Source organism: Xanthomonas chitinilytica (assembly GCF_026107455.2).
Lineage (GTDB): Bacteria > Pseudomonadota > Gammaproteobacteria > Xanthomonadales > Xanthomonadaceae > Stenotrophomonas > Stenotrophomonas chitinilytica.
Window position 1 is genome coordinate 111,000 of the sequence record NZ_JAPCHY010000003.1, and the last position, 57,089, is coordinate 168,088.

General features: G+C 70.8%; 45 protein-coding genes (2 of these 45 cut by a window edge). 13 read left to right on the forward strand and 32 right to left on the reverse strand.

Features of this window, described 5'->3' with window-relative positions:
• The 4 genes from OK345_RS04455 to OK345_RS04470 all read right to left on the reverse strand — a co-directional run.
• A protein-coding gene (locus OK345_RS04455; protein ID WP_265126720.1) for a DUF6172 family protein crosses the window boundary here: on the reverse strand, positions 1-235 show its 5' portion. Its footprint begins 89 nt before the window's first position; 235 of the gene's 324 nt are visible here — the first part of the coding sequence; its start codon is at positions 233-235; its stop codon lies off the left edge, out of view.
• 127 nt (positions 236-362) lie between these two features.
• Positions 363-1,058, reverse strand: coding sequence for a methyltransferase domain-containing protein (locus OK345_RS04460; RefSeq protein WP_265126951.1), 696 nt, complete (start codon positions 1,056-1,058; stop codon positions 363-365).
• Positions 1,055-1,696 carry an SGNH/GDSL hydrolase family protein gene (locus OK345_RS04465; RefSeq protein WP_265126721.1) on the reverse strand — a complete coding sequence of 214 codons (642 nt, stop codon included), beginning with the start codon at positions 1,694-1,696 and terminating at the stop codon, positions 1,055-1,057. The genes OK345_RS04460 and OK345_RS04465 overlap by 4 nt, the downstream gene beginning before the upstream one ends.
• A gap of 4 nt (positions 1,697-1,700) precedes the next feature.
• A complete protein-coding gene (locus OK345_RS04470; RefSeq protein ID WP_265126722.1) occupies positions 1,701-2,975 on the reverse strand; it encodes a pyridoxal phosphate-dependent aminotransferase in 1,275 nt (424 codons plus the stop codon).
• A gap of 151 nt (positions 2,976-3,126) precedes the next feature.
• Here OK345_RS04470 and rsgA point away from each other — a divergent pair, with 151 nt between their 5' ends.
• A complete protein-coding gene (rsgA, locus tag OK345_RS04475) occupies positions 3,127-4,224 on the forward strand; it encodes a ribosome small subunit-dependent GTPase A (RefSeq protein ID WP_265126723.1) in 1,098 nt (365 codons plus the stop codon).
• A 55-nt stretch (positions 4,225-4,279) separates the two neighbouring features.
• A complete protein-coding gene (locus OK345_RS04480) occupies positions 4,280-5,530 on the forward strand; it encodes a flavohemoglobin expression-modulating QEGLA motif protein (RefSeq protein WP_265126725.1) in 1,251 nt (416 codons plus the stop codon).
• 112 nt (positions 5,531-5,642) lie between these two features.
• Here OK345_RS04480 and OK345_RS04485 read toward each other — a convergent pair whose 3' ends face one another.
• The 5 genes from OK345_RS04485 to OK345_RS04505 form a co-directional block, all read right to left on the reverse strand.
• On the reverse strand, positions 5,643-6,038 hold the full coding sequence (locus tag OK345_RS04485; RefSeq protein WP_265126726.1) for a RidA family protein: 396 nt from the start codon (positions 6,036-6,038) through the stop codon (positions 5,643-5,645).
• Between the two features lie 191 nt (positions 6,039-6,229).
• Positions 6,230-7,666: an N-acyl-D-amino-acid deacylase family protein gene (locus OK345_RS04490; protein WP_265126727.1), complete on the reverse strand. Its 1,437-nt coding sequence runs from the start codon at positions 7,664-7,666 to the stop codon at positions 6,230-6,232.
• A gap of 2 nt (positions 7,667-7,668) precedes the next feature.
• Positions 7,669-8,544, reverse strand: coding sequence for a MurR/RpiR family transcriptional regulator (locus OK345_RS04495; RefSeq protein ID WP_265126728.1), 876 nt, complete (start codon positions 8,542-8,544; stop codon positions 7,669-7,671).
• 13 nt (positions 8,545-8,557) lie between these two features.
• Positions 8,558-9,913, reverse strand: a complete 1,356-nt coding sequence (locus OK345_RS04500; RefSeq protein ID WP_265126729.1) for a GntT/GntP/DsdX family permease — start codon at positions 9,911-9,913, stop codon at positions 8,558-8,560.
• Positions 9,914-9,943: 30 nt separating this feature from the next.
• Positions 9,944-11,212, reverse strand: a complete 1,269-nt coding sequence (locus OK345_RS04505) for an amino acid deaminase (RefSeq protein WP_265126730.1) — start codon at positions 11,210-11,212, stop codon at positions 9,944-9,946.
• Positions 11,213-11,420: 208 nt separating this feature from the next.
• On the opposite strand from OK345_RS04505, the gene OK345_RS04510 reads away from it, so the two are divergent.
• The 4 genes from OK345_RS04510 to OK345_RS04525 all read left to right on the forward strand — a co-directional run bounded on the left by OK345_RS04510 (position 11,421) and on the right by OK345_RS04525 (position 16,485).
• Positions 11,421-13,712, forward strand: a complete 2,292-nt coding sequence (locus OK345_RS04510) for an NADP-dependent malic enzyme (RefSeq protein ID WP_265126731.1) — start codon at positions 11,421-11,423, stop codon at positions 13,710-13,712.
• Positions 13,713-13,859: 147 nt separating this feature from the next.
• Positions 13,860-14,057, forward strand: a complete 198-nt coding sequence (locus tag OK345_RS04515; RefSeq protein ID WP_265126732.1) for a zinc-finger domain-containing protein — start codon at positions 13,860-13,862, stop codon at positions 14,055-14,057.
• 15 nt (positions 14,058-14,072) lie between these two features.
• Positions 14,073-15,185, forward strand: coding sequence for a glycosyltransferase (locus tag OK345_RS04520; protein ID WP_265126733.1), 1,113 nt, complete (start codon positions 14,073-14,075; stop codon positions 15,183-15,185).
• Entirely contained in the window at positions 15,166-16,485 is a 1,320-nt protein-coding gene (locus tag OK345_RS04525) for an O-antigen ligase family protein (protein ID WP_265126734.1), read from the forward strand. The genes OK345_RS04520 and OK345_RS04525 overlap by 20 nt, the downstream gene beginning before the upstream one ends.
• A gap of 83 nt (positions 16,486-16,568) precedes the next feature.
• Here the strand turns inward: OK345_RS04525 and OK345_RS04530 are convergent, their stop codons facing one another.
• Positions 16,569-17,501, reverse strand: coding sequence for an LpxL/LpxP family Kdo(2)-lipid IV(A) lauroyl/palmitoleoyl acyltransferase (locus tag OK345_RS04530; RefSeq protein ID WP_265126735.1), 933 nt, complete (start codon positions 17,499-17,501; stop codon positions 16,569-16,571).
• 98 nt (positions 17,502-17,599) lie between these two features.
• Here OK345_RS04530 and waaA point away from each other — a divergent pair, with 98 nt between their 5' ends.
• Positions 17,600-18,901 (forward strand): lipid IV(A) 3-deoxy-D-manno-octulosonic acid transferase, encoded by a 1,302-nt coding sequence (gene waaA / locus OK345_RS04535; protein ID WP_265126736.1) that lies wholly within the window; start codon positions 17,600-17,602, stop codon positions 18,899-18,901.
• Between the two features lie 648 nt (positions 18,902-19,549).
• Here waaA and OK345_RS04540 read toward each other — a convergent pair.
• The 3 genes from OK345_RS04540 to OK345_RS04550 form a co-directional block, all read right to left on the reverse strand.
• Positions 19,550-20,917 carry a TolC family outer membrane protein gene (locus OK345_RS04540; protein ID WP_265126737.1) on the reverse strand — a complete coding sequence of 456 codons (1,368 nt, stop codon included), beginning with the start codon at positions 20,915-20,917 and terminating at the stop codon, positions 19,550-19,552.
• A 20-nt stretch (positions 20,918-20,937) separates the two neighbouring features.
• A complete protein-coding gene (locus OK345_RS04545) occupies positions 20,938-21,585 on the reverse strand; it encodes a protein-L-isoaspartate O-methyltransferase family protein (RefSeq protein WP_265126738.1) in 648 nt (215 codons plus the stop codon).
• 131 nt (positions 21,586-21,716) lie between these two features.
• On the reverse strand, positions 21,717-22,379 hold the full coding sequence (locus tag OK345_RS04550) for a TetR/AcrR family transcriptional regulator (RefSeq protein ID WP_265126739.1): 663 nt from the start codon (positions 22,377-22,379) through the stop codon (positions 21,717-21,719).
• Positions 22,380-22,496: 117 nt separating this feature from the next.
• Here OK345_RS04550 and OK345_RS04555 point away from each other — a divergent pair, with 117 nt between their 5' ends.
• The 3 genes from OK345_RS04555 to OK345_RS04565 all read left to right on the forward strand — a co-directional run bounded on the left by OK345_RS04555 (position 22,497) and on the right by OK345_RS04565 (position 29,891).
• Positions 22,497-23,618 (forward strand): efflux RND transporter periplasmic adaptor subunit, encoded by a 1,122-nt coding sequence (locus OK345_RS04555; protein WP_265126740.1) that lies wholly within the window; start codon positions 22,497-22,499, stop codon positions 23,616-23,618.
• Between the two features lie 4 nt (positions 23,619-23,622).
• A complete protein-coding gene (locus OK345_RS04560; RefSeq protein WP_265126741.1) occupies positions 23,623-26,790 on the forward strand; it encodes an efflux RND transporter permease subunit in 3,168 nt (1,055 codons plus the stop codon).
• A 242-nt stretch (positions 26,791-27,032) separates the two neighbouring features.
• On the forward strand, positions 27,033-29,891 hold the full coding sequence (locus tag OK345_RS04565) for a diguanylate cyclase (RefSeq protein ID WP_425510950.1): 2,859 nt from the start codon (positions 27,033-27,035) through the stop codon (positions 29,889-29,891).
• 401 nt (positions 29,892-30,292) lie between these two features.
• Here the strand turns inward: OK345_RS04565 and gdhA are convergent, their stop codons facing one another.
• From gdhA to ilvC, 9 genes are all read right to left on the reverse strand, one after another.
• A complete protein-coding gene (gene gdhA / locus OK345_RS04570) occupies positions 30,293-31,636 on the reverse strand; it encodes an NADP-specific glutamate dehydrogenase (RefSeq protein ID WP_265154913.1) in 1,344 nt (447 codons plus the stop codon).
• A 102-nt stretch (positions 31,637-31,738) separates the two neighbouring features.
• Positions 31,739-32,800, reverse strand: a complete 1,062-nt coding sequence (leuB, locus tag OK345_RS04575; RefSeq protein WP_265126744.1) for a 3-isopropylmalate dehydrogenase — start codon at positions 32,798-32,800, stop codon at positions 31,739-31,741.
• Positions 32,801-32,925: 125 nt separating this feature from the next.
• Positions 32,926-33,504, reverse strand: coding sequence for a 3-isopropylmalate dehydratase small subunit (leuD, locus tag OK345_RS04580; protein WP_265126745.1), 579 nt, complete (start codon positions 33,502-33,504; stop codon positions 32,926-32,928).
• The gene (gene leuC / locus OK345_RS04585) at positions 33,504-34,925 is read right to left on the reverse strand and encodes a 3-isopropylmalate dehydratase large subunit (protein WP_265126746.1); all 1,422 of its coding nucleotides are present in this window, start codon (positions 34,923-34,925) and stop codon (positions 33,504-33,506) included. Before leuC ends, leuD begins: the two co-directional genes overlap by 1 nt.
• Positions 34,926-34,954: 29 nt before the next feature.
• Positions 34,955-36,517 carry a 2-isopropylmalate synthase gene (locus OK345_RS04590; protein ID WP_265126747.1) on the reverse strand — a complete coding sequence of 521 codons (1,563 nt, stop codon included), beginning with the start codon at positions 36,515-36,517 and terminating at the stop codon, positions 34,955-34,957.
• A complete protein-coding gene (locus OK345_RS04595; protein WP_265126748.1) occupies positions 36,514-37,620 on the reverse strand; it encodes a threonine dehydratase in 1,107 nt (368 codons plus the stop codon). The genes OK345_RS04590 and OK345_RS04595 overlap by 4 nt, the downstream gene beginning before the upstream one ends.
• A 132-nt stretch (positions 37,621-37,752) precedes the next feature.
• Positions 37,753-38,010 (reverse strand): ACT domain-containing protein, encoded by a 258-nt coding sequence (locus OK345_RS04600; protein ID WP_265126749.1) that lies wholly within the window; start codon positions 38,008-38,010, stop codon positions 37,753-37,755.
• Positions 37,994-39,715, reverse strand: a complete 1,722-nt coding sequence (gene ilvG / locus OK345_RS04605) for an acetolactate synthase 2 catalytic subunit (RefSeq protein ID WP_265126750.1) — start codon at positions 39,713-39,715, stop codon at positions 37,994-37,996. Before ilvG ends, OK345_RS04600 begins: the two co-directional genes overlap by 17 nt.
• A gap of 41 nt (positions 39,716-39,756) precedes the next feature.
• Complete coding sequence (gene ilvC, locus OK345_RS04610; protein ID WP_265126751.1) at positions 39,757-40,731, reverse strand: ketol-acid reductoisomerase; 975 nt, start codon at positions 40,729-40,731, stop codon at positions 39,757-39,759.
• 13 nt (positions 40,732-40,744) lie between these two features.
• Here ilvC and OK345_RS04615 point away from each other — a divergent pair, with 13 nt between their 5' ends.
• The 3 genes from OK345_RS04615 to OK345_RS04625 all read left to right on the forward strand — a co-directional run bounded on the left by OK345_RS04615 (position 40,745) and on the right by OK345_RS04625 (position 43,084).
• On the forward strand, positions 40,745-40,945 hold the full coding sequence (locus OK345_RS04615) for a hypothetical protein (protein ID WP_265126752.1): 201 nt from the start codon (positions 40,745-40,747) through the stop codon (positions 40,943-40,945).
• A gap of 456 nt (positions 40,946-41,401) precedes the next feature.
• Entirely contained in the window at positions 41,402-42,019 is a 618-nt protein-coding gene (locus OK345_RS04620) for an ECF-type sigma factor (protein WP_265126753.1), read from the forward strand.
• Positions 42,020-42,298: 279 nt separating this feature from the next.
• Positions 42,299-43,084, forward strand: coding sequence for an AfsR/SARP family transcriptional regulator (locus OK345_RS04625; RefSeq protein ID WP_265126754.1), 786 nt, complete (start codon positions 42,299-42,301; stop codon positions 43,082-43,084).
• A gap of 90 nt (positions 43,085-43,174) precedes the next feature.
• Here OK345_RS04625 and OK345_RS04630 read toward each other — a convergent pair whose 3' ends face one another.
• The 10 genes in view from OK345_RS04630 to OK345_RS04675 are tightly spaced (at most 57 nt apart) and all read right to left on the reverse strand, a layout consistent with a single transcriptional unit that may run on beyond the window.
• Positions 43,175-44,527 (reverse strand): type II secretion system protein, encoded by a 1,353-nt coding sequence (locus OK345_RS04630; RefSeq protein WP_265126755.1) that lies wholly within the window; start codon positions 44,525-44,527, stop codon positions 43,175-43,177.
• Positions 44,524-45,621: a hypothetical protein gene (locus OK345_RS04635; RefSeq protein WP_265126756.1), complete on the reverse strand. Its 1,098-nt coding sequence runs from the start codon at positions 45,619-45,621 to the stop codon at positions 44,524-44,526. Before OK345_RS04635 ends, OK345_RS04630 begins: the two co-directional genes overlap by 4 nt.
• On the reverse strand, positions 45,618-48,641 hold the full coding sequence (locus OK345_RS04640) for a hypothetical protein (protein ID WP_265126757.1): 3,024 nt from the start codon (positions 48,639-48,641) through the stop codon (positions 45,618-45,620). Before OK345_RS04640 ends, OK345_RS04635 begins: the two co-directional genes overlap by 4 nt.
• Positions 48,642-48,682: 41 nt before the next feature.
• Positions 48,683-49,414 carry a type II secretion system protein gene (locus tag OK345_RS04645; protein WP_265126758.1) on the reverse strand — a complete coding sequence of 244 codons (732 nt, stop codon included), beginning with the start codon at positions 49,412-49,414 and terminating at the stop codon, positions 48,683-48,685.
• Positions 49,415-49,424: 10 nt separating this feature from the next.
• Positions 49,425-50,681 carry a type II secretion system F family protein gene (locus OK345_RS04650; protein ID WP_265126759.1) on the reverse strand — a complete coding sequence of 419 codons (1,257 nt, stop codon included), beginning with the start codon at positions 50,679-50,681 and terminating at the stop codon, positions 49,425-49,427.
• A complete protein-coding gene (locus OK345_RS04655; protein WP_265126760.1) occupies positions 50,678-52,384 on the reverse strand; it encodes a GspE/PulE family protein in 1,707 nt (568 codons plus the stop codon). The genes OK345_RS04650 and OK345_RS04655 overlap by 4 nt, the downstream gene beginning before the upstream one ends.
• A complete protein-coding gene (locus OK345_RS04660; protein ID WP_265126761.1) occupies positions 52,371-53,801 on the reverse strand; it encodes an ExeA family protein in 1,431 nt (476 codons plus the stop codon). The genes OK345_RS04655 and OK345_RS04660 overlap by 14 nt, the downstream gene beginning before the upstream one ends.
• Positions 53,798-54,718 (reverse strand): tetratricopeptide repeat protein, encoded by a 921-nt coding sequence (locus tag OK345_RS04665; RefSeq protein ID WP_265126762.1) that lies wholly within the window; start codon positions 54,716-54,718, stop codon positions 53,798-53,800. The genes OK345_RS04660 and OK345_RS04665 overlap by 4 nt, the downstream gene beginning before the upstream one ends.
• Positions 54,715-56,433, reverse strand: a complete 1,719-nt coding sequence (gene mshL / locus OK345_RS04670) for a pilus (MSHA type) biogenesis protein MshL (RefSeq protein WP_265126763.1) — start codon at positions 56,431-56,433, stop codon at positions 54,715-54,717. The genes OK345_RS04665 and mshL overlap by 4 nt, the downstream gene beginning before the upstream one ends.
• Before the next feature lie 57 nt (positions 56,434-56,490).
• Positions 56,491-57,089, reverse strand: the 3' portion of a protein-coding gene (locus tag OK345_RS04675; protein WP_265126764.1) for a prepilin-type N-terminal cleavage/methylation domain-containing protein. It continues 184 nt past the right edge of the window; 599 of the gene's 783 nt are visible here — the last part of the coding sequence; its start codon lies beyond the right edge, outside the window; its stop codon occupies positions 56,491-56,493.

The following is a 57,089-nucleotide window of genomic DNA, read 5'->3' on the forward strand; positions in this document are numbered from 1 at the left end:
GGTCGTTGCCGGCGGCCACCAGCGCGTCCACCGAACGGATCAGCTCGGCGAACGGCACCGCGACCGCGCTGGCCTCGTCGAGGCCGCACTTGCTGTCGAAGTCCCAGAAATCGGCGCCGGCCGGCAGCGGCTTGCCGCGCTCGCGGCGTGCGTACTTGCGGATGTCGTGCTTGGCGGCCTCGACCAGGCGGTCGCGGTTCTTGCCTTCGATGTTGAGCGGGTAGGTCTTTCTCACGGGGATTCCTGATGGGGGCGGCGCCACTGGCGCGGACGGCCCGAAGGGATGCGGGCCGGAACGAGGGTCGGGAGCGCCGGGGAACGCGATTATCGGCGCAAAACGCGGCGGTGGCGGCCGGCCGGGATCAGTCCCGCCAGGCGACGATCAGCCAGTTGTTGAACGGGGTGTTGCCATACAGCGGCGTGAAGCGGGCGTGCAGCCCGGCCGCCTGCAGCGGCGCGCGCAGGTCGTCGGCACCGGGATAGTGGCGCGGCCGCGTGCCCATCCAGCCGATCAGGTGGGCGAGCAGGTCGGTGATGCGGGTGGTGCGGTCGCGCGCGCTGCGGTCGGCCAGCGTGGTGCGGATCACCAGCCGCGCGCCCGGCGCCAGCATCGCGATGGCGCCGGCCAGCAGCCGTTGCTGGGCCTCGGCGGGCAGGTACTGCAGCACGTCCAGCAGCGCCACGCTGCCGTGGTGGTCGGGCAGCCCGGCGGCGAGGTCGTGCCAGGCGAACGTGGCCGCGGCCAGGCCGGCGTTGCCGGCGGCGCGTTGCGCGCGCTGCAGCTTGGAGCGGTCGATGTCCACGCCGTGGTAGCGCAGCGGCTGGCCATCGTGGCGCAGCGCGTGCGCCAGCAGGCCCAGGCCGCAACCCAGGTCCAGCAACGGCGCGTCGCTGCCGCGCAGCGCGGCGGTCACGCCGGGGTAGAGCGGGTCGCTGGCCAGCTTGCCGCGCGCATAGAAATAGTCGCGGCGGTTGCCCAGGCGGCTGGCCGGCAGGAACGCGCGGGCCAGTTGGCGGGCGTCGCCGGCGGCGAGCGCGCGGGTGGCCTCCGCGCTCAGCGTCGCGGCTCCGCGAGGATGTCCCGCGCCGCCGGCTGCGCCTGCCGCGTCCACAGCGCATACATGGCCGCGGACGGATGCAGGCCGTCGTCGACCAGCATCGCCGCCTCGGCGCCGCGTTCGCGGTTGATCGCGCTGGTGTCGACGAAGCGGGCGCCGCGCTGTTCGCACAGCCTCCGCGCGGCGGCGTTGAACGCATCCAGCTCGCGCGCGATGACGGTCGCATCGCGGCCCTGCGCGCGCGCGAACGGGGTCACGCCCCAGTCCGGGATCGACAGCACCAGCACTCTTGCCGGGTCGCCGCCGGCAAAACCGACGGCGCGCTCCAGCAGCGCGGCGAACCGCGGCCGGTAGTCGTCCAGCGGGCGGCCCCGGTACTGGTCGTTGACGCCGATCAGCAGGCTGACCAGGTCGAACGGCCCATGCGGCTGCGCGGCGTCGATGCCGGCAGCCAGCTCGTCGGTGGTCCAGCCGGTGGTGGCGACGATCCGCGGATCGGCCAGGTCGATGCCTTCGCCGCGCAGCGCCGCGGCCAGCTGCCGCGGCCAGCGCCCGTCCTCGGCCACGCCTTCGCCGATGGTGTAGGAATCGCCCAGGGCCAGGTAGCGCAGCGCGCCGCTGCCGTCAGCTGCGGCCATCGTCTCAGGCGACCGCGCTGCGCGGTTTCAGCGGCACCACCTTGGTGACGGCCTCGGCGCGGCGCGACAGCGCGCGGTCGATGCGCGCGAACACCTCGCGCATCGTCTCCGGCTCGGGCAGCAGGGTCACCCGGAAATGGTTGCGATAGGGCACGTTGAAGCTGGAGCCGGGCACCACCAGCACGCCCTCGTCGTCCATCAGTTCCAGCGCGAAATCGTGGTCGTCGAAGCCGCGCGCGGCGTGGCCGACCACCGCCGGGAATGCGTACAGCGCGCCGGCCGGGGCGACCAGCGACAAGTGCTCGCTGGCGGCGCAGGCCTCGATCACCGCGCGCCGGGTCTCGTACAGGCGGCCGCCGGGAGCGCACAGCGTGGAGATGGTGTCCGGGCCGTTGACCGCCGCGTCGATGGCGTACTGGCCCGGCACGTTGGCGCACAGCCGCAGCGCGCTGAGCAGGTCCAGCGCCGCGCGGAACTCGCCCAGCCGCTCGGCGTCGCCGGACAGCAGCGCCCAGCCCACGCGCCAGCCGCAGGCGCGGTGCACCTTGCTCAGGCCGCTGAAGGTGATGCACGGGTGTTCGCCGGCCAGCGGCGCGAGCGGCTGGAACACGGCGTCGTCGTAGAGGATCCGGTCGTAGATCTCGTCGACCATCAGCAGCAGGTTGTGCCTGGCGGCGATGGCGACGATCTTCTCCAGCAGCTCGCGCGGGTAGCTGGCGCCGCTGGGGTTGTTGGGATTGATCAGCACGATCGCACGGGTGCGCGAGGACACCAGCGCCTCGATCTCCACCGGGTCGGGCTGGAAGCCGTTCTCCGGGGCGCAGCGGTAGTACACCGGGCGGCCGTCGTTGAGGATGGTCGCCGCCGACCACAGCGGATAGTCGGGCGAGGGCACCAGTACCTCGTCGCCGGGATTGAGCAGGGCGCGCAACGACAGGTCGATCAGCTCGGACACGCCGTTGCCGACGAACACCCGGTCCGGGTGCGCGTCGGGCGCGCCGCGGCGGGCATAGGCGGCGGCGATGGCCTCGCGCGCCACCGGCAGGCCCTGCTGGTGGGTGTAGGGATCGGTGCGGCCCATGTCGTCGGCGATCGCACGCTGCAGGTGCCCGGGCGCGCGGAAGCCGAATGCGCCGGGGTTGCCGATGTTGAGCTTGATCAGCTTGCGGCCCTGGGCCTCCAGCTCGCGCGCTCGCCGTGCCAGTTCGCCCCGGATCTCGTAGCGGACTTCGGACAGGCGCTCGCGGATGGCGAGCGGCTTCAGCGGCGGAGTGGACATTGCGGGCGGGCCGTTCAGGGCATGGAAGCCGCATGGTAGCGGAATTGCTGCGCTGCGGGGCGGGCGTCCGGGAGGGGCGGAATCCCGTTGCGGCGGGCATCCGCGTCGTCGTCGCCGGCCGGCGGCGACCGTCACCCTCTAGAATTGCCGGATGAGCGATTCCATCGACTTCAGCGCATTGCGCAGCATGGGCTGGCCGTGGCCCGGCCCGCCCGAAGAGCCATCGTGGCGGGAGGCGTTCGCCGCGCATCCGCAGGCGCGGCCCGGGCGGGTGATCGAACAGCACCGTTCCGGCTACGTGGTGGCCGATGCGCCGGAGAACAGCCTGAAGACCGAATCGCCGCCGGAATGGCAGCGCCCGCGCTTTCCCAGCCACGAGCGCGCGGCGGTCGGCGACTGGGTGCTGCTGGACGGCATCCGCATCGTCGCGCTGCTGCCGCGGCGTACCTCGATCAAGCGCGGCGCCGCCGGCGAGCACTACCACCAGCAGGTGATCGCGGCCAACATCGATACCGTCTTCATCGTCTGCGGGCTGGACGCCGACTTCAATCCGCGCCGGATCGAGCGCTACCTGATGCTGGTCGGTGGTGGCGGCGCCGAGCCGGTGGTGGTGCTGACCAAGGCCGACCAGACCGAATACGGCGACGACGCGCTGGCGGTGCTGGAGGAACTGGCGGCGCAGGGCATCGCGCTGCTGGCGGTCAACGCCAAGGATCCCGACAGCGTGGCCGCGCTGCTGCCGTGGCTGGGCGCCGGCCGCACCGCGGTGCTGGTGGGCTCGTCCGGCGCCGGCAAGTCGACCCTGACCAACACCCTGCTCGGGCGCGAGCGGATGAAGACCGGTGCGGTACGCGAGAGCGATTCGCGCGGCCGCCATACCACCACCCACCGCGCGCTGATCCCGCTGCCGTCCGGCGCCTGCCTGATCGACACCCCCGGCATGCGCGAGCTCAAGCCCACCGGCGAGGAGGTGCTGGCCGAAGGCGGTTTCGCCGACGTCGAGGCGCTGGCCGCGCAGTGCCGGTTCCGCGATTGCGCGCACCAGGGCGAGCCCGGCTGCGCGGTGCAGGCGGCGATCGCGCGCGGCGAGCTGGAGGAAAGCCGCCTGCTCAACTACCTCAAGCTGCGCGACGAGGTCGCCGCCGCCGCCGCCAAGCTGGCGGTGCGGCAGGCGCAGCAGGCGGTCGAGCGCAAGCACGTCGGCCGCGGCGCGCAGTGGCGTCCGCCCGGGCGCGGCGGCCGCCGCTGAATCCCCCTGCGCCGGCCGCCGCCCGCGGCGGCCGGCGGATTGCTAAGGTGCGGGCATGGCGACCTTCGCTTCTCCCGACGGCGGCATCGCCCACCACGCCGCGCTCGATGCGCGGCTGGTGGACGCGGTGCGCGGCCTGCGCCTGCTCGCGCTGACCAGCTGGCCGGCCTCCACCCAGGTCCCGTTCCTGGAAAGCGTCGCCCGCGGCCGCCCGCGCCTGCCGCAGGTGGAATATCCCAGGCTCGACTTCGGCGACGTGCGGCGCGAACTGGCCGCGATAGCCGCCGCGGCCGATCCTGCGCATCCGCTGGGCCGCTACCTGCGCGATTCGGTGCACAGCTGGGACCTGGGCGCGGGCCTGCTGGAAGCATTGGGCACGCGTGCGGTGGACGACTACTCGGCGCAGCTGTACGGCGTGCCGGAGCAGCCGATGCCGGGCAACGGTCCCACCACCCGCGAGGCGGCACTGCATTTCATCCAGATCGCGCAGGAGCTGGACCACGAACTGCTGGCGCCGGAGGAGCAGGTGCCGGTCTCGGCCACCGCGTTGCAGTTGCAGCTGCAGGGCGACCTGGACGGCTTCTTCGATGGGCGCATCATCAGCGTGGAGCTGGATCCGGAACTGATCGCCAAGGCCGCCGCCGGCGCCACCCGCATCCGCCTGCGCACCGGTGCGCGCTTCAGCGCCTACGATCGCGCGCAGCTGTTCCACCACGAGGCGCTGGTGCATTCGCTGACCGCGCTCAACGGTCGCGAGCAGGCCTGGCTGCCCAGCCTGGCGCTGTCCTCGCCGCGCACCACCGCCACCCAGGAAGGGCTGGCGACCTTCGCCGAGCAGATCACCGGCAGCATCGACATCGAACGGCTCAAGCGCATCAGCCTGCGCATCGAGGCGATCGCGATGGCGCGCGACGGCGCCGACTTCATCGAAGTGTTCGATTACTTCCGCCAGGCCGGGCAGAACCCGGGGGAAAGCTTCGCCTCGGCCCAGCGCGTGTTCCGCGGCGTGCCCCCCACCGGCGGCGCGGCGTTCACCAAGGACACGGTGTACCTGCGCGGGCTGGTGGCGGTGCACACCTTCTTCCGGCAGATGCTGCGCGAGGAGAAGCTGCAGGTCTGCCGCTGGCTGTTCGCCGGCAAGATGACGCTGGACGATGCGGTGGCGCTGGCGCCGCTGTTCGAGGCCGGCGTGCTGGCGCCGCCGCGCTGGCTGCCGCACTGGATCAGCCGCGCCAACGGCCTGGCCGGGATGCTGGCGTTCTCGCTGTTCGCCAACCGCATCCGCATGGACCGGGTCGGCGGGTAGCGGCGCACGGAACCCCTGTAGGAGCGACGTCAGTCGCGACCGGGCTTTACCGGTAAGGCCCGGTCGCGACTGACGTCGCTCCTACAGTTCCCCAGAGGGGGCAAGGGGGTAATCAGCGCGCCGGGCGCCTGTAGGCGATGCAGTCCACTTCCACCTTGCAGTCCACCACCATCCGCGACTCGACACAGGCGCGGGCCGGCGGGTGCTCGCCGAAGTAGTGCTTGAACACGGTGTTGAAGGCGTAGAAGTCGCGCGCATCGTCCAGCCATACGCCGCAGCGGACCACGTGCTCGGGGCCGTAGCCGGCCTCGGCGAGGATGCCCAGCACGCTCTGGATCACCACGTGCGACTGCTCGGTGACGGTGCCGCCGACCAGCTCGCCGTCGCGCATCGGCACCTGCCCGGAGACGTAGAGCCAGCCGTCGGCCTCGACCGCGCGTGCGAACGGCATGTGCTGCTTGCCCTGGCCGACGCCGCCTTCGGCACCGTAACGCTTGATGTCGCTCATGGGTGTTCCTTTTGCATCAGTGAGTGGGAATCAGTGAGTAGGAATGGCTTTGCGGCTGCCCTTGCTCCGGGAGCGGGGCCGGGGCGAAGCCGCGTGCAGGTCCGGTTGCCCGGAGAACAGCGCCCTGGTCGTTGTCCGGCCCGGCGCGTGGCGTTCATCGTCGCAGTCGCCGATGTTCCGCTGCGACGCGGCTAGTCGGTCGGTGCCGCTTCCGGCGCGATGAAACGGCCATTGCGTGCCACCACCTCGCGGCCGTCGTAGGCCAGCTGGCCGTTGACCCAGACCGCGTCGATGCCCTCGGCGGCCCGCACCGGGTCGTGGAAGCTGGCCGTGTCGCGCACCCGTTGCGGATCGAACAACACCAGGTCGGCCCACCAGCCGGTGCGGATGCGGCCGCGCGCGCCCAGCGCGAAACGCGCGGCCGGCAGCCCGGTCATCTTGTGCACGGCGGTGTGCAGCGGGAACAGCTGCTGGTCGCGGGCATAGTGGCCGAGCACGCGCGGGAAGGTGCCCCACAGCCGCGGGTGCGGGCGCGGGTCGCGCGGCAGCCCGTCCGAGCCGATCATCGTCAGTGGATGGCTCAGGATCCGCCGCACGTCGGCCTCGTCCATGCAGTGGTAGACCGCGCCGGCCGGCTGCAGGCGCCGGGCCGCGGCGTGCAGGTCGACGTTCCAGTCGGCGGCGATCTCGGCCAGCAGGCGGCCGCCCTGCGCCGGTTCCGGTTCGGACCAGGTGATGAGGATGTCGTAGGCGCCGGTGACCTGCTTCAGGTCCAGGGTGGAGGCGCTGGCGGCGTATGGATAGCAGTCGCAGGCCACGTCCTGGTCGCAGGCCGCGTCCTGCAGCCGCGCCAGCACCTCGCCGCTGCGGCCCCAGTTGTCGATGCCGGCGCATTTCAAGTGCGACACCCGCACCGCGGCCTGCGGATCGCGGGCCGCGTCGAAGGCCTCGTCCATCGCCGCGACGATGCCGGCGAACTCGTCGCGCAGGTGGGTGGCGTACAGGCCGCCGCGCGGCAGTTCGCGCGCCAGCTCGGCGACCTCGTCCGCCGGTGCGCAGAACGCCGAGGCATAGGCCAGGCCGCTGCTCAGGCCGAGCGCGCCGGCGGCCAGGCTGTCGCGCAGCTGCGCGCGCATGGCGGCGATTTCCGCGGCGGTGGCGGCGCGGTCCAGCCGCTCCATGTGGTTCTGGCGCAGCGCGGTATGGCCCACCAGCGCGGCGACGTTGACCGCCGGCACCGCGGTTTCCACCGCCTGCCGGTAGCTGGCGAAATCCGGGTAGCGGAACTCGCCGGCCTCGCCGAGCAGGTTCATCGGGTCGGGCACCTCCGCGGCGACCGTCACCGGGCTGGCGCTGATGCCGCAGTTGCCGACCACCACGGTGGTCACCCCCTGCGACAGCTTGCTGCGCATGTGCGGGGTGCGGATCACTTCCAGGTCGTCGTGGGTGTGCACGTCGATGAAGCCGGGGGCGAGGGCGCGGCCGCCGGCGTCGATCACCTGCGCCGCGCCGGACTCGATCCGCCCGCACGCGGCGATGCGGCCATCGCTGACGGCGACGTCGCCGCGCACGCCGGGCGCATCGCCGCCGTCGAGGATCCAGGCATCGCGGATCAGCAGGTCGTACATGCTCAGTCCCCCAGCGGCAGGCGCGAATCGCCGCCGCGGTAGCGGTCCAGCGCCAGTTTTATCCGGCGCAGGTGCTCGTGGTTGGCGCTGGCGTCGTTGAGCGCCACGGTGGTGGCCAGCACGTCGATCGCCAGCAGCATCGCGTAGCGCGAGGTGGACGGCTTGAACACGAAGTCGGTCTCTTCGATGCTGATCGGCAGCAGCCAGTCGCTGTGCGCGGCCAGCGGCGTGCCGGTGCGGGTGATGGCGCCGATGCGCGCGCCGTAGCCGCGGGCGATCTCGATGGCCGAGACGATCTCCGGGGTGATGCCGCTGACCGACAGCGTCAGCACCACGTCGGCCGGGCCCAGGGTGGCGGCGATCATCTTCATCGCCACCGCGTCGTGGCAGGCCGAGATCGGCCGGCCGAAGCGCATCAGCCGGTTCTGCAGCTCCTGCGACAGGATCGTCGAGCAGCCGCCGATGCCGAACACGTGGATCATGCGCGCGCTGCACAGCGCCTCGGCCAGCGCCTGCACCACGCTTTCCTGGAAGTTGCCCAGGTTGTGCTGCAGGGTGGCCTGGATGTCGTCGCAGATCTGCGCGTACAGCGCCGACACCGGCGGCGCGCCGGGCTGCTCCAGGAAGCGCTTGCCGACCGCGCCGGCCGAGGCCAGCCGCGCGCGCAGCTCGCGCACGTGCTCGCAGCCCAGCGCCTTGGCGAAGCGCGAGATGGCCGCGGCGCTGACGCCGGCGCGTTCGGCCAGCTCGCTGACGCCGTACTGGGCGGCGGCATCGACGTCGGCCAGGATGGCCTCGGCGATGCGCGCCTCGACCGGGCTGAATTCGTGCAGCCGCTGGCGGAGTTCGTAGACGATGTCGAACATGGGAGTGGTCATCTCTATCGGTTATTCAGAGCATCGCCGCCAGCGCCATCACCAGTGCCAGCGCGGCGAGGGAGATCAGGGTTTCGAGCACGGTCCAGGTCTTGAACGTCTGCGCCACGCTCATGTTGAAGTACTCCTTCACCAGCCAGAAGCCGCCGTCGTTGACGTGCGACAGGATCAGCGAGCCGGCGCCGGTGGCCAGCACCAGCAGCTCCGGATGCGGATAATGCGCCGCCAGCGCGATCGGCGCGACGATGCCCGAGGCGGTGGTCATGGCCACCGTGGCCGAGCCGGTGGCCACCCGCATCAATGCGGCCACGGTCCAGCCCATCAGCAGCGGCGACAGCTGGAAGCGCTGCGACAGCGCGGTGATCTCGGCGGCCACGCCGGTCTGCACCAGGATGCCGTTGAGGCCACCGCCGGCGCCGACCAGCAGGGTGATGGCGGCGGTGGGCGCCAGGCATTCCTGCGAGAACTTCAGGATCCGCTCGCGGTCGAAGCCGCGCATCAGGCCCAGGGTGACGAAGCTCGCCAGCGTGGCCAGCAGCAGTGCCACCACCGAGTGGCCGATGAAGCGCAGGCCGTGGTTGAGCGCGCTGCCCGGCGTGGCGATCTGGTCGGCCCAGCCGCCCAGCAGCATCAGCCCCACCGGCAGCAGCAGGGTGGCCAGGGTGATGCCGAAGCCGGGCAACTGGTCGTCGCGCAGGCCGGCGTGGCCCTCGTCCAGCAGCGCCGCTTCCATCGGGTTGTGCTGCGGCAGCCGCACCCGCGGCGCCACCACCCTGGCGAAGATCGGCCCGGCCAGCGCCGCGGTCGGCAACCCCACCAGCAGTGCGTAGAACACGGTGCGGCCGACGTCGGCCTGGTAGGCGTGCACCGCCAGCATCGCCGCCGGGTGCGGCGGCACCAGCCCGTGCACCACCGACAGTCCGGCCACCATCGGCAGGCCGACCAGCAGCAGCGGCACGCCGGTGCGGCGGGCGACGTTGAGCACGATCGGGATCAGCAGCACGAAGCCGACCTCGAAGAAGATCGGCAGGCCGACGCAGAACGCGATCAGCATCATCGCCCAGTGCACGTTGCGCGGGCCGAAGCAGCCGATCAGGGTGCGGGCGATGCGCTCGGCGCCGCCGGACTCGGCCATCATCTTGCCGAGCATGGTGCCCAGCGCCACGATCAGCGCGATGTGTCCCAGGGTCTTGCCCACGCCCTGCTCGTAGGCCGGCAGGATGTCCGGCGCCGGCATCCCGGCCAGCAGCGCCAGCCCCACCGACACCAGGGTGACGCTGATGAACGGGTTGAGCCGGTAGCGCGCGATCAGCACGATCAGCGCCAGGATCGACAGCGTGGCGTACAACAGCAACAGGTTTCCGTTGGACATGCGCGCGGGAGCCGGTGGAAGGGAGTCGGATCAGAACAGCGTGGAGACCGCGTCGACCACGCGATGGTCGTCGTCGACCACCAGCAGGTGCCGCCACTTGTCGAAGGTCAGGCACGGGTGCGAGATGTCGAAGCACAGCAGGTCGCCCACCTGCAGCTCGTCGCCGGCGCGCACTTCGAGGAAGGCGTGCTGGTCCATCATCGCGCCGATGCGCCAGTGCTCCGGCGCCGTTTGCGGCGCATCCCAGCCGGGGCGGTAGTGCAGCGCGGGCAGCGGGAAGCCGGCATCGAAGGCGGCATCGCGCTTGCCCAGGCCGACGATCGCCCGTTCCGGCTCCGGCAGCGACTGCACGTAGGCCCACAGCTGCAGCGCCGGCTGCAGGCTGCTGCCCATCTGCTGCGCCACCGGATTGCCGGCATGGATGCGTTGCGCGGCGGCGCGGTAGATGCCGACGTCGTGGGTGAGATAGCAGCCCGGTCGCAGTACGACCTCCACCTCCGGGTCCCGTGCCAGCGCGGCGAACTCCTCGGCGACCACGTCGAACCAGGCCGAGCCGGCGCCGGACAGGAGGGCCGGCCGCCGCGCGAACGCATCTTCGCCGCGCAACCGCTGCAGGCAGGCGACGGTCCGCCGCAGCAGTTCGCGCACCTGTGTCTCGTCGGCGGCCACGCCCTCGTAGACCTCGACCCCCGCCAGCACCAGCGTGCCGGGCCAGCGTGCGATCTCGGCCACCACCGCCGCGGCCTGGGCTTCGTCGCGCACGCCGCTGCGGCCGCCGGCGGCGCCCACTTCCAGCAGCAGGTTCAGCGCCTGCCCGCGGGCCGAGAAGAACCGTCCCAGCGCGGCGGCGTTGGCGGCCGAATCGACCAGGCAGAAGAACTCGATGCCCGGGTCGCGCAGCAGCCCGGCGACGATCGCCATGTTGGCCTGGCCGACCAGCTGGTTGGCCATCAGTACCCGGCGCACGCCGCCGGCGCAGGCATCGTGCACCTGCGGCGCGGTGGCCAGGGTGATGCCCCAGGCGCCGGCGTCGAGCTGCAGCCGGAACAGCTCCGGGCTCATCGTGGTCTTGCCGTGCGGCGCCAGCGCCACGCCGTAGGCCTCGGCGAAGCGGCGCATCCATTCCAGGTTGTGCAGCAGGGCCGAACGGCGCAGTACCGCGGCCGGCAGGCTGACCTGTTCGTGAAGGAGCGACCAGCCCTGGGCACCGGCATCGGCCACGGTCAGCGCCGCGTCGGCGGCGCCGATGCCCTTGCCGCGCAGCGGTGTCGGGGCGTGCTGAAATAATTTTTTAGCCAATGTCGTGCGCCCTCATCCCGCTGATTATCAGATGTTTGCGAGGTGTCTATGTATCAGATAAAGAGGCGAATGAAAAATATTTTCGCATGATGTTGCCCTGCAGCATCGGCAGGGCCCGGTTGTCTTCCCTTGTCCGTATCCGGATCCGGCCGGTCATGCCGGTGCCGAGTCGCTAGAATCGACGGTTCAGCCACAGCAAGCCCCATTCATGTCCTCAGAAGATTTCAAGCAGGCCGCCCTCGACTATCACCGCCTCGCGCCGCCGGGGAAGATCAAGGTCACCGCCACCAAGCCGATGCTGACCCAGCGCGACCTGTCGCTGGCGTACTCGCCCGGCGTGGCGCATGCCTGCGAAGCGATCGTGGCCGACCCGCAGCAGGCCAGCGAGCTGACCGCCCGCGGCAACCTGGTGGCGGTGGTCACCAACGGCACCGCTGTGCTGGGCCTGGGCAACATCGGCCCGCTGGCCGGCAAGCCGGTGATGGAGGGCAAGGGCGTGCTGTTCCAGAAGTTCGCCGGCATCGACGTGTTCGACATCGAGATCGACGAGAACGACCCGGACAAGCTGGTCGACATCATCGCCTCGCTGGAACCGACCTTCGGCGGCATCAACCTGGAGGACATCAAGGCGCCGGAATGCTTCGTGGTCGAGCGCAAGCTGCGCGAGCGCATGAACATCCCGGTGTTCCACGACGACCAGCACGGCACCGCGATCATCGTCGGCGCGGCGATCCTCAACGCGCTGGAGATCACCGGCAAGAAGATCGAGGACGTGAAGCTGGCCACCACCGGCATGGGCGCGGCCGGCGTTTCCTGCGTCAACATGCTGGTCTCGCTGGGCCTGCGGCCGGAGAACATCCTGGCCTTCGACCGCGACGGCGTGATCCACACCGGCCGTCCCGGGCTGGACCCGGAGAAGGCGCGCTACGCGCGCGACACCGACAAGCGCACCCTGGCCGAGATCGTCGAAGGGGCCGACATCTTCCTGGGCCTGTCGGCGCCGGGCATCCTGACCGCGGACATGGTCAGGACCATGGCCAAGGATCCGGTGATCTTCGCCCTGGCCAACCCGACCCCGGAAATCATGCCGGAGACGGCGCGCGCCGCGCGCCCGGACGCGATCATCGGCACCGGCCGTTCGGACTACCCGAACCAGGTCAACAACGCGCTGTGCTTCCCGTACCTGTTCCGCGGCGCGCTCGACGTGGGCGCCACCGGCATCAACGAGGAAATGAAGATCGCCTGCGTGCGCGCCATCGCCGCGCTGGCGCGGCGCGAGGCCTCCGACCTGGGGGCGGCCTACGGCGACGACGTCCCCAGCTTCGGCCGCGACTACCTGATCCCGCGCCCGTTCGACCGCAGGCTGCTGGTCGAACTGTCCGCCGCGGTCGCCCAGGCGGCGATGGATTCGGGCGTGGCCACCCGCCCGATCATGGACATGGCTGCCTACCGCGAGAAGCTGGGCCAGTTCGTCTACCGCACCAGCCTGATGATGAAGCCGGTGTACGACCGCGCCCGCGCCGACAAGCAGCGCGTGGTCTATGCCGAGGGCGAGGAGGAAGTGGTGCTGCGCGCGGTGCAGAACGTGGTCGACGAAGGCGTGGCGCGGCCGATCCTGATCGGCCGCCCGGACGTGATCGAGGCGCGCATCCAGCGCCTGGGCCTGCGCATGAAGCCGGAAGCGGACTTCGACATCACCAACATCAACGACGACCCGCGCTTCAACGATTACTGGCAGTACTACCATAACCTCACCGGCCGCCGCGGCGTCACCGTGGCCGCGGCCAAGAACCTGATGCGCTCGCGCCCGACCCTGATCGCGGCGGTGATGGTGGCGCGCGGCGAGGCCGACGCCATGCTCAGCGGCGTGGTCGGCCGCTTCCACAAGAAGCTCGGCTACGTGCGCAGCGTGATCCCGCTGGAACCGCGGGTCAGCTCCACCTCGGCGATGACCGGCGTCATCAACCAGCAGGGCGTGTTCTTCTTCGTCGACACCCACGTCAAGGAGGATCCCACCGCCGAGCAGATCGCCGAGGCCACGCTGCAGGCGGCCTACCGCATGAAGCTGTTCGGCATCGAGCCGAAGGTGGCGCTGCTGTCGCATTCCAACTTCGGCAGCCACGACTCGAAGGACGCGCTGAAGATACGCGAAGTGCGCGCGCTGCTGCTCCGGCGCAACCCGCGCCTGAACGTGGACGGCGAGATGCAGGGCGACACCGCGTGGGACGAGGCGCTGCGGCAGAAGCTGCTGCCCGACAGCACCCTCAAGGGCCGCGCCAACCTGTTCGTGCTGCCCAACCTGGAGGCGGCCAACATCGCCTACAACCTGGTGCGCGTGTTCACCGACGGCGTGGCGATCGGCCCGATCCTGATGGGCATCTCCAAGCCGGTGCACATCCTCACCACCAGCGCCACCTCGCGGCGGATCCTCAACATGACCGCCATCGCCGCGGTCGATGCGCAGATCCGCAAGCAGCTGGAGGCCGAGAGGGGCGGCTGAGGGCCGCGCCTCCCGCCTTGCGCAGGAGCGACGCCAGTCGCGACAGGGGCTTTCCCGGCAAGGCCCCTGTCGCGACTGACGTCGTTCCTACGGCAATCGCCCGCCACTGCTAGAATTGCCCGACCCGATTCCCCTGCAAGCATCGCCATGAGCCATACCGCCACCGCGCCCGCCAACGCCGAAAAGCGTTACACCGTGCACCGCAACGAGCTGCCGCTGAGCTGCCCGACGCCGGAGATGGCGCTGTGGAACTCGCATCCGCGGGTGTACCTGCCGATCGAGGACGAGCCCAACGGCGAAGCCGCGTGCCCGTACTGCGGCGCGGTGTTCGTGCTGGCCGACTAAGCGCGCGTCGCGCCGATGCGCCGCCTGACCGTGGTGCAGCTGCTGCCCGCGCTGCACTCCGGCGGGGTCGAGCGCTCCACCCTGGAAATCGCTGCCGCCCTGGTCGCCGCCGGCCACCGGGCCATCGTCGTGTCCGCGGGCGGGCGGCTGCTCGAGCCGCTGCTGGCCAGCGGCGCCGAACACCTGACCCTGGACATCGGCCGCAAGTCGCTGCTGACCCTGCGCCACGTCGGCGCATTGCGCCGGCTGTTCGCCGAGACCGGTGCCGACATCGTCCATGCCCGTTCGCGGCTGCCGGCCTGGCTGGGCTGGCATGCCCTGTGCGGGCTGCCGGCGGCGCGGCGCCCGCGCTGGGTCACCACCGTGCACGGACTCAATTCGCCCGGCCGCTACAGCGCGGTGATGGCCGGCGGCGAGCGGGTGATCTGCGTCTCGCGGACGGTGCGCGACTACGTGCTGCGGCACTACCCGGGCACCGACCCGGCACGGCTGCGGGTGATCCCGCGCGGGGTCGATGTCGCCCAGTTCCCGCGTGCGCCGCGGCCGGACCGGCAGGCGCGCGCGGCGGTGGTGCGGGAGTATCCGGCGCTGGCCGGCGACGGCCCGCTGCTGCTGCTGCCCGGCCGTGGCACCCGGCTCAAGGGCCACGCCCATGCGCTGCGGCTGCTGGCGGCGCTGCACGCCGCCGGCGTGCCGGCGCGGCTGTGGATGCCGGGCGCGCGCGAGCCGGGGCGCGAGGACTATCTCGCCGGGCTGGAGCGGCAGGCCGCCGAACTGGGCGTGGCCGGGTCGCTGCTGATGAGCGCGCCGACCGCGCGCATCGCCCAGGCCTATGCCGCCAGCGACCTGGTGCTGCAGCTGTCGGAGAAGCCGGAAGCCTTCGGCCGCACCGTGCTCGAAGCGCTGTCGGTGGGCCGTCCGGTGCTGGGCTGGGACCAGGGCGGCGTGGGCGAGCTGCTGGCGCAGCTGCAACCCTCCGGCGCGGTCGCGCCGTTCGACCCGCGGGCGCTGTACGAGCGCGCGCAGCAACTGCTGGCCGAGCCGCCGCCGCTGCCGGCGCGCCTCCCGTTCACCCTGCAGGCCATGCAACGCGACACCCTGAAGGTCTATGACGAACTCCGCAGCTGACGATCTCCCGGTTTCCACCGGTCCGCGGCCGGGGCGCTGGGCGCCGGCCTGGGTGATTGCCTTCGTCGCCCTGTGGCCGGCGCCGGGCGTGGCCGAGGGCGTGCTGGTGCTGGGCGCGCTGTTTGCGTGCGTGCGGCTGCTGCAGCTGCGCCTGCGCGGCGGCGCCAGCCTGCTCAGCGGCCCGGCGTGGGCGCTGACCACGGTGCTGTTCCTGGCCTATTGGCTGCCGCAGCTGGTGTCGGCGTTCGACGCGGTCGATGCCGGCCGTGCTTGGTCCAAGACCGCGGCCGGCCTGCGCTACCTGCCGTTCCTGTGGCTGGCGGCCATCGCCGTGGCCACCCCGGAGCGGCGCCGGACCACCTTCGGCGGGCTGGCGGTCGTGGTGGCGGTGTGGACCCTGGATGCGCTGGCGCAGGTCGCCGGCGGCAGCAGCCCGCTGTTCTGGTCGATGGACCAGCTGAAATGGGCGATGGCCGGGCATGGCCTGTGCACTGCCGAACAACTGGCGGTGGTCGATCGCCTGAGCGGGGTGTTCGGCCCCTGCAACCTGAAGCTCGGCCCGGTGCTGGCCAGCCTGTCGCCGTTCCTGCTGTTCGCCGCCGGTCGCCGCTTCGGCATCGCCGGCTGGCTGCTGGCCGCGGCGGCAGTGGGCGTGGTGATCGTGCTGGCCGGTTCGCGTGCCTCCTGGATCACCTATGCGCTGGTGCTGCTGTTCTCCGGCTGGCGCCTGCTGGGCGGCAAGCAGCTGCTGGTGGTGATGGCGCTGGCAGTGGCCGGCGCGGTGGCGGTGGGACTGCTGTCGCCGCAGGTGCGCGGGCGCATCGAGCGCACCACGATGGCGTTGCAGGGCGACGCGGCCGGAGTCGACGCGGCGCTGTCCGGGCGCGGCCAGATCTGGTCGGCGGCGGCCTGCATGGTGCGCGGGCATCCGTTCAACGGCGTCGGCGCGCGCGGCTTCCGCGAGGCCTATCCGGACTGCGATCCGGACCCGGCGCAGACCGTCGCCTGGGGCGTGGGGCCGGCGCTGCACGCGCACCAGATCGTGCTGGAGATCCTGGCCGAGACCGGCATCGCCGGCCTGCTGCTGTGGCTGGCCGGCGTCGCGCTGGCCTGGCGCGCGTGGCGCTACGCCACCGCCGCGGTGCGCGAACAGGCGCGGCCGGCGATGCTGGCGCTGGCGGTGACGGTGTTCCCGCTCAACACCCACCTGGCGTTCTATTCCACCTTCTGGGGCGGGCTGACGCTGCTGCTGGCGGCGCTGTACGCCGGCACCCTGGGCAGCGGCGATGCCGACCCGTAGAGCCGAGCTTGCTCGGCTGGGGCCTTCCGGCAATGCTTCAGCCGAGCAAGCTCGGCTCTACGGGGCACGCTCGGTTCTACGGGTTACGAATAGACGTGGAACTTGCTGCGCCCTTCCGCGCCCGGCTGGCGCTTGAAGCGGCGGTGGATCCACAGGTACTGCGAGGGCGCCTCGCGCACCATGTCCTCGATGGCCTGGTTCACCCGTGCGGTGTCGGCCGCGACGTCGTCGCTGGGGAAGTCGGGCAGCGGCGGGGCGATCTTCAGCACGTAGGCGCTGCCCTCGCGGCGATGGAAGTACGGCACCACCGCGCAGCCGGTCATGCGCGCGAACTGGTGGGTGGCGGTGATGGTGGCGGCGATGTGGCCGAAGAACGGCACGAACACCGTGTCCTTGCCGCGCATGTCCTGGTCCGGCGCGTACCACAGGAAGCCGCCCTTCTTCAGGTGGCGCACGGTGGCGCGGATGTCCTCGTTGGCGAACATCGCGCTGGCGTAGCGCAGGCGGCCGCGCTTGACCGCCCACTCGAACACCGGATTGCGGTGGCGGCGGTACATGCCGGCCAGCTCGACGTGGTCGCACAGCAGCCGCCCGCACATCTCCAGGGTCATGAAGTGGCCGGAGACCAGCAGCACGCCGCGGCCCTCGGCCTTGAGCCGCTGCAGGTGCTCCAGGCCCTCGATGCTCACCTGCGGGCGGATCGCGTCGATGCTGCCCCACCAGGCGCGGGCGAACTCGAAGATGCCCACGCCCAGCGCGTCGAAGCTGTCGCGCAGCAGCCGCTGGCGCCAGGCGTCGTCCTGTTCCGGGAAGCACAGCCTGAGGTTGACCGCGGCGGCGCGGCGGCGGCTGCCGGCGAAGCGCCAGGCGAACCAGCCCACGCCGCGGCCGAGCGCGCGCTGCACGAACCACGGCAGGCGGGCGAGCAGCACGGCCACCGCCAGGGCCAGGAACATCGGCCAGTGGCGCGGCTGCAGCAGGGACGGGCGGGAGGCGGTGGTGGCGGAATCGGACATGCGCCGATTCTAAGGGATGCGCGCGCCGGCTCCTGCCCGCATCGTGGGCGAGGCGGTCCGTGCATGCTTTCCCGCGGTGGCTCCCGTATCCTTCGGCGATGCGCAAAAGCCCTGTCGAATGGATCCTGCGCGGCCTGTACTCGGCCGTGTTGTACCTGTTGCTGCCGGTCACCGTCTACCACCTGATCTGGCGCGGTTTCCGGGTCCGCGAATACTTCCAGCGCTGGGACGAGCGCTACGCCTCCTACCCGCGCTCCAGCGGCGAGCCGCGGGTGTGGCTGCACGCGGTGTCGGTGGGCGAGGTCAACGCCGCCGCGCCGCTGGTCAACGCGCTGCGCCAGCAGCGCCCGGACATCCGCTGGGTCATCACCACCATCACCCCGACCGGTTCGGAGCGGGTGCGCGCGCTGTGGGGCGAGGCGGTCGACCATGTGTACCTGCCCTACGACGTGCCGGGCAGCGTCGGCCGCTTCCTCGGCCACTTCAAGCCGAGCCTGGCGCTGATCCTGGAGACCGAGCTGTGGCCGAACATGCTGTTCGGTTGCCGCGACCGCCGGATCCCGGTCTACATCCTCAACGCGCGGCTGTCGGCGCGCTCGCTGCGCGGCTACCGCCTGTTGCGGGCGTTGATCGGCCGCGCGCTGCGCACCGTCACCTGCGTGGCGGCGCAATCGCAGGACGACGCCGCGCGCTTCGTGCAGCTGGGCGCACGCCCGCAACAGGTGCAGGCGCTGGGCAACCTCAAGTTCGACATCGGCACCGTGCGGCCGCAGGCGTTCATCGACGCCTTCCACGCCCACGTGCCGGCGACGCGGCCGGTGTGGATCGCCGCCAGCACCCACGAAGGCGAGGAGGCGGCGGTGGTGGAGATCCACCGCACGCTGCTGCGCAGCCACCCGGACCTGCTGCTGCTGTGGGCGCCGCGCCATCCGGAGCGGTTCGCGCGGGTCGAGGCGCTGGCGCGCGAACAGGGCTGGGAGGTCGCCACCCGTCGCCAGCAGCAGTGGCCGGCGACCGATACCGGGGTGTTCGTGATCGATACCCTGGGCGAGCTGATGTCGTTCTACGGCTGCGCCCAGGTCGCCTTCGTCGGCGGCAGCCTGCAGCCGATCGGCGGCCACAACCTGCTGGAACCGGCGGCGATGGGTACTCCGTCGGTGACCGGCCCGCACCTGCACAACTTCGCCGAGATCTCGCGGCGCATGCGCGAGGCCGGCGCGGTGGAGATCTGCGAGGACGCCGAGGCCGTCGCCACGGCGTTGCAGCGGCTGCTCGACGACGGCCAGGCCCGGGCGCGGATGGCCGAGGCCGGCTGCGCGCTGGTGGCCAACGGTCGCGGCGCGCTGCAGAAGACGCTGGCGCTGATCGGGCCGGAACTGCCGCCGCCGCACGACGACTGAAACGGCGGGCACGAGCATCCGGCGCGGCCGGCGGCGCACCGGTCGCGACTCACGTCGCTCCTACAATGCACCCCCGTTCCTGCAGGAGCGACGTGAGTCGCGAGCTTCTCGAGCGGCAACCCGGCACTGTGTTCTCCCCGGACGGGCGAAGAGCCAGGGAAGGCGGACCGGAGTCCGCCTTGTGGTGGCCGGCAGCCTGGCCTCGGCGTCCTCGCCCGGCAGGCGGCTGAATCCGGTGCGGCCGGCGGCGCACCGGTCGCGACTCACGTCGCTCCTACAATGCACCCCCGTTCCTGCAGAAGCGACGTGAGTCGCGAGCTTCTCGAGCGGCAACCCGGCACTGTGTTCTCCCCGGACGGGCGAAGAGCCAGGGAAGGTGGACCGGAGTCCGCCTTGTGGTGGCCGGCAGCCTGGCCTCCGCGTCCTCGCCCGGCAGGCGGCTGAATCCGGTGCGGCCGGCGGTGCATCGGTCGCGACTCACGTCGCCCCTACAACGCCCCCCGCTCCCGCAGCGGCGACGTGAGTCGCGAGCTTTTCGAGCGGCAACCGGCATTGTGTTCTCCGGGGACGAGCGAAGAACCAAGAAAAAGGCGGACCGGAGTCCGCCTTTCCTTTTCCCTTTCGCGGGGGCGGAAGCCGCCCGCCGGATCAGGGCGTGGTGATGGCCGAAGCCGGCTGCAGCTTGGCCTCGGCGTCCTCGGTCAGCAGGCGGTTGATCTCCTGCACCTCGTCGATGTCCAGCGCGCCGACCGCCTGGCTCAGCTGCAACCGGCTCTGCAGGAAGCTGTAGCGGGCCTGGGCGTAGTTGAGCTGCGCGGCGAACAGGGTGCGCTGGTTCTGCACCAGGTCCAGCACGGTGCGGGTACCCACTTCCAGGCCGACCTGCGAGGCGTCGTAGGCGCTCTGCGCCGAGACCACCGCCAGTCGGCGCGCTTCCACTTCGCTGATGCCGGCCACCAGGGTCTGGTAGGCGTTGCGGGTGTTGCGGTCCAGCGCGCGGCGCTGCTGCTCGTAGGTGTCCTGCGCGATGTCGCGCTGGGCCAGGGCCTGGCGCACGCCGGACTGGGTGGCGCCGCCGGCGAAGATCGGCACGCTCAGGGTCAGGCCGACCGAGTTGGTGGTGGTGTCGGGATTGAGCGCGCTGCCGCCGGTGGCGTCGCCCCAGGTCGCCGCCTTGCCCCAGCTGCCGCCCAGCGACAGCGTCGGGTAGTGGCCGCCGCGGGCCGCCGCGACGCTGGCCTCGGCGGCGCTGACCTGCAGCTGCTGCGCCTTCAGCGCCGGGTTCTGCTCCACCGCCTCGGCAACCAGCTGGTCGATGTTGCCGCGGTTGGCGGGCAGTTCCGGACGGAAGTCGTCCGGCAGCGCGCGCAGGTTGCGCACCGGCTGCCCGGTCAGCTCGGCCAGCGCCTGGTAGGCATCCTCCAGCGCGTTCTGCGCCAGGATGGTGTCGGCGCGGGCCTGGTCGTACTGGGCGCGCGCTTCGTGCACGTCGGTGATCGGCGCCAGGCCCACTTCCAGGCGCTTGTCGGCGTAGTCGAACTGCTTCTTGGCCGCCGCTTCGTTGGTCTGCGCCGCGCTCAGCGATTCGATCGCCACCAGCACGTTGAAGTAGGTGGCCGCGGTGCGCACGATCAGCTCGTCGTTGGCCGAGTCCAGGGTGAAGTCGGCCGCCTTGCTGATGTCGCGCTGGGCGCGCAGGTTGGCGAACTGGCTCCAGTTGAACAGCGTCTGGCTGCCTTCCACGGTGTAGTTGCGGCGCTTGGTGGTGGCGGTGCCGCTGAAGCCGTCGGCCTCGGTGCGGGTGCGGCCGAGCGTCGCCTGTCCGTTGAGCTGCGGCAGCAGCGCGGCGCGCGCCTGCACCTGCCCTTCCTTGTTGAACAGGCGGGTGGACTCGGCGGCGGCCAGCTGCGGATCGCCGTTGCGGGCCATCTCGTAGACCTGCAGCAGGTCGGCGGCCTGGACGGTCAGGGGCGAGAGGGCGGCGGCCAGCGCAAGAACGAGGGATCGGCGGATCATTGCGGCTTCCTTGGACTTTTTCAGAGTTGGAACTGCGGTGTCGGAGCAGCGCCCCGCAGGTAGGCGATATCGGTTTCGAACAGCGATTCGGTGTTGCCGTCGGCGTGGACCAGCACCGCTTCCATCACCGGCGAGTGGCCGCGGACGACGAACAGGCGGCCGCCGGGACGCAGCCACTGCAGGAACTGCGGCGGCACGCGGTCGACCGCGGCGGTGATGCAGATGGCGTCGAAACGGCGCTCGCTGGTCCAGGCCAGCGCGTCGGCGGTCTCGATGCGGATGTTGCTGCCCAGGGCGACGGCGTCGAGCCGCGCGCGCGCGCCGGCGGCCAGCTCCGGCTCGATCTCCAGGCTCAGCACTTCCCGCGCCAGCTGGCCCAGGCAGGCGCTGATGAAGCCGCTGCCGGTGCCGATCTCCAGCACCTCGTCGCTCGGCTGCAGGTCCAGCGCCTGCAGCATGCGGCCTTCGACCACCGGCTTCATCATCTTCTGGCCGTGGCCCAGCGGCAGTTCCAGGTCGGCATAGGCCAGGGCCCGGTGCGACGGAGCGACGAACGCTTCCCGCGGCAGCCGTGCAAGTACATCGAGCACGCGCAGGTCCAGCACGTCCCAGGGACGTATCTGCTGCTCAACCATCATCTCGCGGGCTTGGGAATAATCGATCGTCATGGGGTCTTTCCAGCGCAGTGGGCCGGCCATTTTACCGGTGCCGGGAGCCGGCGGCGCGTGGCAAGCATCGCTGCCGCCGTGCCGGGGGCGCAGTGCCGGAAGTCATCGCGACCTCCGGTCCATTCAGGTTGCTACCGCCGCGCATAGGCGCGGAGGAAGAAATCGACCGTGGTCCGGACATGCGCGCGGGCGTCCGGGGGCGCCGGCTGCGTGCACAGGCCGCACATCATGTGGGTGTGCAGTTCGCCCTTGACCAGGCAGAAGAACTGGTGCGCGGCCTGGTCGACGTCGTCGATGTCCAGTTCGCCGGCGGCCACGCGGGCGCGCAGGAAGTCGGCCAGCGCCTGGTGGGTGCGCCGCGGGCCGGCGCGCCAGAACATCTCGCGCACGCGGTCGTCGGTGTCCGGCGACATCATCATGCGCTGGGTGGCGATGGCGGCATCGCTGCTGACCAGGGTGAAGAACGCCTCGCCGATGCCCAGCAGCTGGTCGCGCAGCGGACCTTCGGCGTCGGTCACGAACAGCGCGTCGGGCATCATCTCCACGCACTTGGCCTGGACCGCCTCGAGGAACAGCGCTTCCTTGTCGCCGAAGTGGCTGTAGACGGTGAGCTTGGAGACGCCGGCGCGGGCGGCGATGCCGTCCATGCTCACGCCGTTGAAGCCCAGCTCGACGAACATTTCCTTGGCCGCATCGAGGATGGCGGCGCGTTTGCCCAGGTCCTTCGGCCGGCCGGGACCGCTGGCCCTGGCGGCAGGCTTTTCCGGAGCGGGGACGGGAGCTTTACGTGACATGGGTCAATACTAGACCAATCGGTTCGATATTTATACTATACCGGTCGGTTCAGTATGCGCGGCGGTGTTTCTCCGTCGCGCCGCGATCTCCTCCACACATATCTCTTCCGGTGTCCGATGAAAAACTTCCGATGGATTGGCGGCAGTCTGTTCCTGATCGCGTTGACCGCCTGCGGCGACCGCCAGGCGCCGCAGGCGGCCGCGGTGCCGGTGCTGGTGGTGCACCCGCAGGCCGCGGTGGGCCAGGGCCTGTCGGCCTATCCCGGTGAGGTGCGGGCGCGCGAGGAAAGCCCGCTGTCGTTCCAGGTGGGCGGCAACCTGCTGCGGCGTCACGTCGACGCCGGCCAGCGCGTGCGCAAGGGCCAGCTGCTGGCCGAGCTCGATGTATCGGACTACGAACTGCGGGCGCGGGCGGCGCAGGCACAGTACGCCGCCGCGCAGGCCGACCTGGAGCGCGCGCGCGACGACCACAAGCGCTACCAGGCGCTGGCCGCGCAGCAACTGGTGAGCCAGTCGGCGCTGGAAGCGCAGGCGGCGGCCTACAAGGCGGCGCAGGGACAGGCCGATGCCGCGCGCTCGAACCTGGACGTGGCCCGCAACCAGGCCGGCTACGCGCAGCTGCGGGCGCCGGCCGACGGCGTGATCGCCAGCCGCCAGGCCGAGGCCGGGCAGGTGGTGGCGGCCGGGCAGACCATCTATACGCTGGCCGCCGATGGCGCCCGCGAGGTGGCCATCGCGCTGCCGGAAAGCGGCATCGGCGATTTCGCCGTGGGCCAGGAAGTGCAGGTGGAGCTGTGGAATGCGCCGGGCCGGCGCTGGCCCGGCACCATCCGCGAGATCGCGCCGGCGGCCGATGCGCAGGCGCGCACCTATGCCACCCGCGTCAGCCTGGCGCCGGAGGCGCTGGATGCGGTCGAACTGGGCCAGAGCGCGAAGGTCCATGCGGCCAGCGGCAAGGACGGCACATTGCAGCTGCCGCTGGCGGCGATCCAGCAGGACGGGCAGGGCAAGGCCAGCGTGTGGGTGGTGGACCCGGCCAGCGCCACGCTGAAGTCGCGGCAGGTGCAGGTCGGGGCCTACGGCGCCGAAACGGTGCCGGTGCTGTCCGGAGTCGAGGCCGGCGACTGGGTGGTGGCCGGTGGCGGCCACCTGCTGCGCGAGGACCAGCCGGTGACGGCGGTGGATCGCCAGAACCGGCCGGTGCTGGCGCCGGCCACGCCTGCCGCGGACAAGGAGTAAGCGCGTGCGCCGCTTCAATCTCTCCGAGTGGGCGCTGGGCAACCGGCCGCTGGTGCTGTTCGCGATGCTGGCCTTCGCCGTGATCGGCACCTGGTCGTACCGGCACCTGGGCCAGTCCGAGGACCCGCCGTTCACCTTCAAGGCGATGGTGGTGCAGACCATGTGGCCGGGCGCCACCGCCGAGCAGGTCTCGCGGCAGGTGACCGAGCCGATCGAGAAGGCGCTGATGAACACCGGGCAGTACGAGTTCATCCGCTCGTACTCGCGCCCGGGCGAGTCGCAGGTGATCTTCATGGCCCGCGACAGCATGCGCTCGAAGGACATCCCCGAGCTCTGGTACCAGGTGCGCAAGCGCGTGGGCGACATCCGCTCCTCGCTGCCGCGCGAGGTGGTGGGGCCGTTCTTCAACGACGAGTTCGGCGACACCTTCGGCAACATCTACGCGCTGACCGGCCAGGGCTTCGACTACGCGGTGATGCGCGACTACGCCGACCGCATCCAGCTGGAACTGCAGCGGCTGGACGATGTCGGCAAGGTCGACCTGATCGGCCTGCAGGACGAGAAGATCTGGATCGAGCTGTCCAATACCAAGCTGGCCACGCTCGGGGTGCCGATGCAGGCGGTGCAGCAGGCGTTGTCCGAGCAGAACGCGGTGGCCGCCGCCAGCTTCTTCGAGACGCCGAGCGATCGCGTGCAGCTGCGGGTAAGCGGCCAGTTCGACAGCGTGGACGACATCCGCGCCTTCCCGATCCGCGCCGGCGACCGCACCGTGCGCCTGGGCGACATCGCCGAGGTGAAGCGCGGCTTCGCCGATCCGGCCGCGCCGAAGATGCGCTTCATGGGCGAGGACGCCATCGGCCTGGCGGTGGCGATGAAGGACGGCGGCGACATCCTCCGCCTGGGCAAGGCGCTGGACGCCGAGTTCGGGCGGCTGCAGAAGACGCTGCCGGCCGGCATGGAGCTGCGCAAGGTGTCCGACCAGCCGCATGCGGTGAAGGACTCGGTGGGCGAGTTCGTCAAGGTGCTGACCGAGGCGGTGGTGATCGTGCTGCTGGTCAGCTTCTTCTCGCTGGGCCTGCGCACCGGCCTGGTGGTGGGCGTGACCATCCCGCTGGTGCTGGCGATGACGTTCTTCGTCATGCACCAGTTCGACATCGGCCTGCACAAGATCTCGCTCGGCGCGCTGGTGCTGGCGCTGGGCCTGCTGGTGGACGATGCGATCATCGCGGTGGAGATGATGGCCACCAAGATGGAGCAGGGCTACGACCGCCTGCGCGCGGCCAGCTTCGCCTGGGAATCGACCGCGTTCCCGATGCTGACCGGCACCCTGATCACCGCCGCCGGCTTCCTGCCGATCGCCACCGCGGCCTCGAGCACCGGCGAATACACCCGCTCGCTGTTCCAGGTGGTGACCATCGCGCTGGTGGTGTCGTGGATCGCCGCGGTGCTGTTCATCCCCTACCTGGGCGACAAGATGCTGCCGGACCTGTTCAATCCGCAGCCGCCCAGGCCGGGCAGCCTGGCCGCGCGCTGGCGCGCCCGCCGCCAGCGGTGGGCCGACCGCCATCCGGCGCTGGCCAACCTGGTCGCGCCGGCCCAGCACGGGCACGGGCATGACCACGACCCGTACCAGCGGCCGTTCTACCGCGCCTTCCGCCGCTTCCTGGATGCATGCCTGCGCCGGCGCTGGCTGGTGATCTTCGCCACCGTCGGCCTGTTCGTGTTCTCGCTGGTGATGTTCCGCTTCGTGCCGCAGCAGTTCTTCCCGGATTCGACCCGGCCCGAGCTGATGGTGGACATCGAGCTGGCCGAAGGTGCCTCGCTGCGCGCGACCCAGGCGCAGGTGGCCAAGTTCGAGGCGCTGCTGGAGCAGCGCGAGGGCATCGCCAACTACGTCGCCTACGTCGGCACCGGTTCGCCGCGCTTCTACCTGCCGCTGGACCAACAGCTGCCGGCGACCAACTTCGCCCAGTTCGTGGTGCTGGCCGCGGACATCCACGCGCGCGAGCAGACCCGCGACTGGCTGCTGCGCGAGGTGGTGCCGCAGTTCCCCGACGTGCAGATGCGGGTGACGCGGCTGGAGAACGGGCCGCCGGTGGGCTACCCGGTGCAGTTCCGGATTTCCGGCGAGCATGTCGAAAAGGTGCAGGCCATCGCCCGCGAGGTGGCCGACAAGGTGCGGCAGAACCCGCACGTGGCCAACGTCAACCTGGACTGGAGCGAGCCGAGCAAGGTGGTGCGGCTGCAGATCGACCAGGACCGCGCCCGCGCGCTGGGCGTGAGCAGCGCGCAGGTGGCGCAGTTCCTGTCCAGTTCGCTGTCGGGCATGAGCGTGAGCGCCTACCGCGAGGGCAACCGCCAGATCGAGATGCTGCTGCGCGGTCCGGACGAGGAGCGCGCGCAGCTGGACATGCTCGCCAGCCTGGCCATTCCCACCGCCGGCGGCACCGCGGTGTCGCTGGCGCAGGTGGCCACGCTGGAATACGCCTTCGAGGACGGCATCATCTGGCACCGCAACCGCCTGCCGACGGTGACGGTACGCGCCGACATCGGCGACGGCATGCTGCCGCCGGGCGTGGTGGCGCAGATCCTGCCGACGCTGGAGCCGATCCGCGCTGCGCTGCCCAGCGGCTACCTGCTGGAGACCGGCGGCACGGTGGAGGACTCGGCGCGCGGCCAGGACTCGATCAAGGCCGGCATGCCGCTGTTCCTGATCGTGGTGGCGACGCTGCTGATGCTGCAGCTGCGCAGCTTCTCGCGCGCGGCGATGGTGCTGGTCACCGCGCCGCTGGGGATCATCGGCGCCACCCTGTTCCTGCTGCTGTTCCGGGTGCCGTTCGGGTTCGTGGCGATGCTCGGCACCATCGCCCTGGCCGGCATGATCATGCGCAACTCGGTGATCCTGGTGGACCAGATCCAGCAGGACATCGACGCCGGCCACGACCGCTGGCACGCCATCATCGACGCCACCGTGCGCCGCTTCCGCCCCATCGTGCTGACCGCGCTGGCGGCGGTGCTGGCGATGATCCCGCTCTCGCGCAGCGCGTTCTACGGCTCGATGGCGATCTCGATCATGGGCGGGCTGATCGTCGGCACGGTGCTGACCCTGGTGTTCCTGCCGGCGCTGTACGCGGCCTGGTTCCGGGTGCGGCCGGACGAGGCCGCGTCCTGAGCCCCCGGCAGCGCCTGTCGGGGGCTCCCTGACAGGCGCCTGCCGGTGCCGGTGATAGATTAGGTCCCCGGAGAAGGAACTGGTTGTCCGACGCGGTCGCCAGGGGGACGGGTTTGCCGATCGGTCGCAATGACATCGCTGGAGCGGCGACCTGCCGCGGCCGTTGGCTGCAGGCCGGCCGTTGCCTGTTGGCGGCGCCCCTGCTGCTGGCATGCCTGTTGCTGGCGGGACTGTCGCCCGCCATGGCCGGCGACGGCCGCCACTACACCGTCAGCGGCTGGACCATGGAAGACGGCCTGCCGCACAACCTGGTGCATGCCATCGCCCAGGACCGCGACGGCTTCGTGTGGATCGGGACCTGGGAAGGCGTGGTCCGCTTCAACGGCCGCGGCTTCACCGTGTTCGACCGCCAGAACACGCCCGGTGCCGAGTTGTCCGGCGTATTCAGCATCGTCGCCGAAGCCGACGGCGGCGTGCTGTTCGGCACCGCCGCCGATGGCGTGTTCCGCTACCACGAAGGCCGCTGGCAGCACCTGGGCGAACCCGCCGCGCGGCGGCTCGCGGTCACCGGGATGCTGCGCGGCCACGATGGCGCATTGTGGATCGCCTCGGCCAACCGCCTGCTGCGGATGGAGCGCGACGGCCGCCTGCAGGAAGCCGGCAGCGCCGCCGGACTGCCGGCGGCGCGCATCACCGCGCTGGCGCGGGGCGAACACGACGATGCGCTGCTGGTCGGTACCGAATCGGGGCTGTTCCGCCTGCACGAGGGCAAGGCCGAACCGTGGGGCACGGACTGGGCCGGCACGGTTGCGGTGCGCGACCTGGCCGACGATGGCGAAGGCGGCTGGCTGGTGGCCGGCGACGACGGCGTCCACTGGCGGCATGCCGATGGACGCCACGAGCGCCTGCAGGCCGGGCAGCGGGTCGATGCGGTGGTCCGCGACCGCCTGGGCGCGGTATGGATGAACCTGTCGATCGGCACCCTGCAGCGCCATGCCGCGGGAAGCAGCCAGCGCCTGCCGGTCCCCGGCGCGGTCAGCCCGGCCCTGTTCGAGGACCGCGAAGGCCTGGTGTGGGTGGGCAGTACCGATGGCCTGTACCGGGTGGCCGAAGGCGCCGCCACCGGCTTCACCCGCAGCGACGGGCTGGGCAGCGATTACGTCCGCACGGTACTGCAGAGCGACGATGGAGCGCTCTGGATCGGCCACGCCAACGGCCTCGACCGCTGGCATCACGGCCGCATGCAGGCGATCAGGCTCACGCCCGGGCTGGCCCGCGACACCTCGGTGCTGTCGCTGGCCTACCGCGACGGCGTGGTGTGGGCCGGTACCTACGACCGCGGCGTGTTCCGGCTCGACCTGCAGGGGCGGGTGCTGGAGCGGATTCCGGTCGGCAACGGTGCCCAGCCGATCGTGCGCGCGCTGCTGCCCGACGCCGACGGCGGCGTGTGGATCGGCGGTACCCAGGGGTTGTCCCGCCACCATGACGGCCGCGTCGACGCCTACCTGGACAGCGAGGGGTCGACCCTGGCGGTGGTGCAGGTGCTGTACCGCGACGATGGCGGGACCCTGTGGATCGGCACCACCGGTGGCATGGCGGCGCTGGATGGCGACGGCACCCTGCGCCACTGGAAGGCGGGCGAGGACATTCCGGCGCAGTACGTGTTCGATTTCCTGCGCGACCCCGGCGGCGACCTGTGGATCGCCAGCGACCGCGGGCTGCTGCGCATGCGCGGCGAACGGCTGCGGGTGTACGACCATCGCCACGGCCTGCCGCGCGACAAGGTGTTCCGCATCATCGACGACCACAACGGCAACCTGTGGTTGTCCAGCAACCAGGGCGTGTTCCGGGTCGCGCGCGGCGATTTCGACCAGCTCGACGCCGGCAAGCGCCGCCTGCTGGCGGTGCACGTGGTCGATCACAGCGACGGCATGCCCGGCAGCCAGGGCAATGGCGCCTCGATGCCGGCCGGCTGGCGCGCCAGCAACGGCGCGCTGCTGTTCCCGACCTCGGCCGGGCTGGCGCTGATCGATCCGGACATCGCCGGCCGCCATGACCGCAGGGTGCCGCCGGTGGTGTTCGAGAGCATGGCCGTGGACGGCAACGTGCAGCCGCCGTTGTCCAGCCATCGCCTCGACGCCGGCACCAGCCGGGTCGCGATCGGCTACGCCGCGCTGAGTTTCCGCGCGCCGGACAAGCTGCGCTACCGCTACCGGCTGCAAGGCTTCGACAACGATTGGGTGGATGCCGGCAGCAGCACCGAGGCGGTCTATACCAACCTGCCGCCCGGCCGTTACCAGCTGGAAGTGCAGGCGATGTCGCTGCCGCTGGACTGGGCGCGGCAGGAGGAGGTCGGCTCGACCTCGATGGTGCTGGAGGTGGTCCCGCCGCTGTGGCAGCGCACGTCCTGGCGGGTGCTGGCCGCGCTGCTGGTGCTGGGAGCGGTGGTACTCGGCTTCTGGCTGCGCACCGCCAGCTACCGCAACCGCCAGCGCAAACTTAACCGGGTGATTGCCGAGCGTACCGAGGAGCTGCGCGAGAAGAACCGTGCGCTGGAAGCGGCCGGCCGCGAACACGATGCGTTGCTGCAGAAGCTCGCCCACCAGGCCACCCACGATGTATTGACCGGCCTGCCGAACCGGCGCGCGGCCGACCAGCGCCTGCAGCAGGCGCTGCGCCAGGCCTTGGCCACCGGCGCGCCGTTGTGCGTGGCGCTGATGGACGTGGACCACTTCAAGCGCATCAACGACGAGCACGGCCACGAAGTGGGCGACCAGGTACTGCAGCAGGTGGCGGCGGTGTTGCGTTGCGAGCCGGGCGCGGCGGACATGGCCTTCGCCGCGCGCCATGGTGGCGAAGAGTTCCTGCTGGTGCTGGAGTCGACCGCGATGGAACCGGCGCTGCGCTACCTGGCCGACGTGCGCGAACGCATCGCCGCGTTGCGGATCCCGTCGCCGGACGGGGTGTTGCTGACGGCGACGGTCAGCATCGGCGTGGCCTGCGTGAAGCCGGGGCAGGACACCGCGCGCACGCTGCTGGCCGCGGCCGACCGCGAGCTGTACCGGGCCAAGCGCGAGGGCCGCAACCGCGTGCTGGGTTGAGGACGGTCGACGAAGCCGTTACCGGTGTCCCTGCGAGATGCTTTCGACAGCCGAGCAGCTTTTCAACAGCCGAATGGCCGGTGATGGCTGGTGATGGCAGTCATCGCCGGCCACGACTGAGCAGGCGTGCCGGCCTCCACGGCCGCTCTCCACCGTCATCCCCGCGTAGACGGGGATCCAAGGACTTGCCTGCAATGCCGGATGAAACATTGTTGTTTTCCGGAGCCATGGTCGCACCCGCAAGAAGCCGCTGGCTGACCAGCCGGCCGGCGGCTGAAGAGCGCGTCCCGCCTGCGTGGGGATGACGATCCGGAAGACCCGCCGATCCGTCCCGATGGTTTCCCGGGCGGCAGTGGGCCTGTGCGGAACAACGGCAGCGGCCCTGCCGGCCGCCCCCGTCTTCAGTACAAGCCCTGCGCCAGCATCGCGTCGGCGACCTTGACGAAGCCGCTGATGTTGGCGCCGTCGACATAGTTGACGCTGCCGTCGGCGCGCCTGCCGTGGCGCACGCAGTTGGCGTGGATGTCCTTCATGATCGCGTGCAGGCGCTCGTCGACGTCGGCGTGGTGCCAGGACAGGCGCAAGGCGTTCTGCGACATCTCCAGCCCCGAGGTGGCCACGCCACCGGCGTTGCTGGCCTTGCCCGGGGCGTACAGGGTGCCGGCCTGCAGGAACACGTCCACCGCTTCCAGCGTGGAGGGCATGTTGGCGCCCTCGGCCACGCACAGCACGCCGTTGTCCACCAGGGTGCGTGCGTCGGTTTCGTCCAGCTCGTTCTGGGTGGCGCAGGGCAGGGCGATGTCGGCGGGGATATGCCATGGGCGGCGGTCGGCAAGGAATTCGAAGCGCGGGTCGTCGGCCAGCTCGGCCAGGCGGCCGCGACGCTCGTTCTTCAACGCCATCAGGTCCTGCAGGCCCTGCTCGTCGAAGCCGTCGCGCGCATACAGCGTGCCGCCGGAATCGGAGAAGGTCAGCACCCGCGCGCCGAGCTCGGTGGCCTTGAGCGCGGCGTACTGGGCGACGTTGCCGGAGCCGGACACCAGCACCCGCGCGCCGTGGGTCTGGCGGCGCGCATGGTGCAGCATCTGTTCGACGAAGTAGACCGTGCCGTAGCCGGTGGCTTCCGGGCGCATCAGGCTGCCGCCGTAGGCCAGGCCCTTGCCGGTGAACACGCAGCCGGCGTTGTTGCTGAGCTTCTTCATCATCCCGGCCATGTAGCCGACCTCGCGCGCGCCCACGCCGATGTCGCCGGCCGGCACGTCGGTATCCGGGCCGAGGTGGCGGTGCAGCTCCAGCATCAGCGCCTGGCAGAAGCGCATCACCTCACCGTCGCTCCTGCCCTTGGGGTCGAAGTCAGAGCCGCCCTTGCCGCCGCCCATCGGCAGCGTGGTCAGCGCGTTCTTGAAGGTCTGCTCGAAGGCCAGGAACTTGAGGATCGACAGGTTCACCGACGGATGGAAGCGCATGCCGCCCTTGAACGGGCCGATCGCCGAGTTGTGCTGCACGCGCCAGGCGCGATTGACGTGGGTGCGGCCCTGGTCGTCGGCCCAGGCCACGCGGAACTGGACCACGCGCTCGGGCTCGACCAGCCGTTCCAGCAGGCCGTGGTCGGCGTAGCGCGGATGCTCGCGCAGGAACGGCCACAGGCTGAGGAACACTTCCTTCACCGCCTGTAGGAACTCGGGCTGCTGCGGGTCGCGTCGCGCCACGTGGGCGAGGAAGTCGTCGGGGGCGCGATGGTTCATGGGCATTCCTTCGGCGGACCGCCGTGCAGGATACGGCCAGCCCGCGGCCGGCGCTGGCGGCACCAACGAGAACGCGGCCGGTCGGCCGCGTCGCGAGGGGATTCAGCGCAGGCGTGCGAGCACGGCCCGGGTGGCGTCGGCGGTGGAGACCGCCGGCTCCCTGCCGGCGAGGTCGGCGGTGAACACGCCATCGTCCAGCGCCGCGGCCACCGCGGCCTCGATGCTGGCGGCCTCGGTTTCCAGTCCCAGCGAATGCCGCAGCAGCATCGCCGCGCTGAGGAGGGTGGCGTAGGGGTTGGCGATGCCCTGGCCGGCGATGTCCGGGGCCGAGCCGTGGATCGGCTCGTAGATGCCGATGCCACCGGCTTCGCCGAGGGAAGCGGATGGCAGCAGCCCCAGCGAGCCGGCCAGCATCGAGGCCTCGTCGGTGAGGATGTCGCCGAACATGTTCTCGGTGACGATCACGTCGTAGGCGCGCGGCTTGGCGATCAGGTGCATGGCCATCGAATCGACCAGCTGGTGCTCCAGCTCCACGTCGGGGAACTCCTCGCGGCCGATGCGGGTGGCGATGTCGCGCCACAGCCGCGAGGTCTCCAGCACGTTGGCCTTGTCCACCGACGTCAGCCTGCCGCGACGCTGCCGGGCCAGGCCGAAGGCGCTGCGCAGCACCCGCTCGATCTCGGTCACCGTGTAGCGGCACAGGTCGCTGGCGCTTTCCGCGTCGCGGGTCTTGTCGCCGAAGTAGATGCCGCCGGTGAGCTCGCGCACCACCACGAAGTCCACGTCCTTGAGCAGTTCCGGCTTGATCGGCGAGGCGCCCAGCGCCGCCGGGTGGGTGCGCACCGGGCGCAGGTTGGCGAACAGGCCCAGCGCCTTGCGGATGGCGAGCAGGCCCTGTTCCGGGCGTACCGGGGCGTTGGGATCGGACCACTTCGGCCCGCCGACCGCGCCCAGCAGTACCGCGTCGGCCTTGCGGCAGGCTTCCAGCGTGGCTGCAGGCAGCGGCTCGCCGTGGCGGTCGATGGCGATGCCGCCGATGTCGTGCTCGCTGAAAGTGAAGTCGTGCCCGAAGCGGGCGGCGATGGCGTTGAGGACTTCGACGGCGGCGGCGGCGACTTCCGGCCCGATGCCGTCGCCCGGCAATACGACGATGTTGGCTTGCATGCGGATTTCCCGTGTTTCCTGGTTCTTCGTAGGAGCGATGTCAGTCGCGACCGGGGCTTTCTCGGAGAACGCCCCGGTCGCGACTGATGGCCCGAGGCCACCCAGCGTCGCTCCTGCAACTGAGGTCAGATGTGTCGTTGGCTTTCGTAGCGGGCGATGGCGTCGGCGCGGCCGAGCAGCCAGCCCAGCTGGTCCACGCCCTCCAGCAGGCAGGTTTGCGAGAACCCGTCCAGCGGGAAGGAATACGCGTGGCCATCAGGCGTGCGCAGTTCGCGCGCGGCCACGTCGATGGTCAGCTCGTCGTCCGGGCGCTGCATCAGTTCCTGCACGTCGGCCTCGTCCAGCACGATCGGCAGCAGTCCGTTCTTCAGCGAATTGCCGCGGAAAATGTCGGCGATCTCGCTGCTCACGATGGCGCGCAGGCCCAGGTCGGTCAGCGCCCACGGCGCATGCTCGCGCGAGGAGCCGCAGCCGAAGTTGCGCCCGGCCAGCAGGATGGCGCGGCCCTGGTTGTGCGGCTGGTTGAAGGCGAATTCCGGGTTCGGCGCGCCGTCGGCCTGCCAGCGCCAGTCGTTGAAGGCGTGCTTGCCCAGGCCGGCGCGCTCGGTGGTGGACAGGAACCGTGCCGGGATGATCTGGTCGGTGTCGATGTTGGTCTGGCGCAGCACCACGCTGCGCGAGCTCAGGGTGCGGAACCCGGCCATCAGGCCACCTCCTTGTCGAACAGTTCGCGCGGATCGCTGACCTTGCCGTTCACCGCCGCCCAGGCCGCGGTCATCGGCGAGGCCAGCAGCGTGCGCGAGCCCGGCCCCTGCCGGCCCTCGAAGTTGCGGTTGCTGGTGCTCACCGCCAGTTGCCCCGGCGCGACCAGGTCCCCGTTCATGGCGATGCACATCGAACAGCCCGGCTCGCGCCACTCGGCGCCGGCGGCGCGCACGACCTCGTGGATGCCCTCGGCCTCGGCCTCGCGCTTGACGATCTCCGACCCGGGTACCACCAGCATGCGCACGCCGGTGGCGACGTGGCGGCCGCGCAGCACCTGCGCCACCTCGCGCATGTCGCTCAGGCGGCCGTTGGTGCAGGAGCCGACGAACACCACGTCCACCGGGGTGCCGGCCAGCGCATGGCCGGCCTGGAAATGCATGTAGTCCAGTCCCTTTTGCGCGGCGGCGTCGTTGGCGGCCGGGATCGGCGCGTCAACGGCAATGGCCGTGCCCGGGTGGGTGCCCCAGGTCAGGGTCGGGCGGATGTCGGCGGCGTCGATGCGCACCTCGACGTCGAAGCGCGCGCCCTCGTCGCTGCGCAGCGTCTGCCAGTACGCAACGGCCTTGTCGAAGTCGGCGCCCTTGGGGCCGCGCGGGGTCCTGGCCACCCAGTCGAAGGTGACCTGGTCGGGCGCCACCATGCCGGCGCGGGCACCGGCCTCGATGCTCATGTTGCACAGGGTCATGCGCTGCTCCATGTCCATCGCCGCGATGGTGGAGCCGCGGTATTCGATGACGTGGCCGGTGCCGCCGTTGACCCCGATCACGCCGATGATGTGCAGCACCACGTCCTTGGCGCCGACGCCCGGCGCCAGTTCGCCATCGACGGTGATCGCCATGGTCCTGGCCTTGCGCTGCAGCAGGCACTGGGTGGCCAGCACGTGGCCGACCTCGCTGGTGCCGATGCCGAACGCCAGCGCGCCGAAGGCGCCGTGGGTGGAGGTGTGGCTGTCGCCGCAGACGATGGTCATGCCCGGCTGGGTGAAGCCCTGCTCGGGGGCGATGACGTGGACGATGCCGCGGCTGCTCGAGGCCATGTCGAACAGCTCGATGCCGTATTCGGCGCAGTTGCGCGCCAGCATCTCCACCTGCGCCTCGGACGCCTTGCTCGCGTACGGCAGCTTGCCGTCGGCGCTGGGCGGCAGGGTCGGGGTGGAGTGGTCCATGGTCGCCTTGGTGCGGTCCGGGCGACGTGGCTTGAGGCCGCGCCCGCGCAGCTCGGTGAACGCCTGCGGCGAGGTGACCTCGTGGATCAGGTGCAGGTCGATGTACAGCACCGCCGGGGCGCTGTCGCTTTCGGGCACGACCAGGTGGGCGTCCCACAGCTTGTCGTACAGGGTTTTCGGGGTGGTGCTGCTCATCGTTTCTTCCGTCGCTGTGGCTGCCGCGCTCAGGCGGTGGCGTAGATCTCTTTCTCGCTGCGGTCGCGCTGGCGCAGCAGCCGGTTGGCCACGTCCAGCCAGGCCAGCGCGCTGGCCTCGATGATGTCGCGGCTGGTGCCGGTGCCCTCGTACTCGCCATCGCCGTGGCGCACGCTCAGGTTGGCCTCGCCGCGCGCGTCGGCGCCGATGCCGACGCTGTGCACGTGGTAGCTGTCCAGCGTCAGCTGCACGCCGGTGGCGGCGGCCAGCGCGGCGAACAGCGCGTCCACCGGGCCGTCGCCCTGCGCGGTCTCGCAGACGCGGTTGCCTTCCGGGTCGGACAGCTCGACCAGCGCGTTGGCGCGGTTGCCGACGTCGCTGATGGTCATCGACGCCAGCCGGTAGCCGTCGCTGACCGAGGTGTCCTGCATCAGCGACTGCAGGTCGGCGTCGGTGACCACGCGCTGCTCCTCGCACAATGCCTTGAACTGCTCGAACACCAGCTTCAGCTCCTCCTCCTCCAGCCAGTAGCCCAGCGCCCGCAGCCGCTGCTCCACCGCGGCGCGGCCGCTGTGGCGGCCCAGCACCATCTGCGAGGACTCCCAGCCCACGTCCTCCGGCCGCATGATCTCGTAGGTGCCGCGGTGGCGCAGCATGCCGTGCTGGTGGATGCCCGACTCGTGGGCGAAGGCGTTGGCGCCGACCACCGCCTTGTTGCGTTGTACCGGCATGCCCACCAGCCGCTGCAGCAGCTGCGAGGTGGGGACGATGCGCGGGGTGTTGATGCCGCTGTCGAACTCGTAGAAGGCGTTGCGCACCTTCAGCGCCATCGTGATCTCCTCCAGCGCGCAGTTGCCGGCGCGCTCGCCGATGCCGTTGATGGTGCACTCGATCTGGCGGGCGCCGGCCTCGGCCGCGGCCAGCGAGTTGGCCACCGCCAGCCCCAGGTCGTTGTGGCAGTGCGCGCTGAAGACCACCTTGTCGGCGCCGGAGACATCGGACACGCCGGCGATCACGCGCCGGAACAGGTCGCCGATCTCCTGCGGGGTGGTGAAGCCGACGGTATCGGGCAGGTTGATGGTGGTGGCGCCGGCGGCGATCGCGGTGCGCGCCACCTCGATCAGGTAGTCGACCTCGGTGCGGGTCGCGTCCTCGGCGGAGAACTCCACGTCGTCGATGTAGCTGCGGGCCAGCGCCACGTGCTTGCGTACCGACTCCAGCACCTGTTCCTTGCTCATGCGCAGCTTGTGCTCGCGGTGCAGCGGGCTGGTGGACAGGAACACGTGCAGGCGCGGCCGGGCGGCCGCTTCCAGCGCGCGCGCCGAGATTTCGATATCGGTGGGCAGGCAGCGCGACAGCACCGCCAGCACCGGTTGCCGCAGTTCGCGCGCGATCAGCGCCATGGCCTCGCGGTCGGACTGCGAACTGGCCGGGAAGCCGGTCTCGATCACGTCCACGCCCAGCTCGGCCAGGGCGCGGGCCATCACCAGCTTCTGCGGCGGGGTCATGCTGCAGCCGGGGGATTGCTCGCCGTCGCGCAGGGTGGTGTCGAAGATGGTAATTCGCGGGGTAATGGCAGTTGGAGTATTCACCAGAGGGTCTCCTCGACAGCGGTAGCGGTGACGGGCAGGGGGCTTGCAGGGGAAGCGGAAGCGGGGACAGAGGCGGAGCGGGCGGGACGGTTGCGAAGTCGTTCGCTGCCGCGCCGACGCGGCTTGCGCGGCGGCCGCGGCCGCACCTCGGACAGCAGCGTGGCCAGCACCGAGGCGTCGATGTTGCCGCCGGACACCACCGCGCACTTGCGCTTGCCGGCGACGCGGCGGCCGGCCGCCAGCGCCAGCGCGCCGGCGCCCTCGGCGATCACGTGTTCCTCCAGCGCCAGCCGCACCAGGGTCTCGCGCAGTTCGGCCTCGCGCACGATCACCACCTCGTCGAGCAGGCTGGTGCACAGGCGGCGGGTGATGAAGCCGGGGATCTTGACCTTGACGCCGTCGGCCAGGGTCGGCACCGGCGCGATCTCGCGCAGGTCGCCGCGGATGGCGCGGGCCATCGAATCGACGCCCTCGACCTGGGAGCCGACCACGCGCACGCCCTGCGACTTCAGCGCCAGCGCCACGCCCGCGGCCAGGCCACCGCCGCCGATCGGCACGATCACCACGTCCGGCGCGTGCGCGGCGATCTCGATGCCGACCGTGCCCTGGCCGGCGATCACGTCCGGGTCGTCGAACGCGGACAGGAAGCGGTAGCCGTTGTGCTCGGCCAGCTCGCGGGCGAAGGCGTAGGCCTCGTCGTAGCTGTTGCCGTGCTGGCGCACGGTGGCGCCCCAGTGGGCGACGCCGGCGATCTTGGTGGCCGGCGCGCCGTGCGGCATCACGGTGATGGCCTGCACGCCGAGCCGGTAGGCCGACCAGGCCACGCCCTGGGCGTGGTTGCCGGCCGAGGCGCAGATCACCGGGCGTTCGTCGCCGCGCTCCAGCGCGGCCAGCAGCGCGTTGAGCGCGCCGCGCACCTTGTAGGAACCGGTGCGCTGCAGGTTCTCCAGCTTCAGCCACACGCCGAAGCGCTCGGCATAGTGCAGCGGGGTCGGGGTCAGGAAGCGCCGCAGCCGCGCCTGCGCGGCCAGCACGTCGGCGACGTCGACGCCGGGTACGGCTACGTCCGGATCCTGGGCGGTGGCGCGGCCGGATTCAGGCATCGCGGCGTGGCCATGCGCAGGCGGCGGCGACGGCCGCAGGCGACAGGCAGTGGCAGCCCCCATCGCCTCGAAGAAGACGCCTCCGGGCCGGCGCCCTGCGGGCGCGGGCGGTGGCGGTGCGGACGAGCGGATTCATGGCGCCGCTCCGGCGGCTTCGACCGCGGTGATGCGTACCGACTCGCAGTCGTGCACCTTCTCCAGCTGGCGGCACAGCGTTTCCGGCGGTCGCCCGCCGGAAACCAGCAGCTGCAGGTGCCAGCGGCCGGCGTCGCCGGCATCGGGCGCGCCGGAGATGGCGCAGGGCGCGAAGCCGCGGCGTTCGGCCATGCCGATCACGCGCAGCAGCGCGCCCTCGACGGGCTTCAGCACCAGGTCAAGCCGGTATTGCATTGGGAGTCTCCTGCTGGCGATGGGCCGGGTTGCTGTCCAGCATGGTGCTGTTGGCGTTGTTGGGCGGCACCAGCGGCCAGACGTTGGCGCGCGCGTCGATGGCCACGTGCAGCAGCGCCGGCCCGGGCGCCGCCAGCATCCGCGCCAGCCCGTCCTCGACCTCGCTGCGCGCGGTGATGCGGTGCGCGGGAATGCCGAACACCTGCGCCAGCGCGGCGAAGTCGGGATTGTCGGACAGGTCGATCTCGCTGTAGCGCTCGGCGAAGAACAGCTCCTGCCACTGCCGGACCATGCCCAGCGAGCTGTTGTCCAGCAGCACGATCTTCACCGGCAGCCGGCAGCGGGCGATGGTGGCCAGCTCCTGCACGTTCATCATGAAGCTGCCGTCGCCGGAGACCAGCACCACGGTGCGCTCGGGGCAGGCGAACTGCGCGCCCATCGCCGCCGGCAGGCCGAAGCCCATGGTGCCCAGCGCGCCGCTGGTCAGGTGGTTGCGCGGGTGGTTGAAGCGGCAGTGCTGGGCCACCCACATCTGATGCTGGCCGACGTCGCAGGCGATGATGCTGTCGGCCGGCGCCACCTCGCTCAGCCGCTTGAGCAGGGCCGGGGCGTAGATGTCGCTGCCGGGGGCGTCGTAGCGCGCGCCGAAGCGCTCGCGGTTGCCGGCGCAGCGCTTGCGCCAGGCATCGCAGTGGCTGGCGGCGTTGCGCAGCGCGCGCAGGCCGTCGCGCACGTTGCCGGGAATGGCGATGTCGGCCGTGCGCAGCTTGGAGATCTCGTAGGCGTCGGCATCCAGGTGGACGATGCGCGCGAACGGCGCGAACTCGGCCAGCTTGCCGGTGGCGCGGTCGTCGAAGCGCGCGCCGACCACCACCAGCAGGTCCGATTCCTGCACCGCCATGTTGGCCGCGCGGGTGCCGTGCATGCCCAGCATGCCCAGCAGCTGCGGATGCCCGGCCGGCAGCGCGCCCAGGCCGCGCAGGGTCAGCACGGTGGGAATCCCGCTGGCCTCGACGAACTGGCGGAACTCCTCCACCGCTTCGCCCAGGGCGATGCCGCCGCCGCCGTAGACCACCGGCTTCTCCGCCGCGGCGATGGCCTCGATCGCCTCGGCCAGCCTGCGCGCGTCCGGCGCCGGCACCGGATCGACCGCCGCCGGCACGTGCGCCGGCAGGTGCGAGGCGTCGGCCACCTGCACGTCCTTGGGCAGGTCGATCAGCACCGGGCCGGGGCGGCCTTCGCGGGCGATGCGGAACGCCTCGCGCACCACTTCCGGCAGCTGCTCGACGCTGCGTACCAGGTAGCTGTGCTTGACGATCGGCATGGTCATGCCGAACACGTCCAGTTCCTGGAACGCGTCGGTGCCCAGCAGCGGCGTGCCCACCTGGCCGGTCAGGCAGACCATCGGCACCGAGTCCAGCATCGCGTCGGCGATGCCGGTCACCAGGTTGGAGGCGCCGGGGCCGGAGGTGGCCACGCATACGCCGACCTTGCCGCTGGCACGGGCGTAGCCGTTGGCGGCCAGCGCCGCGCCCTGCTCGTGGCGCACCAGGATGTGCTTGAGGGTGGAATCCACCAATGCGTCGTAGAACGGCATGATGGTGCCGCCCGGATAGCCGAACAGCGTTTCCACGCCTTCGGCCTCCAGGGCCTGCGTCAACCAGCGTGCGCCGTTGCGGGGCGCGCTGTGTGCGGAGGTGTTCATGCGATGCGACCTTTTGCCATGGCGGGTGGGGGGAGCCGCGGTTACGCGTTCTGGCTCTGCAGCCAGACCATCTTGGCGCGCAGTTCCTTGCCCACTTTCTCGATCGGATGCTCCAGGTCGGCCTGCTTGAAGCGGTTGTAGTTCGGCAGTCCGGCTTCGTACTCGGCCACCCAGTTCCTGGTGAAGGTGCCGTCCTGGATGTCGGTCAGCACTTCCTTCATGCGCGCCTTGGTGCCGGCGTCGATCACCCGCGGGCCGCTGACGTAGTCGCCGTACTGCGCGGTCTCGGACACGAACTCCAGCATGCGGGTGATGCCGCCCTCGTAGAACAGGTCGACGATCAGCTTCAGCTCGTGCAGCACCTCGTAGTAGGCGATCTCCGGCTGGTAGCCGGCTTCCACCAGCGTCTCGAAACCGGCCTGCACCAGCGCCGAGGCGCCGCCGCACAGCACCGCCTGCTCGCCGAACAGGTCGGTCTCGGTCTCTTCCTTGAAGGTGGTCTGGATCAGGTTGGCGCGGGCGCCGCCCAGGCCGGCGGCGTAGGCCAGCGCCAGCTGCTCGGCCTTGCCGCTGCGGTCCTGGTACACCGCCCAGATGCACGGCACGCCGCGGCCGATCTCGTACTCGCGGCGCACCAGCGCGCCCGGGCCCTTCGGCGCCACCAGCACCACGTCCAGGTCGTCGCGCGGGGCGATCATGCCGTAATGCACGTTCAGGCCGTGCGCGAACAACAGGCAGGCGCCGGGCTTCATGTTCGGCGCCAGCACGTCCTCGTACAGCTTCTTCTGCACCATGTCCGGGGTGAGCACCGCCACCAGGTCGGCGTCCTTCACCGCCTCGGCCGGCGAGACGACGGTGAAGCCGTCGGCCTTGGCCTTGACCTCGGTGGGGCCGCCGGCGCGCAGGCCGATGACGACGTCGAAACCGGATTCGCGCAGGTTCAGCGCATGCGCGCGGCCCTGGCTGCCGTAGCCGACGACGGCGATCTTGATCTGGGGCAGGTCATTGGTGCTCATGATGCGGAGTTCCTTGCAGTGGAAAGAAAAACGGCCGTCGCGTCAGGACGCGGCGGCCGTGCGGGGGCGGGAGGGCACCATGCGGGCGGATGCGGAGCGGCAGGCTTCGCATCGGGAGGATTTCTGCGTGGTGGCGTGTGGAGGATTCATGGTTTCAGATGAAATCGAAGCTGGAAACGAAAAACCCCGCACCGGGGCCGGTGCGGGGTTCTGATCGAATCTGGCTGTTTTCTACTTACGCGCCAGCTCGTCCCGCACCTGTGGGTTCGGTAATAAGGACGAGTACGAGAAGCGAACGGCCCGATGCCGCGCCGCCGATGGGCGCGTGCGGGAGATCGCTGGAATGTGTGTGGCGCTGCAACATGCGGACGAGATAACCATGGCGCTTTTGCCGCTGTCAACCCGCATGCGCGAAAAATCTCCAGCGGCGTCGGCGCGGCGGCGGAAACCCGCATCGCAGCAGGATGGTTGCGCTTGAAATCGATGCGCTGCGCGCACGCGACGACGGTGGGATGCCGCCGGTTGCGCGGAAATCGTGCTTTCCTGCGGCCGCATCCGGGGCATCTCCGGGGCATCGGAGCGGTCGCGGGGCACGTGCCATAATCCGTGCGGGGATTCCTCTCTACCTGTCCGATACCGGCATGACGCCGGCCCTTTGCGTGCGAGCGACATGGAACAGGATCACGACAACCCTGACACCGGGCCGGCCCGGGCCGGCCTGGATCCGGTCGACGGGGCATCGTGGCCGTGGCCGGTTGCCGAGGGCGGCGACCCGCGATTGCCGGCCGCGATCTACGAGATGCTGCGCGAGATGGCCGCCGCGCGGATGGCGGCGCGGCAGGGCGATGTGCTGCTGCAGCCGACGGTACTGGTCAACGAAGCGCTGTCGCGGATGCTGGGCAGCGGCGCCGGTTATCGCGATCGCGTGCATTTCTTCGCCCTGGCGGCATTGAAGATGCGGGCGGTGCTGGTCGACTACGCACGCGCCAGCGTGGCCGACAAGCGTGGCGGCGGCAGCGTGGCGCTGACGCTGTCGCATGTGGAGTGCGATGCGGGAGGCAGCCAGACACAGGAGTACCGGGTGCTGTCGCTGCATCGTGCGCTGGAGCGCTTTGCCGCCTGCGACCCGCGCGCCGCGCGTAGCGTCGAGCTGTCCTATTTCGGCGGCATGACCCGCGACGAGATCGCCACCGTGCTGGAAGTATCGGTGCCGACCGTGGATCGCGACCTGCGTATCGCCAAGGCATGGTTGAGACGCGAGCTGGAGTCGGGCACGGAGGCGGAGTGATCGCGGCAGCGCCGCCGCGTTCCGCCCGATGCAACCCGGATTTCCTTCCCGGCGGAGGAATCCGCGCCGGCGGATGATAGGAATCCGCCGCTTTCTACGGTTTACCCCTTGGATGCCGCATTGCCGGAGGTCCGTCGATCCGATCCTGGGGGAATGCATGAATCGTCTGGTCATCTGTCGAGGCTGGGGACGTGGTCGGTCCCGCTGCAGTCGTCATCTGTCGTTGCGGGGCCGGCGGTGAGCGCCTGGCCGGGCGCCAGGCCGCCGCGGATATGCCTGATGGGAACCCGCCGCCTGGGAAGCGGCGAACGGCCGCGGAAGCTGCTGTACCGCAAGGGGTGGGCGCTTCTGGCCTACCTGGCGGTGGAGCGGCGGCGGCATTCGCGCGTGCGGCTGGCGGAGATGCTGTGGCCGGAGCTGGGAAACACCGCGGCGCTGACCAACCTGCGGCAGGTGCTGTCCGACCTCAAGCGGGCGATGAAGGGCGCAGTCGGCGATGGCGTGCTGCTGATCGACCGCGAATCCGTCCGCCTGTGTCCGGCGGCCTCGCAGGGCGTGTTCGACATCGACCTGCTCGACGTCGGCAACGCGGGTGCCGACCCCGGAGGCGCGTGGACGTGGCTGGCCGATGCCGGGGAACTGCTGGAAGACCTGTCGCTGGAGCACTGCGACGAATTCTGCGAATGGCTGACCGGCATGCGGACCTGGAGTGCGCAGCGGCTGTTGGCGGTGCTGGAGCGCGGGAAGGACGAGGCGGCCGCGGCGGGCGACTGGGATACCGCGATCCGGCTGGCGCGCCGCCTGGTGGCGCTGGATCCCTGGAACGAAGCGCAGCAGCGCGGATTGATGCGCCTGTATCTGGAACTGGGCGAACCGGGCATGGCGCTGGACTGCTACCACGCGCTGGAAGGCAGCCTCAAGGGCGAACTGGGGGTGGAGCCGCAACTGGCGACCCGGGCAATGGCCCTGGAAATCAGGCGGCATGCGCAAGTGGTCGCCGCGGCACCGGTGTACGGACGGTGGCCGGCCGCATCGCCGCCGATGCGGGGACTGCTGCGGGCCTAGCCGGTTCGCAGGCCGGCCAGGCCGCGCCCGTCCGCGGACCGCGCGCCGCCGGCCCGGCATGCCGATGCGGTGCGGCCGCAAGCGGGCATCTCAGGGAGCCGTCGCGGCAGGGTAGTGGAAGTCCTTCGCGACCGCGCGCGTGTCCGGGTCGGGGAACCCGCCCAGCATGTCGGCGCGGCGCGCATCGGCAACGATCTCGTCCTCCAGCTTCTGCGCCTCCACCGGGAATCGTGCGGCGAACTGGTCGCGGTACTGCTCGGCCGAGGCCAGGTGGCTGTCGGCCGCGCCCTTGGCGACGCCGGCGGCGATGACGCTGCCCACCGCGGTGCCGATGCTGCCGCTGGCGATGGCCGCGCGCCAGTTCCAGCCGCCATAGGTCTCGAAGATCTCGGCGATGGTGTCCAGGGTCTGGGCGGTGGTGTTGATGAGCTCGGCGGTGGCATCGATGATCGCCACCGTGGCGTTCATGCTCTCGGCCCGGCCCAGCTCGACCATGATGTCCAGCTGCGTCTTGTGGTTGTGCATGGCCGGGGTGGTCAGGCGCGCGGCCACGGCGATGTTGGCGTGCGCATGGAGGGCCGGGCCGTAGTGGTCGCCGCAGCGCAGCCGTGTCCACAACTGGTCGATGCCGACGGCCAGCACCTTGTCCCGATAGTCCTCCGTGCCGCCGCCGGGGCGACGCGGCGACTGGAAGGCGAGGGACGCGGCGTCGTGCGAGGGCGCGAGCGGGTCGGTGATCGCCAGCGCATAGGCGACGTTGCCGGCGATTTCCCCGGGGGCCAGTTCGCGCCGGGTATGCACGTACTGCGTGCTGGGCGGCAGCAGCGCCGCGTTGCGGACGGCATCGCAGAAATCCACGCTGTTCAGGTGCAGCTGCGGTGCCTGGGTGCAATCGGGCGCGCCTTCGGGCAGGTGGTCGCAGTTGTCCCAACCGCGCACGACATGCGCCGGGGAGAACTGCGGCGAGTTGATGCTGACCTGCAGCGACAGGGCCTGGTCCTGCAGGGAGGCCAGATCGGCGTCCACGGGCGTGCTGGTATCCACCACCCGGTTGCCCGTCGGATCCCATCCGGCCAGGGTGACGCTCTCGCCGCGGCGGCGCAGGACACCGTAGCGTATGCGTGCGGCGCGCGCGTCCGGCAACCCCAGCGTGATGTAGGGCAGGGTGCCCACGGCGCCGCCGGCACAGTCCTCGCGGCCGTCGTGGTTGGTGTCCGGGCAGGGCAGGCGCGACTGGATCGCGGTGAAGCCCATCAGCGCGTCGTCGGCGCGCTGCAGCAGGTCGCGCTGGGCCACCTGGCTGCGCTCGTGGGATGCGGTGCCCAGCCAGCGTGCCAACAGGATGCCGATGATGCCCAGGATGACCAGCGCGACGGTCAGTTCGACCAGCGAGAAGCCACGCTGCCGCGGCCGGGCGCTGGCGCGGGAGGGGGACGGCGTCATTGGTTCACTCCTGCACTGTCCAGCTGGAGGGTGGTGTCGCGGGCGTTCGCGTAAAGCGCCTTGACCTTGTCGCGGAAGGCGGTGACGAGGTCGTGGTTGCGGCGCGCGTCAGCCACGCCCCGGGTGGCTTCGGTCAGCGAGTCCTCAGCCGACTTCAGTTCCTTGCCGGCGTCGTAGATCGACTTGATCGAGGTGGCCAGCTGCTTGGCGCCGGCGGTGATGGTCACGCCGTCCGGCGGCCAGCCGGAGGCCATCATGGTGATGGCGATGGCCTCGTTGGTGATGGCCTCGGCCAGGGCGTAGATCGCAAGGTCGCGGGCGACCTTGGCCTGGCTCTGCACGGTCAGGGCGATGTTGATGTCGAACTCGCGGAAGTCGCGGTTGAATTCGGTCATGAGCAGGGCGCTGTGGGCGGCATAGGCGCCCTGTGCGCTGCCCTGGGCACGGCCGAGCCGGTCGGGGCAGGACAGCCGCGTGGCCAGTTCGCCGGGACCGGCGGCCAGCGTGGCGAGCGCGTTGGTGTCGCCAGCCCCGGGCAGCTGTTGTGCCGATTCGTTCCACTGCTCCTGGGCGTCGGCCAGGCCGTGGCCGGCCAGGCCGGAATGGCCCAGGTAATAGGCCACGGGCATGCCCAGCCCGGCCATGGCCACGTTGCCGCGCTGGTTGAGCAGCAGGCGCATGCAGAAATCCAGCGTGTTGACGGCCGGGCCGGGCTGGTCGGCGGGGGGCAGCACCGGGCTGAACAGATCGCCGGGCGATGCGATCAGGCTTGGCTCGGCCTGGTAGCGGATGCGCATGCGCGAGGGCAGGCCCAGGTCGGTCACCGGCAGCCACGGGCCGGTGCTGCCGGCATCGGCGCGGCCATCGCCGTCGCTGTCGGCCGCCGGCAGGCGTCCCTGGCTGCGCATGTAGCCGAGCAGGGCCTGTTCGGCCTGCGCCAGTTCCTGCTGCTGCCGTTCGGCGTCGAGTATCTGGTTGCCCAGGGGCAGCAGGGTGAACAGCAGCACGGTGAGCAGGGCGGCGATGGCCAGGCTCACCGCCAGCTCCACCAGCGACCAGCCGTGCTGGCGGTTGCGGGAGGATCGGACGCTCACGGCCGCGCTTCCAGTGCCTGCGGACCGGTCGAACCGCGGGCATCGGCGCGCTCGAGCGCCGGCTCCGCGCCGAAGCCCATCGCGATGGTGCTGCCGCCGGAGGGGGCGCCGGCTTCCTGCAGTTGCTCGTATTCCTTCTTCAGTTTTTCGAACTGGGCCAGGGTGTCCTCGTAGTTCTTCCTGGCGTTGTCGGCACCGACCTTGGCCCGGCGCCAGTCCTCGAAGGCCCGGCTGTAGGGATAACGCTGGCAGTACAGACCGATCCGGTAGGTCTCGCCCCACTGGATGCTGCCAGGCCACCACCAGGCCGTCCCGTTCCACTGCCGGCCGACGAAGAATGCGCACACTTCCTTGTCCAGCAGCTGCAGGTCGCCGGTGACCAGCAGCGGTGCCGATCCGCTGCCGCCATAGGGTTCGCGGGCGTACCAGGGCAGGCTGCGGGTGCGGTCCTCCCACTTCTCGGTCGGCGGGTCGGTTTCCTCGTCGATCACCTTGACCTGGTAGGTCTCGATGATCTGCGACCGCTTCCATTCGTAGCGGAGGGGGTTGCCGTCCTTGTCCTCGATGGCTTCGATGGCGTATTCGAACCAATCGGGCGGATAGGCCACATACGGCGAGGGCAGGTTGCCGTATGCGCTGGCGGCATCGCTGCGCCTTTGCGCCAACCCGGTCTGCTCGCGCTTGAGCTCGTCGATCCGGCTCTGCATGTTGGGCTTGCAGGTGGCGAGCGGATTCGTGTCGCGGACCAGCCTGGGCACGGTCCTGCCGTTCTCCACGACGTAGACCGGCTTGCCGTCCTCGCCGATTTCCGGGGTCATGCACTGCTCGATGTAGATCACCGCCTGCGAGGCATTGGTGCATTTCTGCTCGGTCATCTCGGTACGCGGGCTGGCGCCGCAGTGCTGGGCGTCGTCGCGCTGCTTCTTCATGCCGGCGAGGATCGAGCCGTCGCCCTGGAACCAGGTGTCGAAGTTCTCCTGGAACTGCTTGATCTCGCGCTTGAGTTCCTCCTCGCGCAGGTTCAGGTCGGTCCACTCCTCGGCTTTCTTGCGGCGGGCGATGGCGTCGGCGACGGCCACGTCCCAGTCGAACTCGTAGCGGATTTTCGGCCTGCGGTCGTAGGCGCCGGCGGGCCGGGTCACGTCGACATCGTCGATCTTCACCGTCTCGGTGCCGACATGCACGCAGTCGTCGCCGCGCTTGTCGTACTCGCCCCGGTTGTCGCCGAGGTGGAGGCATTCCCATTCCTGGATCGCTTTCCGGTAACGGCTGGGGCAGTTCTGCCAGTCGCTGCCGTTGCAGGTCTGCCGGGCGTCGATGCGCTCGCGGATGCGACCGTTCTCCAGCAGCGTGTTGCCGTCGCCGGCGACGCCCAGGCCCCATGGTGCCAGCCGTTCCTGCTCCAGCAGGTCGACCTGCTGCTGCAGGGTGTCCCATTCCTGCCTGGCGATCCGGGTCTGCTCCTCCAGCCCCTTGCGCGGCACGACGGTCTCGGACTCCACTTCGTAGAGCGGATTGCCATTGCTGTCGTGGAGCGGTTTGCCGTCCTCGCCCAGCTTCGGTATCGGATTGCCGTTCTTGTCCTTCTTGTAGACCACCTGGCGGTCTTCCTCGTCCTCGCAGTTGCGGGCGTAGAGGGTGCATTCCATCTGCTTGCGTGCCTGGTCCAGGTCCATGGCCGGTGGAACGGCGGCCTTGCGCGCGAGATCGCGCGCCTTGATCGATGCATCCAGCGCCTGGGCGACGAAGGGCAGGGCGGCGGCCTTCTGTGCCAGGGTCACGCCTTTTTCGCCGAGCGCCACGATCGAGGTCACCACCGCGGCGGCCTTCAACGGCACTTCCCAGCAGGTGGCGCCCAGCGACGCGATGCAGGTGGCGATGGCGCGGGTCAGGCTCACCGCCGAAGTCACCAGCGTGGTGATCTGGTCGGACAGGCTGGCAGCGGTGGTCACCAGTTTGAAAATCAGCGAGATCTGCGCGGCGGTGGCGCTGCGCACCGCCGCTTCGGTGGCATCCACGTTGGTGGCCTGCAGCAGCGCGAGGCTGTCGTGCAGGGTGACGGCCGCGGCCAGCACGTCCATGCCGGCCAGCGAGACGTTGTACGGCCCGGCGCCGGCGGTGGCCGCCGCCAGGGCATTGGTGGAGAAGGGGGCGGTGATGGATTGCGCCGCGGCCGTCGGGCCGGCCAGGTCGGCCAGCAGGCGACAGCCCAGCATCTGGCCGACACCGTCGAAGGTACGTACCCGTACGCGGTCGTCGTAGCCGGAATCCCATTCGCGCCAGGGCGCTTCCAGGCTGGCGGCAACGCCGGTATTGCCGTCGTCCATGCGCGAGGACCCGGCCTGCGGGCCGGCGGCGGCGATGCCATAGGCGACGTTGCGCGGCACGCCGCCCTGGGCATCGACCCGGGCCAGTTTCCGATCGGTGCCGCCGGCTTCGGCCAGTTCCAGCGAGCGGCACAGGTCCAGGCCGTTGATGGCGGCGAACGGACGGCGGCTGGTTTCCTCGCCCTCGTCGTTCCTGGTCACGATCTCGCGCGCGCTGCCGTCGATCAGCGGCGGCTGGTAGGCGTTGCCGGGGGCGGTGAGGTCCAGGTGGGCGGCATCGTCGGGGTCGGCCAGGACCAGGTCGGCGGTCTCGTCGCCGCGGTAGACCATGTAGGCCACCGGACCGACCGGCATGCCGTTGCCGGAGGCGCCGAGCAGGGTGCGCAGCGGCAGCCAGCCCTTGACGTGCCCGGGGCTGCAGTCCTCCACCCCGTGCAGGGTCTGCGAAGGACAGGGCAGGCGTGCGTTGGCCGAAGCGAAGGCGGCGATCGCCTCGTCCGCCCAGCGCAGGGTGCGTTCCTGGGCGACGGCCTGGGCCGGCGCCCGTTTGGACTGCAGGAGCACGGCGCCGGCGGCCAGCGCCGCGCCGACCAGCAGCAGGATCAGCATGACCTGCACCAGGCCGATGCCGGATTGCGCGCCGGGCAGGCGGCGGGAGGGGAGCGGATGCGCGGTCGGGGATGGCGGGTTCATGACGGATGTCCTGAAGCGGCGGGTCTCGCGGTGCGGCTGGTTCACTGGTTCATCCGGACATAGCCGGTCATGACGGCGACCTGGGCATCGGGCCGGTTGCCGCCGGTGAAGTCCTGGGTGTCGTCACGGCTCCACGGATTCGCCGGCGGCGGGTTGCCGATGGCGGCGGTCTGGTTGTGGCGGCCCTGTTCGCGCATGCGGCCGAAGCGGGCGTCGATGCGGCCGTCGATGCGCGCGTCGAGCTGGTTGGCCAGCTCCGGGGTCAGGCCCTTGAGCACCATCACGTTGCGCACGCGGCCGCGGTAACCGCTGCCGGCTTCCGGCTCCGCCCAGTCGAGCACGGTATCGAAACAGACCTGCAGCTGCTGCGGATTGCCCTGGCTGTCGCGGTAGACGTAGAAGGATTCCATGCCCTCCGCGCGCCCCTGCGGCAGGGACACGCCGCGCTCGAGCATGGCCCTGCGCAGCGCCGGGTCGCCGGTGCCGTCGCACAGCTCGCGGCCGTTGCGGTCGCTGCGGCCGTTGATCCGGCCGCTGGGGTTGGCCGGGTCGTCGTTGGGTACGAGCCCGCTCTGCTGCGCGTAGCGGTCGTAGGCGATCATCCAGCCCTGCACGAACTCGCTGCCGATGCGCTCGGCCTCGGCGCTGCGGTACACGTCGCGGCCGATGCTGACCGCGCCGATGATCAGCGCGATCACCACCAGCACCACCGACATCTCGACGATGGTGAAACCGGGCGCGGGGGCGGGTAGGGAGCGGGAAGGGCGGGGCATTGCGGAGTCCTCAGAACTGCGGGGAGGCGATGGCCTGCTTGACCAGGTCGTACACGGGCAGCAGCAGCGCCACGATCAGGAACACGAACATGCCGCCGGCCAGCAGCACCACGACCGGCTTGATGATTTCGGACAGGTTGGTGATCAGCCGCTGCAGGCGCAGGCTGTACTCGGCCGACAGGCGCGCGAACTGCGAGTCGAGCGTGCCGGTTTCCTCGCCGACGCCGATCATGCGCACCATCATCGACGGGAAGCCGCCGACCTGGCGCATGGCCGAGGACACGCGGTCGCCGCGCTCGAGCACCTGGCGGATGGCGATGATGCGGTCGCGGTAGTACTCGTCGCGCATGGCCTGTTCCATGACCTGCAGGCTGCTGACCATGTCCACGCCGGCGCGGATCAGCAGCGACATGTACTCGGTGAAGAACGCCAGTCCCGAGGAGTACATGATGGTCCGGGCGATCGGCAGCCTGTGCAGGGCGTAGTGGGTCATGCGCCGGAACGCGCGGCTGTAGCGCCAGCTCACCCACAGCACGAAGGCCAGCAGCAGCATCGCGCCGAGGATCAAGCCGATGTGGCCGATCAGCCATTCGGAGCCCTTCATCACCGCGATGGTCAGCGGCGGCAGCTTGGCGTTCATCTGCTTGAACAGGTCGGCCAGGTTCGGGATCACGTAGTAGATCCAGAAACCGCCGGCGGCGAAGATCGCCGAGAACACGAAGGCCGGGTAGATCAGCGCCTGGCGGGTGTCGGCGGTCATCTTGGCGATGCGCTCGATGTGGTCGGCCGCCTCCATCAGCATCTTGTCCATGGTGCCGGTCTCGTCGCCGATCATCACCAGGTTGCGCACCGTCTCGGGGAACGCGTCGGGGTAGCGCGAGAACGCGTCGCTGAGCGAGGCGCCGGCATCCAGTTCCTCCAGCATGCGCCGGGCCAGCTTGGCCGGGTTCGAGGTGCGCCCGCCGCCGACCTCGTTGGCCACCGCGCGCAGCGCCTCCATGATCGGAATGCCGCTGGAGGTCATCACCGCCAGGTCGCGCAGCATGCCCGCCAGTTCCACCGAACGTATGCTGGGCTTGACCAGGTGGCTGATGGAGCGCTGGGTCTCGGCCAGCCAGCCGGGAAAGCGGTACAGCGTCAGCACCACCGCATCGAAGTTCTTCTCCAGCCACATCCGCGCCGAGGAGTCGTGCTCGACCGACAGCTGGGTGATGCCGGCGCGCACGCGGCCGCTGGAGAGCAGCAGACGGTAGTAGTAGACGTTCATGGCGCCGGCCCCACGCCGGCCACGCGCATGATCTCCTCGCTGGTGGTCTGGCCGGCGATGACCCGCGCCCTGGCCACGTCCTCGATGCCGCGGAAGCCGGCGCTCATGGCCAGGTTGCGCAGCGCCTCGCGGCCGACGTCGTCGGCGATGCCGTTGGCCAGCGCTTCGTCCACCACCATGATGTCGTAGACCGGCAGGCGGCCGTGGAAACCGCTGCCGCGGCAACGGTCGCAGCCGCTGCCGCGCTTGCCGCAGCTGCCGGCGGGCAGGTCCAGCCATGCCAGCTCGCGCTCGCTGAAGGGCGCTTCCTGCACGCAGAAGGGACAGTTCTGGCGGACCAGGCGCTGGTTGACAACGGCCAGCAGGTTGTCGGCGATGACCTGCGCCTCCACGCCCAGCGGGCGCAGCCGCGGTACCACGCCGAACACGCTGGTCACGTGCAGGGTGGACAGCACCAGGTGGCCGGTGGCGGCCGCTTCCAGCGCCGCCTGCGCGGTCTCGGCATCGCGCATTTCGCCCAGCAGGATCACGTCAGGATCGTGGCGCAGGAAATGGCGCAGGGCCGAGCCGAACTCGTAGCCGGCGCGGCGGTTGACCTCGGTCTGGCCGGCGCCGGGCACGCGGTACTCGATCGGGTCCTCCACCGTGAGCACGTTGCGTTCGATCAGCGACTGCATGCGCAGCGCGGCGTGCAGCGAGGAGCTCTTGCCCGAACCGGTGGGACCGGTGATCAGGATCAGCCCTGCGGGGCGCGCGAACAGGCGCTCCAGCGCAGCCACGTCCTCGTCGAAGAAGCCCAGCTCCTTCAGCCCGTCCAGGTCGCTGTGCTCGGGCAGCAGGCGCATCACCGTGCGCTCGCCAGCGTCGGTGATGATGGTCGACACGCGCACGGTCAGCGCCGAATCCAGCACCGTGGCGCGGAAGCTGCCGTCCTGCGGCCGGCGCTGTTCGGAGATGTCCATCTCCGCGGCCAGCTTGATGTAGCCCAGCAGGCGGTTGAGCGTGGTGGGCATGGCGAACATCGGCCGCAGCACGCCGTCGACGCGGAACAGCACGTGCAGGCTATCGTCCGAGGGCGACAGGTGGATGTCGGTGGTGCGCTCGCGCACCGCGTAGTGCAGCAGGTAGTCGAGCAGCTTCTCGGGGCTGTAGGCGTGGTCGTTGTCCACCGACAGCCGCTTGATCTCGCGTTCGAGCAGGCTTTCGACCGGGTTCTGCGCGAAGTAGTAGGTGTGGCGGATCAGCCGCGCCACCTTGCCGTACTCGCCCTGCAGGAAGCGGCAGCGCAGGCCGCAGCGCTGCAGCACCAGCTGTTCCACCGCCGGCGGATCGGCATCGCCGAGCAGCACTTCCAGGGCGTCGCCGACGCGGCGCAGCGGCAGGAACTGGCGCAGCTGGCACAGTTCGCGGTTGAACATCGCCAGTACCTGCGATTCGGCATGCGGCAGGGTGTCGACCTGCACGTAGTCGATGCCGTTCATCTCGGCCAGCACCTGCACGATGTCCGACTCGTTGGCCAGGCCATGCCGGATCAGGATGCGGCCCAGGCGCTGTTTCTCCACCTCGTTCTTCTGCAATGCGTACTGCAGCTGGGTGGCATCGATCAGGCCGCGTTCCAGCAGCCGCTCGCCGAGGCGCGAACCGTCCTTCTGTGCGGCGGTCTGGGGAGCGGAGCGGGTGGGGATGGGGTCAACCGTGGCCATGGTGTTGCGTTTCCGGGGCAGTGGGGCGGCCGGCACCGGAGCGCGCGGCCAGCAGGGTGTCGAGCAGGAGCAGGGTGGCGGGATCGGGCCGGCCGCTGGCCGGCAGGCCGTTGCGCTCCTGCAGGCGTTGCAGTGCCGCGTGCATGCGCGGGCCGTACAGGCCGTCCAGTGCGCCGTCGTAGAGGTCGTGGTCGAGCAGCAGCGCCTGCACCGCCTGCAGGCGCCCGCGATCGCTGTGTCCGGCCAGGAAGTCTTCCGCGCGCAGGCCGGCGCGCCAGCCAGCCAGCCAGCCGTCGCCCTGGCGGCGCAGGCACAGGCCTTCGCGCGAGGGCAGGCGCGCGAGCAGCGATCCGCTTATCGGCTGCACCTGCAGCGGTTGACCGGCCAGGCGCTGCAGGCAGCGGCTCCATTGCCGGTTGGCGTCGTCCGTTGCGGCGGCGGCTGCGGCTGCGGCGGTGGGTGGCGTGGCGACGCGATCGTCGGCACGCGAGTCGGTGCCGCGCACGACCAGGGCGAGCGAGGACATGGCCAGCACGCCGGCCAGCGATGCGGCCAGTGCCAGCGGCAGTCGCGGGCGCGGTCGTGGCTGCGCACCGGCTTCGGCAGCGGCGGTGCGGACCAGCGCCGGATCGATCGCGCGGGCGTCGGCGGCGCGCCCGTACAGGCCGTACAGGCAGCGGTCCATGATCAGGTGGATGCGACGCGGATTGCCGCCGCTGGCGCGGTGCAGGGCCTGCGCGGCGTCGGCGCGCAGGGTGATGCCGGGGCTGGGGTTGCCGGCCGCGGCTAGGCGGAAGCCGACGTAGCGGTGGACGTCGTCGCTGTCCAGCACGTCGAGCTGCACGTGCTTGCAGATGCGGCTGGTCAGCTGGCGGATGCGCTGCTGGTCCAGGTTCTCGCGCAGTTCCGGTTGCCCGGCCAGCACGATCTGCAGCAGCTTCTCCTGGCCGGTTTCCAGGTTGGTCAGCAGGCGCAGCAGCTCCAGGCTTTCGATGTCCAGGTTCTGGGCGTCGTCGATCATCAGCACGCAGGTGGTCTGCTCGCGCCAGCGCCGCACCAGGAAGCGGTTGAGCTGCTCGATGTCGGCAGCCGGGTTTCCCTGCGGCTCGAGGCCGAAATCGCGCAGCACCGCGGCCAGCAGGTCCGCGCCCTGCAGGAAGGTGTTGAACACCATCGAGGTGACCACGCCCTCGCCTTCCAGCGCCAGCAGCAGGCGGCGCAGGAAGGTGCTCTTGCCGGTGCCGACCTCGCCGGTCAGCAGCACGAAGCCGGCGCGGGTGCGCAGGCAGTGCGCGGCTTCGACCAGGTCGCCTTCCAGCCGCGTGGTCTGGAACCAGGCCGCCGCGTCGGGCGTGGGCGGGAACGGCGCGCGCTCCAGTCCCAGGATCTGCAGGTGGCGGGCGAGGGCCGGATTCATTGCTGCTGGGCATCCAGTTCGGCCAGCGCGCGGCTGACCTGCGGCGCGCGCGGATAGCGGCCGGACAGCCGCACCAGCCGGTGGCGGGCCTGGTCGAGATCGCCGCGGCGCGCATCCAGCAGCGCGATGTTGACGCCGGCGTTCATGTCGTCGGGCACGCGTTCGACGATCTGCCGGTAGAGCTTTTCGGCGGTGGCGGTGTCGTTGCTGCCGTGCGCGACCCAGGCATGCATCCGCAGCAGGGTGAGGCTTTCCGCGGGGAGCTGCGCGTCCAGCCGTGCCAGCGCCTGCCGTGCGGCCTCGAGGTCGTTGCCCGCCATCGCCGCTTCGACGCTGCCGATGGTTCTTTCCACCGTGCCGTCGTCGGCCGCGGCAGCCGGCCTTGCGCGGTCGTGGCCGGCGCCGGTGCGCCGCTCGACCGTGATCTTGATGGGCTGCGGAGCGGCTTCGGCCACGGCAGCTGCCGCCACGGGCGGTGGAGCGGTGGCGGGACGCTCCGGTGCCGCGGCAATGTCCGTGGCGGCGAGCGCGGTTGCGGCAGCGGGAGGCGAGGCCGGTTGCGGTTGCGCCGGTACGGCTTGGGCGGTCGCCGCATCGGTGGTGGCGATGGCTGGCGGCGGTGCGGCCTGCCCGCTCATGGATGCGGCGACGGGAGGCTCGGCGGGGGCATCGGCCGTAGCCGCGGATCCGGCATCGACGGCCGAAGGCTGGACGACGACGGTATCCGGGGCGGCCGCACGCGGGAAACGGGAAGCAACCAGCAGCAGGACGGCGACCGCCAGCAAAGCGGCGGCGGCCAGCAGCACGGCGGTGCGCCCGCGGGCGCACCGCCGCGACCACCAGGACGCGCGCGCCGGCAGGCGGCCGGGCATCGCCGGTCCGGCCTGTTCGCGCAGCGCGTCGTAGATCAGGCTCATATCACCTTCACCCGCAGTACCAGCACCAGTTCGCGGGTGTTCTGCTGCTTGCCGCGCGAGCCGAACAGCTTGCCGAAGGCCGGGACGTCGGACAGGCCGGGAATGCCGCTGTCGCTGAGGCTGGCCTTCTGGTCGATCAGGCCGCCGAGCAGCACGGTGTCGCCGTCGCGCAGGTTGAGCGTGGTGGTGATGCCCTTGACGTTGATGATCGGCAGGGTGACCGCATTGCCGTTGGGGAACTCGCGCAGCGTCAGGCTGCCCGGCTCCACCTCGGTCTGCATCGGATGCACCAGCAGTTCCACCGAGCCGTTCTCGTGCACGATGGGGGCCACGCCGATGACCACGCCGGAGAACAGCGAATCGGTCTGGATGTCGGTGGACTGGTTGTAGGCGGTGCCGCCGCCGGTGTTGGAGAAATTGCTGGTCGACTTGGTGACATAGCGGATGTTGGAGCCGACGCTGAGATAGGCCGGGCTGCCGTTGCGCACGCGCACGCTGGGGTTGGACAGCACCTTGACGTTGCCGAAGGTGCGCAGCGCGTTGAGCGCGGCCGAAAAGGTGTCGGACAGGTAGCTCAGGCCCAGGCCGCGGCCGACGGCCGAGCCCAGGGTCTGGTTGGGGAACACGATGTTGCGGCCCTGGTCGCCGAAGCGGCCGTAGCGGCCATAGGGCAGCACGCTGTCGGCCTCGGGCAGGATGGTGGCCGGGTTGTCGCCGTAGATGCCGGCCACGCGGTTGCGCAGCAGGTTCCAGTCCACGCCGTACTGGAAGTCGTCGTTGAGCGAGACGTCCAGGATCTGCGCTTCCACCAGCACCTGGCGGCGCATCTTCTGGGTGGTGTGGCCGATGAGTTCTTCCACCGCGCGGATCTGCGACGGCCGGGCGCGCACGAACAGGGTGCCGGAGCTCGGGTCCAGGCTGTAGCGGCCCTGCTCGGGCGGCGGCGGGTCGTCGGGGCCGCGTGCGGCCGCGGCGGCATTCTGCTCGGCGCCCAGGATCACCTTCAGCGCGGCATCGAGCTGCTTGTACGGGTCGTTGTCCTTGCCGACGCTGCCGCTCATGGTCAGGGTGCCGCGCAGCGACTGGCCGCCGCCGCCGGCGCTCTGCATGCCCGCGCCGAACACGTCGCCGCCGGTGGACAGGTCGAAGGAGGTGCTGGAGTTGAGCAGGTCCACGTTGAAGATGCGCTCGCGCATCTGCCCGACCACCAGCGCGCCGCCGCGCGTCTCGCCGTGCAGGTCGAAGGCGTCGAGGATGTGGTTGTAGACCTCGCGGGCGCTGACGTTGCGCAGGTGCAGGCTGGTGCGCTGGCGCTGTTCCAGCACCCGCGGGTCGACGATCAGGTTCATCTTCAGCTCGTCGGCCAGCGCCCACAGCAGTTGGCCGACATCGGCATTGAACATGCTGATGCTGACCACGGTGTTCTCCAGCGGGTCGTAGGCCGGAGCCAGCGGGGCGGTCTCGGCCTCGCGTTCCAGCGAACGTTCGATCTGCTCGCGCAGGCGGTCCTGCTGCGCGGAGAGCTTGCTCGATTCCTCGACGATGGCCGCGCCGCTGCGTTCGAGCGCCTTGTATTCGGTCGGGGGGAGTTCCTGCGCGCTGCGCGGCGGCATGTTGCTGCAGGCCGAGAGCGTGAGCACGCCCATCGCGCTGACGAGCGCTCGAACCGCGAAGCGGTGTGGACGCGGGCGGGCGGTGGTGGCGTTGGAGTTCATCGGTTCGGTGCCTTGGGAAGGTGCGATGGAATGGCTGGGAAGAAGGACGGCATGGCGCTAGCGGGTCACCGTCATCAGCCAGCCGAGCAGGGTGGTGGGGCTTTCGGCCACGACCACGTCGTCGTAGCGCGCATCGCCCGGGTAGTCGGGCGGGGCGACGCAGGTGCCGGTGCCGGCGGCGAAGGCGCGGTGGGCGCTGCCGTCGAAGCCGGCGGCGATGGTCGCGTCGTCGTCGCGACCGGTGACCGGCGCGACCAGCACGAACGCGGGGTTGAGCGGGGCCGCGCCGCTGGTTGCGCCGGTGCAGTCGGGGGTGCCGCCGGGCAGGTAGTGGGGCTGGCCGGTGGATGGCGCGGCCGTGGCGATGCGGGACAGCGCAGCGGTGAAGCCGCCGATCCCTTCCAGGTCGGGAAGATCGACCGCCTCCGGCAGCGGTGCGGCCAGGTCGGTGCCGCCGGCGCCACGGTAGACGCCGTAGCGCAGCCGCTGGGCGCGCACCGGCATGTCCAGCCCCAGGCTCTCGTAGGGCAGCCAACCGGTATTCAGGCCACCGCCGCAGACGCCCCCCCCGGCCTCGCGGCCGGCATCGCCCTGGGACGAGCTGTCCGGGCAGGGCAGGCGCTTGTTGCGCAGCGCGAACGTACGCAACGCCTGGC

Excerpts from the sequence above, each read along its gene's own strand:
- OK345_RS04530 (WP_265126735.1), bottom strand. The coding sequence starts at position 17,501 with ATGTCCGATTCCGCCACCACCGCCTCCCGCCCGTCCCTGCTGCAGCCG.
- OK345_RS04595 (WP_265126748.1), bottom strand. The coding sequence starts at position 37,620 with ATGCCTGAATCCGGCCGCGCCACCGCCCAGGATCCGGACGTAGCCGTA.
- OK345_RS04600 (WP_265126749.1), bottom strand. The coding sequence starts at position 38,010 with ATGCAATACCGGCTTGACCTGGTGCTGAAGCCCGTCGAGGGCGCGCTG.
- OK345_RS04510 (WP_265126731.1), top strand. The coding sequence starts at position 11,421 with ATGTCCTCAGAAGATTTCAAGCAGGCCGCCCTCGACTATCACCGCCTC.
- OK345_RS04625 (WP_265126754.1), top strand. The coding sequence starts at position 42,299 with ATGGGAACCCGCCGCCTGGGAAGCGGCGAACGGCCGCGGAAGCTGCTG.
- OK345_RS04480 (WP_265126725.1), top strand. The coding sequence starts at position 4,280 with ATGGCGACCTTCGCTTCTCCCGACGGCGGCATCGCCCACCACGCCGCG.
- OK345_RS04665 (WP_265126762.1), bottom strand. The coding sequence starts at position 54,718 with ATGAGCCTGATCTACGACGCGCTGCGCGAACAGGCCGGACCGGCGATG.
- OK345_RS04630 (WP_265126755.1), bottom strand. The coding sequence starts at position 44,527 with ATGACGCCGTCCCCCTCCCGCGCCAGCGCCCGGCCGCGGCAGCGTGGC.
- OK345_RS04640 (WP_265126757.1), bottom strand. The coding sequence starts at position 48,641 with ATGAACCCGCCATCCCCGACCGCGCATCCGCTCCCCTCCCGCCGCCTG.
- OK345_RS04470 (WP_265126722.1), bottom strand. The coding sequence starts at position 2,975 with ATGTCCACTCCGCCGCTGAAGCCGCTCGCCATCCGCGAGCGCCTGTCC.
- OK345_RS04565 (WP_425510950.1), top strand. The coding sequence starts at position 27,033 with ATGGCCGGCGACGGCCGCCACTACACCGTCAGCGGCTGGACCATGGAA.
- ilvC (WP_265126751.1), bottom strand. The coding sequence starts at position 40,731 with ATGAGCACCAATGACCTGCCCCAGATCAAGATCGCCGTCGTCGGCTAC.
- leuB (WP_265126744.1), bottom strand. The coding sequence starts at position 32,800 with ATGCAAGCCAACATCGTCGTATTGCCGGGCGACGGCATCGGGCCGGAA.
- OK345_RS04500 (WP_265126729.1), bottom strand. The coding sequence starts at position 9,913 with ATGTCCAACGGAAACCTGTTGCTGTTGTACGCCACGCTGTCGATCCTG.
- OK345_RS04655 (WP_265126760.1), bottom strand. The coding sequence starts at position 52,384 with ATGGCCACGGTTGACCCCATCCCCACCCGCTCCGCTCCCCAGACCGCC.
- OK345_RS04650 (WP_265126759.1), bottom strand. The coding sequence starts at position 50,681 with ATGAACGTCTACTACTACCGTCTGCTGCTCTCCAGCGGCCGCGTGCGC.
- leuC (WP_265126746.1), bottom strand. The coding sequence starts at position 34,925 with ATGAGCAGCACCACCCCGAAAACCCTGTACGACAAGCTGTGGGACGCC.
- OK345_RS04520 (WP_265126733.1), top strand. The coding sequence starts at position 14,073 with ATGCGCCGCCTGACCGTGGTGCAGCTGCTGCCCGCGCTGCACTCCGGC.
- waaA (WP_265126736.1), top strand. The coding sequence starts at position 17,600 with ATGCGCAAAAGCCCTGTCGAATGGATCCTGCGCGGCCTGTACTCGGCC.
- OK345_RS04490 (WP_265126727.1), bottom strand. The coding sequence starts at position 7,666 with ATGTACGACCTGCTGATCCGCGATGCCTGGATCCTCGACGGCGGCGAT.
- OK345_RS04525 (WP_265126734.1), top strand. The coding sequence starts at position 15,166 with ATGACGAACTCCGCAGCTGACGATCTCCCGGTTTCCACCGGTCCGCGG.
- ilvG (WP_265126750.1), bottom strand. The coding sequence starts at position 39,715 with ATGAACACCTCCGCACACAGCGCGCCCCGCAACGGCGCACGCTGGTTG.
- rsgA (WP_265126723.1), top strand. The coding sequence starts at position 3,127 with ATGAGCGATTCCATCGACTTCAGCGCATTGCGCAGCATGGGCTGGCCG.
- OK345_RS04555 (WP_265126740.1), top strand. The coding sequence starts at position 22,497 with ATGAAAAACTTCCGATGGATTGGCGGCAGTCTGTTCCTGATCGCGTTG.
- OK345_RS04465 (WP_265126721.1), bottom strand. The coding sequence starts at position 1,696 with ATGGCCGCAGCTGACGGCAGCGGCGCGCTGCGCTACCTGGCCCTGGGC.
- OK345_RS04660 (WP_265126761.1), bottom strand. The coding sequence starts at position 53,801 with ATGAATCCGGCCCTCGCCCGCCACCTGCAGATCCTGGGACTGGAGCGC.
- OK345_RS04495 (WP_265126728.1), bottom strand. The coding sequence starts at position 8,544 with ATGACCACTCCCATGTTCGACATCGTCTACGAACTCCGCCAGCGGCTG.
- leuD (WP_265126745.1), bottom strand. The coding sequence starts at position 33,504 with ATGGCCGGGTTCCGCACCCTGAGCTCGCGCAGCGTGGTGCTGCGCCAG.
- OK345_RS04550 (WP_265126739.1), bottom strand. The coding sequence starts at position 22,379 with ATGTCACGTAAAGCTCCCGTCCCCGCTCCGGAAAAGCCTGCCGCCAGG.
- OK345_RS04545 (WP_265126738.1), bottom strand. The coding sequence starts at position 21,585 with ATGACGATCGATTATTCCCAAGCCCGCGAGATGATGGTTGAGCAGCAG.
- gdhA (WP_265154913.1), bottom strand. The coding sequence starts at position 31,636 with ATGAACCATCGCGCCCCCGACGACTTCCTCGCCCACGTGGCGCGACGC.
- OK345_RS04645 (WP_265126758.1), bottom strand. The coding sequence starts at position 49,414 with ATGCCCCGCCCTTCCCGCTCCCTACCCGCCCCCGCGCCCGGTTTCACC.
- OK345_RS04515 (WP_265126732.1), top strand. The coding sequence starts at position 13,860 with ATGAGCCATACCGCCACCGCGCCCGCCAACGCCGAAAAGCGTTACACC.
- OK345_RS04485 (WP_265126726.1), bottom strand. The coding sequence starts at position 6,038 with ATGAGCGACATCAAGCGTTACGGTGCCGAAGGCGGCGTCGGCCAGGGC.
- mshL (WP_265126763.1), bottom strand. The coding sequence starts at position 56,433 with ATGAACTCCAACGCCACCACCGCCCGCCCGCGTCCACACCGCTTCGCG.
- OK345_RS04540 (WP_265126737.1), bottom strand. The coding sequence starts at position 20,917 with ATGATCCGCCGATCCCTCGTTCTTGCGCTGGCCGCCGCCCTCTCGCCC.
- OK345_RS04620 (WP_265126753.1), top strand. The coding sequence starts at position 41,402 with ATGGAACAGGATCACGACAACCCTGACACCGGGCCGGCCCGGGCCGGC.